This is a genomic window from Agromyces sp. ISL-38 (assembly GCF_018613935.1).
GTDB lineage: Bacteria > Actinomycetota > Actinomycetes > Actinomycetales > Microbacteriaceae > Agromyces.
Map to the genome: position 1 here is coordinate 1 of NZ_JAGGPF010000013.1, position 56,666 is coordinate 56,666.

54 protein-coding genes (1 of these 54 running past the window's edge) are annotated in these 56,666 nt (G+C 69.6%); 9 read left to right on the top strand and 45 right to left on the bottom strand.

Translation table 11 applies throughout. The features are described from left to right. Positions 1-273 (top strand): hypothetical protein (locus tag J7E25_RS15085; RefSeq protein ID WP_214870990.1); only part of this gene is annotated, 273 nt, incomplete at its 5' end. A gap of 151 nt (positions 274-424) precedes the next feature. Here J7E25_RS15085 and tyrS read toward each other — a convergent pair. After that, a complete protein-coding gene (tyrS, locus tag J7E25_RS15090; RefSeq protein ID WP_214870991.1) occupies positions 425-1,726 on the bottom strand; it encodes a tyrosine--tRNA ligase in 1,302 nt (433 codons plus the stop codon). A gap of 153 nt (positions 1,727-1,879) precedes the next feature. Between tyrS and J7E25_RS15095 the strand changes: the two genes are divergently transcribed. Continuing rightward, positions 1,880-2,503 (top strand): DNA-binding protein, encoded by a 624-nt coding sequence (locus tag J7E25_RS15095; RefSeq protein ID WP_214870992.1) that lies wholly within the window; start codon positions 1,880-1,882, stop codon positions 2,501-2,503. A gap of 78 nt (positions 2,504-2,581) precedes the next feature. Then, the gene (locus tag J7E25_RS15100; RefSeq protein ID WP_214870993.1) at positions 2,582-3,184 is read left to right on the top strand and encodes a hypothetical protein; all 603 of its coding nucleotides are present in this window, start codon (positions 2,582-2,584) and stop codon (positions 3,182-3,184) included. A gap of 39 nt (positions 3,185-3,223) precedes the next feature. On the opposite strand, the gene J7E25_RS15105 is transcribed toward J7E25_RS15100, so the two are convergent. From J7E25_RS15105 to argC, 8 genes are all read right to left on the bottom strand, one after another. Continuing rightward, positions 3,224-4,882, bottom strand: coding sequence for a phospholipase D-like domain-containing protein (locus J7E25_RS15105; RefSeq protein ID WP_214870994.1), 1,659 nt, complete (start codon positions 4,880-4,882; stop codon positions 3,224-3,226). A gap of 71 nt (positions 4,883-4,953) precedes the next feature. After that, a complete protein-coding gene (locus tag J7E25_RS15110; protein ID WP_214871135.1) occupies positions 4,954-5,583 on the bottom strand; it encodes a DNA-3-methyladenine glycosylase in 630 nt (209 codons plus the stop codon). Next, entirely contained in the window at positions 5,580-7,013 is a 1,434-nt protein-coding gene (gene argH, locus J7E25_RS15115; RefSeq protein ID WP_214870995.1) for an argininosuccinate lyase, read from the bottom strand. Before argH ends, J7E25_RS15110 begins: the two co-directional genes overlap by 4 nt. Continuing rightward, the gene (gene argF / locus J7E25_RS15120; RefSeq protein ID WP_214870996.1) at positions 7,013-7,942 is read right to left on the bottom strand and encodes an ornithine carbamoyltransferase; all 930 of its coding nucleotides are present in this window, start codon (positions 7,940-7,942) and stop codon (positions 7,013-7,015) included. The genes argH and argF overlap by 1 nt, the downstream gene beginning before the upstream one ends. Positions 7,943-7,971: 29 nt before the next feature. After that, a complete protein-coding gene (locus tag J7E25_RS15125; RefSeq protein ID WP_214870997.1) occupies positions 7,972-9,162 on the bottom strand; it encodes an acetylornithine transaminase in 1,191 nt (396 codons plus the stop codon). Further along, positions 9,159-10,088 carry an acetylglutamate kinase gene (gene argB, locus J7E25_RS15130; protein WP_214870998.1) on the bottom strand — a complete coding sequence of 310 codons (930 nt, stop codon included), beginning with the start codon at positions 10,086-10,088 and terminating at the stop codon, positions 9,159-9,161. The genes J7E25_RS15125 and argB overlap by 4 nt, the downstream gene beginning before the upstream one ends. A 2-nt stretch (positions 10,089-10,090) precedes the next feature. Then, the gene (argJ, locus tag J7E25_RS15135) at positions 10,091-11,242 is read right to left on the bottom strand and encodes a bifunctional glutamate N-acetyltransferase/amino-acid acetyltransferase ArgJ (protein ID WP_214870999.1); all 1,152 of its coding nucleotides are present in this window, start codon (positions 11,240-11,242) and stop codon (positions 10,091-10,093) included. Next, positions 11,239-12,282, bottom strand: a complete 1,044-nt coding sequence (gene argC, locus J7E25_RS15140; protein WP_214871000.1) for an N-acetyl-gamma-glutamyl-phosphate reductase — start codon at positions 12,280-12,282, stop codon at positions 11,239-11,241. The genes argJ and argC overlap by 4 nt, the downstream gene beginning before the upstream one ends. Positions 12,283-12,592: 310 nt before the next feature. Between argC and J7E25_RS15145 the strand changes: the two genes are divergently transcribed. After that, positions 12,593-13,579, top strand: a complete 987-nt coding sequence (locus J7E25_RS15145; protein ID WP_214871001.1) for an NAD-dependent epimerase/dehydratase family protein — start codon at positions 12,593-12,595, stop codon at positions 13,577-13,579. 34 nt (positions 13,580-13,613) lie between these two features. Here the strand turns inward: J7E25_RS15145 and pheT are convergent, their stop codons facing one another. The 11 genes from pheT to infC form a co-directional block, all read right to left on the bottom strand. After that, entirely contained in the window at positions 13,614-16,139 is a 2,526-nt protein-coding gene (gene pheT / locus J7E25_RS15150) for a phenylalanine--tRNA ligase subunit beta (protein ID WP_214871002.1), read from the bottom strand. Between the two features lie 3 nt (positions 16,140-16,142). Continuing rightward, the gene (gene pheS, locus J7E25_RS15155; protein ID WP_214871003.1) at positions 16,143-17,183 is read right to left on the bottom strand and encodes a phenylalanine--tRNA ligase subunit alpha; all 1,041 of its coding nucleotides are present in this window, start codon (positions 17,181-17,183) and stop codon (positions 16,143-16,145) included. 75 nt (positions 17,184-17,258) lie between these two features. After that, on the bottom strand, positions 17,259-18,167 hold the full coding sequence (locus tag J7E25_RS15160) for an amino acid ABC transporter permease (RefSeq protein ID WP_214871004.1): 909 nt from the start codon (positions 18,165-18,167) through the stop codon (positions 17,259-17,261). Next, on the bottom strand, positions 18,164-18,811 hold the full coding sequence (locus J7E25_RS15165) for an amino acid ABC transporter permease (RefSeq protein ID WP_214871005.1): 648 nt from the start codon (positions 18,809-18,811) through the stop codon (positions 18,164-18,166). Before J7E25_RS15165 ends, J7E25_RS15160 begins: the two co-directional genes overlap by 4 nt. Positions 18,812-18,880: 69 nt before the next feature. Next, entirely contained in the window at positions 18,881-19,747 is an 867-nt protein-coding gene (locus J7E25_RS15170; protein ID WP_214871006.1) for a glutamate ABC transporter substrate-binding protein, read from the bottom strand. Between the two features lie 54 nt (positions 19,748-19,801). Beyond that, the gene (locus J7E25_RS15175) at positions 19,802-20,590 is read right to left on the bottom strand and encodes an amino acid ABC transporter ATP-binding protein (RefSeq protein WP_214871007.1); all 789 of its coding nucleotides are present in this window, start codon (positions 20,588-20,590) and stop codon (positions 19,802-19,804) included. A 53-nt stretch (positions 20,591-20,643) separates the two neighbouring features. Continuing rightward, positions 20,644-21,675, bottom strand: a complete 1,032-nt coding sequence (locus J7E25_RS15180) for a hypothetical protein (protein ID WP_214871008.1) — start codon at positions 21,673-21,675, stop codon at positions 20,644-20,646. Between the two features lie 9 nt (positions 21,676-21,684). Then, on the bottom strand, positions 21,685-22,512 hold the full coding sequence (locus J7E25_RS15185; protein WP_214871009.1) for an RNA methyltransferase: 828 nt from the start codon (positions 22,510-22,512) through the stop codon (positions 21,685-21,687). 74 nt (positions 22,513-22,586) lie between these two features. Further along, a complete protein-coding gene (gene rplT / locus J7E25_RS15190) occupies positions 22,587-22,973 on the bottom strand; it encodes a 50S ribosomal protein L20 (RefSeq protein ID WP_129522281.1) in 387 nt (128 codons plus the stop codon). Between the two features lie 28 nt (positions 22,974-23,001). Next, complete coding sequence (gene rpmI / locus J7E25_RS15195; RefSeq protein ID WP_129522282.1) at positions 23,002-23,196, bottom strand: 50S ribosomal protein L35; 195 nt, start codon at positions 23,194-23,196, stop codon at positions 23,002-23,004. Positions 23,197-23,251: 55 nt separating this feature from the next. Continuing rightward, the gene (gene infC, locus J7E25_RS15200; protein ID WP_129522283.1) at positions 23,252-23,869 is read right to left on the bottom strand and encodes a translation initiation factor IF-3; all 618 of its coding nucleotides are present in this window, start codon (positions 23,867-23,869) and stop codon (positions 23,252-23,254) included. Positions 23,870-24,130: 261 nt separating this feature from the next. On the opposite strand from infC, the gene J7E25_RS15205 reads away from it, so the two are divergent. Then, entirely contained in the window at positions 24,131-24,481 is a 351-nt protein-coding gene (locus J7E25_RS15205) for a DUF1844 domain-containing protein (protein ID WP_308164605.1), read from the top strand. A gap of 60 nt (positions 24,482-24,541) precedes the next feature. On the opposite strand, the gene J7E25_RS15210 is transcribed toward J7E25_RS15205, so the two are convergent. From J7E25_RS15210 to J7E25_RS15250, 9 genes are all read right to left on the bottom strand, one after another. Beyond that, positions 24,542-25,318 (bottom strand): DNA-formamidopyrimidine glycosylase family protein, encoded by a 777-nt coding sequence (locus J7E25_RS15210; RefSeq protein ID WP_214871011.1) that lies wholly within the window; start codon positions 25,316-25,318, stop codon positions 24,542-24,544. Next, a complete protein-coding gene (locus J7E25_RS15215; protein WP_214871012.1) occupies positions 25,305-29,864 on the bottom strand; it encodes an ATP-dependent helicase in 4,560 nt (1,519 codons plus the stop codon). The genes J7E25_RS15210 and J7E25_RS15215 overlap by 14 nt, the downstream gene beginning before the upstream one ends. Before the next feature lie 48 nt (positions 29,865-29,912). Then, positions 29,913-31,322 carry a pyridoxal-dependent decarboxylase gene (locus tag J7E25_RS15220; RefSeq protein WP_214871013.1) on the bottom strand — a complete coding sequence of 470 codons (1,410 nt, stop codon included), beginning with the start codon at positions 31,320-31,322 and terminating at the stop codon, positions 29,913-29,915. A 133-nt stretch (positions 31,323-31,455) separates the two neighbouring features. Beyond that, positions 31,456-32,304, bottom strand: coding sequence for an SseB family protein (locus J7E25_RS15225; protein WP_214871014.1), 849 nt, complete (start codon positions 32,302-32,304; stop codon positions 31,456-31,458). Next, positions 32,288-33,034 (bottom strand): bifunctional 1-(5-phosphoribosyl)-5-((5-phosphoribosylamino)methylideneamino)imidazole-4-carboxamide isomerase/phosphoribosylanthranilate isomerase PriA, encoded by a 747-nt coding sequence (priA, locus tag J7E25_RS15230; protein ID WP_214871015.1) that lies wholly within the window; start codon positions 33,032-33,034, stop codon positions 32,288-32,290. Before priA ends, J7E25_RS15225 begins: the two co-directional genes overlap by 17 nt. A gap of 100 nt (positions 33,035-33,134) precedes the next feature. Next, positions 33,135-33,773, bottom strand: coding sequence for an imidazole glycerol phosphate synthase subunit HisH (gene hisH / locus J7E25_RS15235; RefSeq protein WP_214871016.1), 639 nt, complete (start codon positions 33,771-33,773; stop codon positions 33,135-33,137). Next, complete coding sequence (gene hisB, locus J7E25_RS15240; RefSeq protein WP_214871017.1) at positions 33,770-34,384, bottom strand: imidazoleglycerol-phosphate dehydratase HisB; 615 nt, start codon at positions 34,382-34,384, stop codon at positions 33,770-33,772. The genes hisH and hisB overlap by 4 nt, the downstream gene beginning before the upstream one ends. After that, positions 34,381-35,481, bottom strand: a complete 1,101-nt coding sequence (locus J7E25_RS15245; RefSeq protein ID WP_214871018.1) for a histidinol-phosphate transaminase — start codon at positions 35,479-35,481, stop codon at positions 34,381-34,383. Before J7E25_RS15245 ends, hisB begins: the two co-directional genes overlap by 4 nt. Before the next feature lie 47 nt (positions 35,482-35,528). After that, entirely contained in the window at positions 35,529-35,918 is a 390-nt protein-coding gene (locus J7E25_RS15250) for a LysM peptidoglycan-binding domain-containing protein (RefSeq protein WP_214871019.1), read from the bottom strand. A gap of 270 nt (positions 35,919-36,188) precedes the next feature. On the opposite strand from J7E25_RS15250, the gene lexA reads away from it, so the two are divergent. Next, on the top strand, positions 36,189-36,866 hold the full coding sequence (gene lexA / locus J7E25_RS15255; RefSeq protein ID WP_214871136.1) for a transcriptional repressor LexA: 678 nt from the start codon (positions 36,189-36,191) through the stop codon (positions 36,864-36,866). Between the two features lie 15 nt (positions 36,867-36,881). Here lexA and J7E25_RS15260 read toward each other — a convergent pair whose 3' ends face one another. The 4 genes from J7E25_RS15260 to hflX form a co-directional block, all read right to left on the bottom strand. Continuing rightward, positions 36,882-37,655, bottom strand: coding sequence for an alpha/beta fold hydrolase (locus J7E25_RS15260; RefSeq protein ID WP_214871020.1), 774 nt, complete (start codon positions 37,653-37,655; stop codon positions 36,882-36,884). 150 nt (positions 37,656-37,805) lie between these two features. Then, a complete protein-coding gene (gene metE / locus J7E25_RS15265; RefSeq protein WP_214871021.1) occupies positions 37,806-40,151 on the bottom strand; it encodes a 5-methyltetrahydropteroyltriglutamate--homocysteine S-methyltransferase in 2,346 nt (781 codons plus the stop codon). Further along, a complete protein-coding gene (locus J7E25_RS15270) occupies positions 40,148-41,146 on the bottom strand; it encodes a methylenetetrahydrofolate reductase (protein WP_214871022.1) in 999 nt (332 codons plus the stop codon). The genes metE and J7E25_RS15270 overlap by 4 nt, the downstream gene beginning before the upstream one ends. 202 nt (positions 41,147-41,348) lie before the next feature. Further along, entirely contained in the window at positions 41,349-42,875 is a 1,527-nt protein-coding gene (hflX, locus tag J7E25_RS15275) for a GTPase HflX (RefSeq protein ID WP_214871023.1), read from the bottom strand. 42 nt (positions 42,876-42,917) lie between these two features. Here hflX and J7E25_RS15280 point away from each other — a divergent pair, with 42 nt between their 5' ends. Beyond that, positions 42,918-43,574 (top strand): class I SAM-dependent methyltransferase, encoded by a 657-nt coding sequence (locus tag J7E25_RS15280; protein WP_214871024.1) that lies wholly within the window; start codon positions 42,918-42,920, stop codon positions 43,572-43,574. Here the strand turns inward: J7E25_RS15280 and dapF are convergent. The 10 genes from dapF to J7E25_RS15330 form a co-directional block, all read right to left on the bottom strand. Further along, positions 43,561-44,442, bottom strand: a complete 882-nt coding sequence (gene dapF, locus J7E25_RS15285) for a diaminopimelate epimerase (RefSeq protein WP_214871025.1) — start codon at positions 44,440-44,442, stop codon at positions 43,561-43,563. The two genes, J7E25_RS15280 and dapF, sit on opposite strands and share 14 nt — an antisense overlap. Before the next feature lie 4 nt (positions 44,443-44,446). Further along, entirely contained in the window at positions 44,447-45,367 is a 921-nt protein-coding gene (gene miaA, locus J7E25_RS15290; protein ID WP_214871026.1) for a tRNA (adenosine(37)-N6)-dimethylallyltransferase MiaA, read from the bottom strand. 1 nt (position 45,368) lies between these two features. Then, positions 45,369-46,964, bottom strand: coding sequence for a tRNA (N6-isopentenyl adenosine(37)-C2)-methylthiotransferase MiaB (gene miaB, locus J7E25_RS15295; RefSeq protein WP_214871027.1), 1,596 nt, complete (start codon positions 46,962-46,964; stop codon positions 45,369-45,371). Positions 46,965-46,976: 12 nt separating this feature from the next. Beyond that, a complete protein-coding gene (locus tag J7E25_RS15300) occupies positions 46,977-47,702 on the bottom strand; it encodes a regulatory protein RecX (RefSeq protein ID WP_214871028.1) in 726 nt (241 codons plus the stop codon). Between the two features lie 37 nt (positions 47,703-47,739). Then, positions 47,740-48,816, bottom strand: coding sequence for a recombinase RecA (gene recA / locus J7E25_RS15305; RefSeq protein WP_214871029.1), 1,077 nt, complete (start codon positions 48,814-48,816; stop codon positions 47,740-47,742). 303 nt (positions 48,817-49,119) lie between these two features. Further along, complete coding sequence (locus tag J7E25_RS15310) at positions 49,120-49,368, bottom strand: DUF3046 domain-containing protein (protein ID WP_214871030.1); 249 nt, start codon at positions 49,366-49,368, stop codon at positions 49,120-49,122. Between the two features lie 64 nt (positions 49,369-49,432). After that, entirely contained in the window at positions 49,433-49,741 is a 309-nt protein-coding gene (locus J7E25_RS15315) for a helix-turn-helix domain-containing protein (protein ID WP_022893434.1), read from the bottom strand. A gap of 176 nt (positions 49,742-49,917) precedes the next feature. Further along, entirely contained in the window at positions 49,918-51,486 is a 1,569-nt protein-coding gene (locus J7E25_RS15320; RefSeq protein WP_214871031.1) for a tripartite tricarboxylate transporter permease, read from the bottom strand. Continuing rightward, positions 51,479-52,045: a tripartite tricarboxylate transporter TctB family protein gene (locus J7E25_RS15325; protein ID WP_214871032.1), complete on the bottom strand. Its 567-nt coding sequence runs from the start codon at positions 52,043-52,045 to the stop codon at positions 51,479-51,481. Before J7E25_RS15325 ends, J7E25_RS15320 begins: the two co-directional genes overlap by 8 nt. Next, positions 52,042-53,109 carry a tripartite tricarboxylate transporter substrate binding protein gene (locus J7E25_RS15330; protein WP_251039165.1) on the bottom strand — a complete coding sequence of 356 codons (1,068 nt, stop codon included), beginning with the start codon at positions 53,107-53,109 and terminating at the stop codon, positions 52,042-52,044. The genes J7E25_RS15325 and J7E25_RS15330 overlap by 4 nt, the downstream gene beginning before the upstream one ends. A 168-nt stretch (positions 53,110-53,277) precedes the next feature. Between J7E25_RS15330 and J7E25_RS15335 the strand changes: the two genes are divergently transcribed. Both J7E25_RS15335 and J7E25_RS15340 read left to right on the top strand, forming a co-directional pair. Further along, positions 53,278-54,924 (top strand): sensor histidine kinase, encoded by a 1,647-nt coding sequence (locus J7E25_RS15335; RefSeq protein ID WP_308164607.1) that lies wholly within the window; start codon positions 53,278-53,280, stop codon positions 54,922-54,924. Beyond that, the gene (locus J7E25_RS15340; protein ID WP_214871033.1) at positions 54,921-55,616 is read left to right on the top strand and encodes a response regulator; all 696 of its coding nucleotides are present in this window, start codon (positions 54,921-54,923) and stop codon (positions 55,614-55,616) included. The genes J7E25_RS15335 and J7E25_RS15340 overlap by 4 nt, the downstream gene beginning before the upstream one ends. A gap of 70 nt (positions 55,617-55,686) precedes the next feature. On the opposite strand, the gene J7E25_RS15345 is transcribed toward J7E25_RS15340, so the two are convergent. Together J7E25_RS15345 and pgsA are read right to left on the bottom strand one after the other, a co-directional pair. After that, entirely contained in the window at positions 55,687-56,196 is a 510-nt protein-coding gene (locus J7E25_RS15345; protein ID WP_214871034.1) for a nicotinamide-nucleotide amidohydrolase family protein, read from the bottom strand. Between the two features lie 14 nt (positions 56,197-56,210). Continuing rightward, positions 56,211-56,666: the 3' portion of a CDP-diacylglycerol--glycerol-3-phosphate 3-phosphatidyltransferase gene (gene pgsA / locus J7E25_RS15350; protein ID WP_215009649.1), read on the bottom strand. It continues 147 nt past the right edge of the window; 456 of the gene's 603 nt are visible here — the last part of the coding sequence; its start codon lies beyond the right edge, outside the window — the gene reads right to left on this strand; the stop codon is at positions 56,211-56,213.

Consider the following 56,666-nt stretch of genomic DNA (forward strand, 5'->3'; position numbering starts at 1 on the left):
TTTGACCTGACCAAAGAACTGTCAATCACTGACAATCCATCAATCTCAAAGAAATCCCAAACACCAACCAAAGTTGATGCCCGAGGTTATTTGGCATTGAACATAGTGCACGCTGTTGAGTTCTCAAGAAACGGACGCACCCGGTTCAGCGCCGATCTCGGCGCCTCTTCCGAGGCAGTTTCGTTCATCTCATCCGGTCATCCCGAGGGACGCGTCCGAATGCATCAAGCTCCGGAGATTTCTCTCTTCGAGGCTTGGAATGTTCCCGCTTGAGGCCGATGAGCCAAGGTCTTCATGGACCCTGTCGCTCTTTCGTTCCTTTGGGGCAACGAGTGATTACATTACGTGGAATCGGGGGTGCCTGCAACTCAGGCCCACATCCCGGGCGTGTCGCGCTTGGACCGCCCATTCCGGGTGGTCGCGCCTACTCCACGAAGACGCCCGCAAGCGTCTTCTTGCCCCTGCGCAGCACCGCCATGCCGCCCCGCGAGACGCGCCCTTCGAGCGTGGCCGTCTCGTCGTTGACGCGCACGTTGTCGAGCGAGACGCCGCCTTGGGCGATCGCCCGCCGGCCCTCGCTCTGGCTCGAGACGAGACCTGTGTCGACGAGGAGCTGGACGATGGGCGCATCGGGTGATGTCGTGGTGTTCGGCAACTCGCGAAGAGCAGCTTCGAGGGTGCCCGGATCGAGGGCCGCGAGATCGCCCTGCCCGAACAGCGCTTGCGATGCGGCGATGACGGCGGCCGTGGCATCCGCCCCGTGCACGAGTGTCGTGACCTCGGAGGCGAGCACCCGCTGCGCCTCGCGCTTGAATGCCTCACGCTCGACCATCTCGGCGAGCCGTTCGATCTCAGCTCGGCTGAGGAAGGTGAAGACCTTCAGCCGGTCGATGACGTCGGCATCATCGGTGTTGAGCCAGAACTGGTAGAAGGCGTAGGGACTGCACATCGCGGCATCCAGCCAGATGGCATTTCCCTCACTCTTGCCGAACTTCGTTCCGTCGGCGTTCGTGACGAGCGGGGTGCCGATGGCGTGCACGCTCGCCCCCTCGACCTTGTGGATGAGGTCGGTGCCGCTCGTGAGGTTGCCCCATTGGTCACTGCCGCCTGTCTGCAGCACGCAGCCGTAGAGGCGGTGGAGCTCGAGGTAGTCGAAGCCCTGAAGGATCTGGTAGCTGAACTCGGTGTAACTGATGCCCGCCTCGGAGTTGAGCCGAGAGGCGACTGCATCTTTCTTCAGCATCGTGCCGACGCGGAAGTGCTTGCCGATCTCGCGCAGGAAGTCGATCGCGGACAGGCCCGCGGTCCAGTCGAGGTTGTTCACGAGCCGCACTGCGTTCTCGCCTTCGCCCGAGAGGAACCGGCTCACCTGGCCCTGCAGGTAGCCGACCCATTCGGCGACGGTCTCACGTGTGTTGAGCGTGCGCTCGGCGGTCGGCCGCGGATCGCCGATCAGCCCGGTCGAGCCGCCGACGAGGCCGAGCGGCCGGTGGCCGGCGAGTTGGAGCCGGCGCATGACGATGAGCTGCACGAGATTGCCGAGGTGCAGGCTCGGCGCGGTCGGATCGAATCCGCAGTAGTACGTGATGGGCTCCCCCGCGAGCAGCTCCTTCAGCGCGGCCGGGTCTGTCGACACGTGCACATGACCGCGCCATACGAGCTCCTCCCAGACATCGTCGAACGAGGAGTCGTTCTCTTGGGAAGCGAGGATCACAGGGTCTGACACCCCGACAGATTATCAGCGCGATTGGCTCGGATTGGATATAGCCCTCAGCATTGAGTTGGTTTGCATAAAGATGTAGCCTTGATCACCTGAAGCGTTAGGTTGCAAGTTTCACTACGTCACCTCAATGCTCTGGCCTTCAGCAGAGGAGAACCGATGTTCGTCATCACCGCCGACCAGGTCGGGAGCCGCCGCGAACCGGATCGCACCGGCGCACTTGTCGCCGACCTCACCGAGAAGTTCGGCAACGGACTCATGCTCCCGGTCGACCAGACCGCCGGTGATGAGGTGCAACTCGTGACCCGTTCAGCGGAGACCGCACTCGCGATCGTGCTCGACACCACGCGCACCGGGCGCTGGAGCGTCGGGCTCGGCGTCGGCGACATCCGCTATCCGGTGCCCGACGCGGCACGCAAGGCGAGCGGCAGCGCATTCATCGCCGCCCGCGACGCCGTGGGCGCCGCCAAGCGAGCCGATGGGCGATTCGCGTTGCGAGCAGCACCGCTCACCACCCGCGTCACCGTGGCCGACGTCGAACCGCTCGTTCGGCTCCTCGTACTGCTTCGCGAGCGCAGGACGGAGCCCGGCTGGGAGATCGTCGAGCTCGTCAGGTCCGGCCGACAGCAGAAGGAGGCCGCCGCCATGCTCGACATCAGCCCGGCCGCGGTCAGCGCACGCCTGAAGGCGGCGATGTGGCGAGCGGAACAGGAGGCTGTGCCTCCGCTCGTCCGACTGCTGCAGGAGCTCGACGGCGAGGCCACGCACACTCCCCCCGAGTGACGAAGCGGCCGAGTCGACGGCCTCGCTATGCTGCTCGAAGGCCTCGGGCCGCACGGTCCCGGGTTCGGAAGGAGTTGCGTGAACCTCGTCGTCCTCGCCGACGTCATGACCTGGTCGGCACTGCTGCTCGCGCTTGCCGCGGCGACGGCGTTCTCGGTGCTCGCCTACCTGCGGCCGCGTCGCGCGTACGTGTGGTTCGCGGCCGGCACCCTCGGCATCGCCCTTCTCGCAGCAGCAACCGCGAGCGCGCCGGCGCAGTTCGGGCTCGCACCGCTCATCACCATCCTGGGCCTGACGATCGCCGTGTTCGGCGGCAGCCCGGCCGCAGCGACCGCGCTCGACCTCGCAATGGGCGGCACGGTCGATCCCGGACTGCACGGCGGCATCATCGTCGCCGAGAAGCCCTCCGCGAGTGAGGAACGCCAGGGAATCACCTCGACGAAGCGCCGTGAGGTGCTCCGCGGCGGGCTGACGATCGGCGTGCTGGAGCGCATCGCCACGGCCGGCGCCATCGTCGCCGGCTTCCCCGAAGCACTCGCCATCGTCGTGGCGGTGAAGGGCGTCGGCCGATTCACCGAGCTCGAGGCTCCCGAGGCGCGTGAGCGCTTCATCATCGGCACGTTCGCCAGCCTCATCTGGGCGAGCGCCGCAGCGCTCGTCGTGCATCTCGCGATCCGCTGATCCCGTGCTGGCGAGGGAGTCAGCGACGCCCACCAGCCGCTACAACCCGGCGAAGTAGCGTCGACGCAGGAACCGGTCGGTGCCGGAGCGGAAGTACCCGGCATCCGCCCACGCCGTGGTCTCGACGAGGTGCTTGCGACGGAGGGCCTCGGCAGGGGTGGTGGCACCGCTGAACTTGAGCGACTCGCGGAACGCATAGTGCGAGAACAACCGCATGTACTCGCCCAGGTAGACGTCGGCGACGGCGGAGTTGCCGCGAATGACCAGCATGTTCTCATCGTTGGTGTCGGTGGAGGCCTTCGAGAAGTTCGCCGACCCCACGACCACGATGGGGTCGGCGCCCAGCGGGTCGATGAGCATGTACTTCGTGTGGATGTACAGCACGTGCGCTTCCGCAGTGGCGCGGTCGGTCTCGGCGAGCCACCGGTCGAAGGTGTTGATCTCCACTCGTGCGCCCACGGAGACGGTGGTGTTCGGGCGGCGACGGATGCGGTCGATCGTGGCCGCCTGCTGCGCGAAGGTCGACCCGTTCCCCTTCTTCTCCATGAGTGCGAAGCGCAGCACGTCATCGGTGCTGTCGTACACGTCCACGAATCGGTCGTCCATGCCGAAGGCGAAGGTCATGAAGAGTGCACGCGACGCATCGCCGGCGAGCTCGGCATACCAGTCGAGTGCCGCGAGATCGGTGCGGGGCGAGAAGACCACGGTGGTGTCCGTCGCGCCGACGGGTACGGGTGCCGGGGTCATCGCTGTGGCGTCGATCGCGGTCGGCTTGCGGGTGACGTCACGTTCGAGCAGGGCCCAGTAGCCGGCGAATGTCGCCGCCACCGCGGGGTCGCGCACGAGGTGGGCGTTGTTGGAGTGGCCGAAGATGCCGTTCTGCGACAGGTTGGTCGAGCCCGTCCACACTTCAGCCGGGGCACCCGCGCGACTCAGGACGAAGAACTTGTTGTGGGCGAAACGCCCCGACCTCTCCCGCGCCGCGACGACGCCGGCGAGACCGCTTCCGACGAGGGCCGCTTCATTGCCGGCCTTCTGAGTGTCGCCGTCGTAGAGCACCTTCACCGTCGCACCGCGCGCACGGGCCGCAGCAAGCGCGGCGAACACGCGCGTGTTCTTGAACTCGAAGATCGCGCCGTGCAACACATCACCCGGGCCCGCTTGGCCGATGAACGCCTCGAGTCCCTCGATGAGGCCGCGAGAGAGCCAGTCGAACGCGGCCTGGCCGACCTCATCGGGCGGCCGGTTCTGGAACCGTCGAGCGTACTCCTGCGATGCGATGGAGCCCCGGTTGAAGAAGACCGCGTGGCGGCCGAGGTCGACCGGTTCAGTGGTGACCTCGAGATCCACCGTGGCACCGGGCACGAGCGCTCCGGGAGTGCCCGTCATCGCCGAGACGCGATACGTGTAGTGCTCGTTCGGGCTGACCGAGTAGTCGGCCCACTGGAACGACTGGAACGGATGCTGCCGCGACGAGCGGCCCACACCCGGCGGCGGGTTCGGCTCGACGCTCGCGAACGTCTTCAGGCCCGTCATCCATCGCACGTCGCCATCGGAGTGTCGCGTGCGGCGCACGGCGAAACCGAGCACCTTCTCAATACGGATGTCGGAGCGCTCCATGTTGAAGCCGAGCAGCACCACGTGGTTGCCTGCGATCGCCTGCGCGGTGAGCCCGTCGCGGCTGTCTGAGTTGCGCATGAGAGCAGCGTGGCGCAGCCGCTCTGGTTCCGCAACGGTGCAGGCCCGGAGTGCGTAGGCCGGCTACTCCGCTACTCCGCGGCGAGCCGGTGCCGCCGGTACGGCGAGACACCCGATTCGCCGACGAGCCAGAACCGCCACGGGAAGGCGGCTCCCCCGCCGGCGCCGCTGACGCCCGTGCGCGGTCCGCTCTCGAACGGCAACGGTGCGACCGGCACTCGCACCGAGAAGGGCGGTGAGAGCAGGTCTGCCCCGGTGGCCGAGAGCGGCACACCGAGCGTGAGCGACAGTCGTGCCGGCCCGCGAGCGAGGTCGCGATCGGATGCCCCCGTTCGCCGCAATCGGGCCAGCTCGAGCCCCTCGACCACGGTGCCGCCTCGCAGCAGCACGGCGGCCGAGGCTCCCGGATGCCCCGCCACGATGTTCAGGCACACGTGCATGCCGTAGCTGAAATACGCGTAGAGGTGGCCGGCTTCGCCGAACATCACCGCGTTCCGAGGGGTCTTGCCTCGGAAGGCATGGGAACCGGGATCGTCACCGCCGCGGTACGCCTCGACCTCCGAGAGCCGCACGGCGACGCGGCCCTCGTCGGTGTCGTGCTCTAGCACCGCCCCGAGGAGCAGGGGGGCGAGGTCGAGCGCGTCGCGTGCGAAGAACTCCCGGCCCGCGTCGACGAGCTCGGGGCCCGATGTGGCGGTCAGGGGCGCTCCTCGGGGAGCCCGGCCACGAGGTGGCGCACCCGGTCGGCGAGGCGCGCGAACTGCTCGGCCACACGCACGGGCGCCGTGCCGCCGATGCCGTCGCGGCTCGCAACCGAACCCTCGACCGTGAGCACCGCGCGTACGTCGGGTGTGAGGTGGGGCGATATCGCGGCGAGCGCATCGTCGTCGACGGCGTCGAGCTCGAGCGAGTGCTGCTCGGCGTAGCGCACGAGGGCGCCGGTGATCTCGTGCGCGTCGCGGAACGGCACGCGGCGCTTCACCAACCACTCCGCGACATCCGTCGCCAGTGAGAACCCCGCGGGAGCGAGCTCGGCCATGCGCTCGGTGTGGAACGTGAGCGTGGCGATCATGCCCGTGAACGCGGGCAGCAGCACCTCGAGCGTCTCGACGGAGTCGAAGACGGGCTCCTTGTCTTCCTGGAGGTCGCGGTTGTAGGCGAGCGGCAGCGCCTTCAGCGTGGCGAGCAGGCCCGTGAGGTTGCCGATGAGCCTGCCCGACTTGCCGCGGGCGAGCTCGGCGATGTCGGGATTCTTCTTCTGCGGCATGATCGACGATCCGGTGGAGTAGCCGTCGTCGAGGGTGACGAAGCCGAACTCCCGCGTGTTCCAGAGGATGATCTCCTCGGCGATGCGCGAGAGGTCGATGCCGATCATGGCCGTGACGAACGCGAACTCGGCGACGACATCGCGGCTCGCGGTGCCGTCGAGCGAGTTCTCGGCGGGCGCGGCGAAGCCGAGGTCGTGGGCGACAGAAGCCGCATCGAGCCCGAGCGTCGAGCCCGCGAGCGCTCCCCCGCCGTAGGGCGAGACATCCGCACGCCGGCCCCAGTCGACGATGCGCTCGAGGTCGCGCGAGAGCGCCCAGCCGTGCGCGAGCAGGTGGTGGGCGAGCAGCACGGGCTGGGCATGCTGGAGGTGGGTGCGACCCGGCATGACGGCGGCGCGATGCGTATCGGCCTGGGCCGCGAGCGCATCGATGAGGTGCACGAGCTGCTGGCCGATGACCGTGGCATGGTCGCGCAGGTAGAGGCGCACGAGCGTGGCGATCTGGTCGTTGCGGCTGCGGCCGGCGCGGAGCTTGCCGCCGAGCTCGGGCCCGACGATGCCGATGAGCGCCGCTTCGAGTGCGCCGTGCACGTCTTCGTCGCTCGCGGCAGCGGTGAGCTCACCCGAGTCGATCTGCTCGGCCAGGCGATCGAGGCCGGAAAGCATCTCGTCGAGCTCCGTCTCGGTGAGATACCCGGCCGCCGCGAGCGCCCGGGCGTGGGCGCGCGAGCCGGCGATGTCGTATGCGGCGAGCTGCCAGTCGAAGTGCGTCGACTTCGACAGCGCCGCGAGCTCGGGCGACGGTCCCGAGGTGAAGCGGGCGCCCCAGAGGGATCCCTCGTTCGTTCCGTGCTGATCCGACATCAGGCGTCCTTCCGCTCGAGCAGCCACACGAGCAGCGCCTTCTGCGCGTGCAGGCGGTTCTCCGCTTCGTCCCAGATGATCGACTGTGGTCCGTCGATGACGTCGGCGGCCACCTCGTAGCCGCGGTCCGCGGGCAGGCAGTGCATGAACACGGCGTCGGATGCCGCGAGTGACATGAGCTCCCGGTCGACGCCGTAGGCGCCGAACGTCGCGACCCGGTGCGCCTTCTCGTCTTCCTTGCCCATCGAGACCCACGTGTCGGTGACGACGACGTCGGCTCCGGCAACCGCCTCGGCGGCGTCGCTGAAGAGGGCGACCGAACCGCCGGTCGACTCGGCGATGCGGTCACCGTCGGCCACGACGGATGCCGCGGGCACGAACTCGTCAGGCGATGCGATCCGCACGTGCATGCCGGCGGTCGCACCGGCCAGCACGTAGGACTGCGCCATGTTGCTCGCACCGTCGCCGAGGAACGTCACTGTGAGCCCCGCGAGCCGGCCCTTGTGCTCACGGATGGTGAGCAGGTCGGCGAGCAGCTGGCACGGGTGGAAGTCGTCGGAGAGCGCGTTGACGACGGGCACCGTGGTGCCGGCCGCCATCTCCTCGAGCCCCGCTTGGCCGTACGTGCGCCAGACGATCGCGGAGACGAGTCGCTCGAGCACGCGCGCCGTGTCGGACGGCGTCTCCTTGCCGCCGAGCTGGCTGTTCGCCGTCGAGATGATGAGCGGCGAGCCGCCGAGATCGGCGATGCCGACCGCGAACGACACCCGGGTGCGGGTGGACGACTTGTCGAAGATCACGGCGACCGTCTGCGGGCCGGCGAGCGGCTGCTCCGCCCAGCGGTCCTGCTTCAGTCGTGCCGCGAGATCGAGGATCTCGGCCTGTTCGGCCGGGGAGATGTCATCGTCGCGGAGGAGGTGGCGGGTCATGCGGTTCCGTTCGGGGATCGGGGTCGAGGTCAGAGGGATACGGCGACGGCGTCGAGCGCGTGGCCGAGACGAGCGGCGAACTCGTCGATGTCGTCGTCGTCGATGATGAGCGGCGGCGCCATCCGGATGGTGGAGTCGTTCGCCGCGTTCACGATGAGGCCGCCGCGCATCGCCTCGGAGACGACTGCCGCGGCGACGGGCTCCGTGAGCGCGATGCCGATGAGGAGGCCGCGGCCGCGCACGCCGGCGACGAGTGGAGATTCGAGCGCCGCGACCCGCTCGCCGATCTGCCGGCCGCGTCGCGTCGCGTTCTCGAGCAGGCCGGCGCGTTCGATCTCGCCGAGCACCGCGTTCGCGACCGCGGTCGCGAGCGGGTTGCCGCCGAAGGTCGAACCGTGCTGGCCCTTCGAGTAGAGGGAGGACGCGTGCCCGAACGTGACGAGTCCGCCGATCGGGAAGCCACCGCCGATACCCTTCGCGACGGTGATCGCGTCGGGCGTGATGCCGGCGTGCTGGAAGGCGAACCACTCGCCGGTGCGCCCTGCGCCGGTCTGGATCTCGTCGACGATGAGCAGCGCGCCGTGCCGATGCGTGAGCTCGCGCGCGGTCTCCAGGAAGCCGTCGGGCAGCTCCACGACGCCGGCTTCGCCCTGGATCGGCTCGACGAAGAGGGCAGCGACCGCATCGTCGATGTTCGCCTCGAGCGCCGCGATGGTCGCGGGGATGTGCTCGACGCCGCCGGGCAACGGCTCGAAGGCGTCGCGCATGTGCGCCTTGCCGGTGAGTGCGAGCGAGCCCATGGTGCGTCCGTGGAAGCCGTCGATGAGGGAGAGCACGCGGGTGCGTGCGCCACCGGAGTTGTTGAGGCGGGCGAGCTTGAACGCCGCCTCATTGGCTTCGGCGCCGGAGTTGCCGAACCACACGCGTCCGTGGTCGCCGGCCCCGGCGAGGCGGGTGATTCGCTCGGCGAGCTCGAGCGCAGGCTCGGTGGTGAAGTAGTTCGACACGTGGGCGAGCTTCGCGGCTTGCGCCGACACCGCCTCGATGAACACGGGATGCGCGTGGCCGAGCGCGTTGACGGCGATGCCGGCGAGGAAGTCGAGGTACTCCTTGCCCGTGTCGTCCCACACGCGAGACCCTTGCCCGCGCTCGAGCTTCGCGAGCGGCATGGCCATCGAGCGCATGAGGCGCCGGTCGAATCGGTCCTGCCAGCCGCTCATGCGGGCACGACCTCCGTTCCGATGCCGGATTGCGTGAACACCTCGAGCAGGATCGAGTGCGGGATCCGGCCGTCGATGATCGCCGCCTTCGCGACCCCGCCCTCGACGGCGTCGAGGCAGGCGCGCATCTTCGGGATCATGCCGGATTCGAGACCCGGCAGCATCGTTTCGAGCTCGGGCACCTCGATGACCGACACGAGCGATTCGCGATTCGGCCAATCACGGTAGAGCCCCGCGACGTCCGTGAGGATCACGAGCTTGGCCGCGCCGAGCGCCGCCGCGAGTGCGGCTGCGGCCGAGTCGGCGTTCACGTTGAGGGACTGGCCGGGCACGTCACCGTCGGGCGCGATCGAGGATACGACGGGGATGCGGCCCGCTGCGAGGTCGGCGAGCACCGCAGCAGGATCGACGGAGATCACGTCGCCGACGAGTCCGAGGTCGACTTCTTCGCCGTCGACGACCGCACCGCGGCGGCGACCGGTGAAGAGACCGGCGTCTTCTCCCGAGAGACCCGAGGCGAGCGGCCCGTGCTCGTTGATGAGCGAGACGAGCTCGCGGTTCACCTGGCCCGAGAGCACCATCCGAACCACGTCCATGGTCTCGGGCGTGGTCACCCGGTAGCCGCCGCGGAACTCGCTCTCGATGCCGAGCCGCGCGAGCATGGCGGAGATCTGGGGCCCGCCGCCGTGCACGACGACGGGCTTGATGCCCGCGTACCGCAGGTAGACCATGTCTTCCGCGAAGGCACGCTGCAGCTCGGGGCTGACCATCGCGTTGCCGCCGAACTTCACCACGATCGTCTCGCCGTGGAAGCGCTTGAGCCACGGCAGCGAGTCGATGAGCACTTGGGCCTTGTCGGCCGCGGTGGCCTGAGCCGTGCCGATATGCTCGGCGGCCTCGATCTGGGTCACGTCGTTCCCGTTCATGCTCAACTCGCGTACGCGCTGTTCTCGTGCACGTAGTCGTGCGTGAGATCGTTCGTGCGAATGGTGGCGGATGCCTCACCGGCATGCAGCTCGATGAGCACGTGTGTGGCTCGTGGTGTGAGGTCGACCTGCTCGCGCGGCGCGTCGGGGCGGCCAGCGTGGCACACGCGGACCCCGTTCATCGAGACGTCGACGAGATACGGGTCGAAGGGCGCTGTGGTGGTGCCGATCGCGGCGAGCACACGGCCCCAGTTCGGGTCGTTGCCGAAGATCGCGGCCTTGAAGAGGTTGTTGCGCGCGACGGAACGGCCCACCTCGACGGCGTCGTCTTCGGTCACGGCGCCGCGCACCTCGATCGCGATGTCGTGGCTCGCGCCCTCGGCATCCGACTGCAGTTGCAGCGCGAGTGACGCGCATGCGTCGGTGAGCGCGGCCGTGAACGCCTCGAGTGAAGGAGCGACACCCGATGCACCCGAGGCCATGAGGGTGACCTGGTCGTTCGTCGACATGCAGCCGTCTGAGTCGAGGCGGTCGAACGTGACCCTCGTCGCGGCGCGCAGCGCGGCATCGAGGTCGGTGGCCGCAAGAGCGGCATCGGTCGTGAGCACGACGAGCATCGTGGCGAGCCCCGGAGCGAGCATGCCGGCGCCCTTCGCGATGCCGCCGATGCGCCATCCGTCGCCCTCGATCGCGATCGTCTTCGGCACGGAGTCCGTGGTCATGATCGCCCTCGCCGCATCGTCGCCGCCGGTCGCCGAGAGGCGGGCGGCTGCTGAGAGCACACCCTCTTCGACCACCTCGCCGTCGAGCTGGTCGCCGATGAGCCCCGTCGAGCAGACGAGCACGTCGCCGGCGGCGATGGCGAGGGCGGATGCCGCGGCCTCGGCAGTGCGGTGGGTCACCTGGAATCCCTCGGGGCCGGTGAAGCAGTTCGCGCCGCCCGAGTTCAGCACGATCGCCGAGACCTGCCCGTCGTCGATCACCTGCTCCGACCAGAGGATCGGGTTCGCCTTCGCGCGGTTCGACGTGAAGACCGCGGCCGCCGCTTGCGAGGGGCCGCGGTTCACGATCAACGCGAGGTCGAGCGCGCCCGAGCGTTTGATGCCGGCGGCGATGCCGGCCGCCTCGAATCCGGCGGGAGTGGTGACGGTCACGGGGCGACTCCGTTCACGGGCAATCCGGTGGACTCGACGAGGCCGAGCGCGATGTTCGCGGACTGGAGGGCGGCGCCGGCAGTGCCCTTCACGAGGTTGTCGACCGCGGCGACGACCACGACCCGGCCGGCCGCCTCATCGATCGCGAGGCCGAGCAGCGCTGTGTTCGCACCGAGCACGTCGGCGGTGCGCGGGAACTGCCCGGCCGGCAGGAGCTGCACGAAGCGCTCGCCCGCATAGGCGTCTTCCCAGGCGGCGCGAACCGTAGCGGCATCCGTGCCGGGCACGATGCGCGCCGTCGACGTCGCGAGGATGCCCCGCGACATCGGCACGATGACCGGGGTGAACGAGATCGTCGGTGCAGCCGCGCCCGCCCAGCGCAGCGCCTGGGTGATCTCGGGGATGTGCCGGTGCACACCGCCCACGGAGTAGGGGTTCGCCGAACCGAGGATCTCGCTGCCGAGCAGGTGCGCCTTGAGGCTCTTGCCTGCGCCCGAGGGGCCGACGGCGAGCACCGAGACGAGGTCGCGGTCTTCGATGACGCCCGCACGGATGCCGGGTGCGAGCGAGAGCGCGACGGTCGACGCGTTGCAGCCGGGTGCGGCGATGCGGCGCGTCTTGGTGAGCCGGTCGCGCTGGGTGCCGTGCATCCGCGGCAGTTCGGGCACGCCGTACGCCCACGCGGGATGGAAGTCGCCGCCGTAGAACTCGGCCCACGCCGCCTCGCTCTCGAGGCGATGGTCGGCGCCGCAGTCGATGACGAGCGTCTCGGGCGATAGTTGCGCGGCGATGCCTCCGGACGTGCCGTGCGGCAGTGCGAGGAAGACGACGTCGTGGCCGGCGAGTGTCTCGGCGGTCGTCTCCTGCAGCGTGAGGTGCGTGTACGTGCGCAAGTGCGGCTGCACCGATACGAGGGGTTGTCCGGCGTTCGAGTGCGCGGTGACCGTGCGCACCTCGAACTCGGGATGATCGGCGATGAGGCGCAGGATTTCTCCTCCGGCATAGCCGGACGCGCCGGAAACAGCGACGGAGTACGTCATGAATCCACCTTAGGGTCTGAGCGGTCGAGGGATGATCCGGCGACGCCCGCGGCAGACGGTCTAGACCGCAGCAGGGGTCGCCGAGATTCGGCGCTCGCCCCGGCGTCGGCTGCGCACGAGTGCGGCACGCGAAGCGCGTGCGGCAGTGGCGAACCGAGCGGTGGACATGGAGCGACCTTATCGGCCGTTGAGCAGCTTCGCAAAACCGGGGGTTCTCCCGACGCCCCTCCACATCACCTGAGCGAACGGCGGCGGATGCCGCAGGCATAGGCTCGGATGAGCGCCCACCATCGTCGTTCGAGGAGGATCCATGGCTCTGCGTGTGCTGTTCATCGGCGGCAACGGCATCATCAGTTCCGCATCGAGTGCGCTCGCCGTCGAGCGCGGGCACGAGCTCACCCTCCTGAACCGCGGGCGGAGCACGCTTCGCCCGCGGATCGACGGCGTACGGCACCTCGTCGGGGATGCCGGCGATGCGGCATCCGTCGCCGCTGCGATCGGCGACGAGACCTGCGACGTGGTCGCGAACTTCCGGTCGTTCTCACCCGCCCAGGTCGCACGCGACCTCGAGCTGTTCGAGGGGCGCTGCCGTCAGTACGTGTACATCTCGTCGGCATCCGCCTACCAGAAGCCCGTCTCGCGGTTGCCCATCACCGAGTCGACGCCGCTGCGCAACCCCTACTGGCAGTACTCGCGCGACAAGATCGCGAGCGAAGACCTTCTCGTCGCGGCCTACCGCGAACGCGGGTTCCCGGCGACGATCATCCGCCCGTCGCACACCTACGACGGCACGAGCGTTCCACTCCTCGGCGGGTGGACGGCGATCGAGCGGATGCGTCGTGGTGCACCGGTCGTCGTGCAGGGCGACGGCACGAGCCTCTGGACCATGACGCACACGCGGGACTTCGCCGTCGCCTTCGTCGGACTGCTCGGCAACGATCGGGCGATCGGCGAAGCGTTCCACATCACGTCCGACGAGGTGCTGACCTGGAACCAGATCACCGATCTGCTCGCCCACGCAGCCGGCACGACCGCCCAGGTCGTGCACATCGCGAGCGAGTCGATCGCCCGCGAGTTGCCCGAGCACGGGCCCGGCCTGCTCGGCGACAAGGCGCACTCGGTAATCTTCGACAACAGCAAGGTGAAGTCGCTCGTGCCCGAGTATCGCGCGACTACCCCGTTCTGGCAGGGTGCGCGCGAGATCATCGAGTGGCACGATGCCGACGCCTCGAGGCCAGTCGTCGACCCGCAGCTGGATGCCGCGTTCGACCGGCTCGTCGCGCGCTTCGGCGGGTAACGACTGGCAGCTGGCCGGCGTGTGGCTGCCGGCACTACTCCCGGATCGCCGCGCCCGCGCGCTCGGCGGCGAGGGCGGCACCCGCGAGCTTCGCATCGCTCGCCTCGGCCGCCGTCAGCGTGCGGTCGGGCGCCCGGAAGCGCAGCGCGAAGGTGAGGCTCTTCGACCCCTCGGGAACACCAGGTCCGCGATAGTCGTCGACGAGCCGCAGGTCTTCGAGCAGCTCACCAGCGCCCTCGCGGACGGCGTCGGCCAGGGCCGCGGCCGGCACCTCGAGCCCGACGACGAGCGACAGGTCTTGCGTCGCGGCCGGGAAGGTGCCGATCTGGTGGGCCTCGAGGCCGGGCTCCGTGAGTTCGATGACCGCGTCGAGATCGAGCTCGACGACCGCCACCACGCGAGGCAGGTCGGCCGCCGCAGCGAGTGCCGGCAGCAGCTCCCCCGCGTAGCCCACGTTGCGGCCTGCGACGCGCAATTCGGCGGTGCGGCCCGGGTGCAGCGCCTGGTGCGATCCCTGCACGACCTCGATCTCGGCGCCGGTGGCGAGCGCGATCTGCCGCACGGCGTCGAGTGCGTCGACGATGCCCGCGGGAACGGCGGGCTGGCCGGGCTGCTTGGCCACGGCATCGCCGAGGAGCAGTACGCCCACGTGGCGCGGCTGCGCCGGGATGCCGGCCTGCAGGGCGTCGAGCTCATCGTCGCTCGGCTTCGCGTTGCCGACGGGTAACTCGGCGGAGCCGTACTCCCGGCCCGGCTCGGGCAGGAAGACGAGCCCGAGCTCGAAGAGCGAGAGGTCGGTGAGGCCGCGCGAGAGGTTGCGCCGGGCCGCCCCGATGAGTCCGGGCAGCAGCGAGCGGCGCATGAGGGGTGCTCCCGCGTCGAGCGCATTCGCCAGGCGAACGGATGCCACGGGCCCACCGTCGGCGCTGCTGTAGGTGGCGTTCTCGTGCTCGGTCGCGAACGGGAAGGCGAGCACCTCGGTGGAACCGGCCGACGCGAGCGCGTCGGCGACCCGGCGGCGCAGGCGCTGCGAACGCGTGAGTCCGCGACCGGGGGGCGCGACGGGAAGCACCGACGGGATGCGGTGGTACCCCGCGAGCCGGGCGACCTCCTCGGCGAGTTCGGCCTTCCCGGTGAGGTCGGGTCGCCATGACGGCGGCACGACCTCGAATCCGTCGTCGGTCGCCGTGATGATGCCGCCGACCTCGGCGAGTGCGTCGTGCACCTCCTGGTCGGTGTACTCCACCCCGATGAGCTCGGAGACGAAGCCCCTCGGCAGCGTGATCGCCTCGCGCGCGGCGACCTCGCTGATGAGGGAACCGCCGAGGTCGGCGGTGCCGCCGGCGAGGTCGACCATGAGCTGGGCGACTCGCGACACCGCAGCGGGCGGAATCTCGGGGTCCACGCCGCGCTCGTACCGCTTCGCGGCCTCGCTCGGAAGCTTGTGCCGCCGGGCTGTGCGGGCGATCGAGACGGGATCCCAATTCGCCGCCTCGATGAGCACGTTGTGCGTCGACTCGCCCATCTCGGTCTCGCCGCCGCCCATGACGCCGCCGAGGCCGATCGGGCCGCGGTCGTCGGTGACGACGAGGTCCTCGATGTGGAGCGTGCGCTCCTTGCCGTCGAGCGTCGTGAGCTTCTCGCCCGGCAGGGCGCGACGCACCCGGATTCCGCCGCGCAGCGCGTCGAGGTCGTAGCCGTGGATCGGCTGGCCGAACTCGAGCATCACGTAGTTCGTGATGTCGACGAGGAGCGAGAGCGAGCGGATGCCGGCGAGCTTCAGCCGCGCGACCATCCATGCCGGCGTCGGGCGTGCGGGGTCGACGCCGCGAACGATGCGCGTCGCGAACACCGCGGAGCCGGCCCTGCCGCGGATCGGCGCGTCATCGTCGATGACGACCGGGAAGCCGTCGGCCGCGGCATCCGTCGCCGTGACCTGCTCGACGGGGTCCCGGAACCGCGCACCCGTGGCGTGCGCATACTCGCGCGCGACGCCGCGGATCGAGAACGCGTAGCCGCGATCGGGCGTGACGTTGATCTCGACGGCGGCGTCGTCGAGCCCGAGCAGCGCGATGGCGTCGGTACCGACGGGCGCGTCGATGCCGAGCGTCGAGAGCCGGAGTATGCCCTCGTGGTCGTCGCCGAGACCGAGCTCGCGGGCCGAGGCGATCATGCCGTCGGACACGTGCCCGTACGTCGTGCGCGCGGCAATCGGGAACGGGCCGGGCAGCACTGCGCCCGGCAGCGTCACGACGACCTTGTCGCCGGGGAAGAAGTTGCGGGCGCCGCACACGACGCCGTGCACCGCGTCGCCGCCGTCGGCGGCCGTCTCGCCCTCGGGCGCCACGCGCACCTGGCACCAGCGGATGGTCTTGCCGTTGGATTGCGGCTCCTCGACGAACTCGAGCACCTCGCCGACGACGATCGGGCCCTCGAGCTCGAACGTGTGCACGTCCTCCTCTTCGAGGCCCACCTTCACGAGGGCGGCATGCACGTCTTCGGGCGTCGTGCCCGGCACGAGTTCGACGTACTCCGCGAGCCAGCTGAGCGGCACTCGCATGCTTTAGACCACCATTCCGAACTGCTGGGAGAAACGGATGTCTCCCTCGACCATTTCGCGCATATCCTGCACGTCGTTGCGGAGCATCAGGCCGCGTTCGATGCCCATGCCGAAGGCGAACCCGGTGTAGACCTCTGGGTCGATGCCGGCGGCCTTCAGCACGTTCGGGTGCATCATGCCGCAGCCGCCCCACTCGATCCAGCGCGCGCCGCCCTTGAAGGTCGGGTGCCAGAAGTCGAGCTCGGCCGAGGGCTCGGTGAACGGGAAGAAGCTCGGCCGCAGGCGGATCTTCGCCTCGTCGCCGAAGATCGCCTTCACGAAGTGGTCGAGCGTGCCCTTCAGGTGGGCCATGGTGAGGCCCTTGTCGACCGCGACGCCCTCGAACTGCATGAACACGGGCAAGTGGGTCGCGTCGAATTCGTCGGTGCGATACACACGACCCGGCGCGAGCACGTAGAGCGGCAGCTCTCGTTCGAGCATCGAGCGGATCTGCACGGGGCTCGTGTGGGTGCGCAGCACGAGGTGCGCCTCGGGGGGGTCCACGAAGAAGGTGTCCTGCATCGCGCGCGCCGGGTGGTCGGCGTCGAAGTTCAGCGCGTCGAAGTTGAACCACTCGCTCTCGACCTCTGGGCCTTCGGCGATCTCCCAGCCCATGCCGGTGAACACGTCGCACACGCGGTCTTGCAAGAGGGAGAGCGGATGCCGCGCGCCGGGCGTGTACCGCGACGGCAACGCCGTGACATCCACCGCCTCGGCCTCGAGCTGCGCGGCCGCCTCGGCCTCGACGATCTCGGCCTCACGCGCGGCGAATGCCTGGTTCACTCGCCCGCGCGCACCGCCGACGAGCTTGCCGAGTGCGGCCTTCTGGTCGTTCGGCACGTTGCGGAGCTCGGCGTTCAGGCGCGCGAGGGTCGACTTCTCCCCGGCGTGCTCGGTGCGGACAGACTTCAGCGCGGCGGAATCGCCGGCCGACGCGATCGCCTGGAGGGCGGCATCGACGGCCGATTCGGCGGAGTGCTCGGTGATTTCGAGGGGCTCGGACACGAAGAACGAGTCTAGCGGGCGGGGTCGGGAGTTCCGTGCCGCAGGCCCCGCTCGGCCAAGACCGGCGGAGTCGCGTCAGGGTGCCGCCGACTGCCGCGCCGCGGCAGCCGCCTCGAGCATCGCCTGGCCGGGATCGGTTGGATCGAGTCGCTTGCCGCTCGACTTGGACGCGGTGCGCTTCGAGAGCCAGCGCGCGAACCACGACAGCGAAAGGTTCATGGTGAGGTACAGCGCGAGCGTGATCACGAACAGGGAGAACAGGTATCGGTTGCCGTAGAAGCTCCCGAGGTTGTTCATGTCCACGCGCAGCAACTCGGTGTACCCGACGATGAAGCCGAGCGAGGTGTCCTTCAACAGCACGACCAGTTGCGCGACGATGATCGGCAACATCTGTCGGAACGCCTGCGGGAACTCGACGAGCATCTTGGACTGAAGCGGGCGCATGCCGAGGCTGAGACCGGCTTCGCGTTGCCCTCGTGGCAGCGAAGCGAGTCCGGCGCGAAGCGCCTCACCGATGAGCGCTCCGTTGTAGAGCGAGAGGGCCGCAACGACGGCCCAGAATGCCCCGGTGTTCAGTACCAGCAGGATGAAGAGCATCATGAGCAGCACCGGCATGCCGCGTACGAACTCGAGCACGACGGCGATCGGCACTCGGATCCACGCGGTCTCCGAGCTGCGCAGCAGAGACAGGACAACGCCGAGGATGAGCGCGAAGACCGACGCCGTGAGCGCCGCGCTGAGCGTGCCGACGACACCCTGGAAGACGATGAACGACCACACCTGGGGGTCGGCGAAGATGTTCCATCGAGTCGGGTCGAAGAACCCCGGTAGCGTGATCCCGCCGCTTTGCCGCGGGGCGGCGAGCGTGAGCGCGATCCAGCCGAGTCCGGCGAGGATCAGCAGCCCTGCGACGATCGAGGAGATCAATGAGGTGCGACGGGCCTTGGGACCCGGCACATCGAACAGGACACTCGGGCCGCTCATCGCTGCACCACCCACTTGCGCTCGAGTTGCCCGGCGATCACGCCGAGCGGGACGGTTATCACGAGATAGAGCGTCGCGACGCCGAGGAGGATGGCGATGACGGCGTCACCGTTCGCGTTTGCGAGCTCGCGGCCTGCCGCGAACAGCTCGAAGACGAAGAAGCCGCCGGCGACCGACGTGTTCTTCGTGAGGGCGATGAAGACGTTGATGAGCGGCGGGATCGTCATGCGGAACGCCTGCGGAAGCACGATCATGCCAACGGTCTGGCCGAACCCGAGCCCGACACTGCGCGCCGCTTCGGCCTGGCCGACCGGCACTCCGTTGATGCCCGATCGGAGTGCCTCTGCGACGAACGGCGAGGTGTACACGGAGAGCCCGATCATCGCGGCGACCTGGTACTCGAGCCTGGAGCCGAGGTACGGCAGGATGATCGCGCAGAAGAGCAGCACGAGCGTGAGCGGGGTATTCCGCACGAGCTCGGTATAGACCGTGGCGAACGCCCGCAGCGACGCAACCGGCGAGATACGCATGGCGGCGATGATCGTGCCGATCACGAGCGCCGAGATGCCGCTCACCCCGAGCAGCAGCAACGTCATGCTGAAGCCGCGCCAGTACGTCGGCAGATTCTCGATGACCGCGTCCACGAGTCTCCGTTTCCTGTCAGATGTGGGTGGGATGCGGCCCGGGCCGAGATGGCCCGGGCCGCAAGCCGATCAGTAGCGGTCGACTGCCGGCGGTTCCACGTACGGCAGCACCGTGCCGGCCGTGGAGTTCCACGCCTCTTCGTAACGACCGTCTTCGTAGGCTTCCTCGAGCACGTCGTTGATCCAGTCACGGAACTCGGTGTCGTCCTTGGCGAGGCCGATGCCGTAGGGCTCCTCGGTGAACGGCTCTCCGACGACCTTGAACTCGCCCTCGTTCTGGGCTGCAAGGCCCGCGAGGATGACGTTGTCAGTCGACACGGCGACCACCTGACCGCTGCGCAGCGGCTCGAGGCAGTTCGTGTACGTGTCGGTGAGCACCGGCTCTGCGCCGATCTCCGCGAGCTTCGCGGCGGGAGTCGAGCCCGTCACCGAGCACACCGGCTGGCCGACGAGGTCGTCTTCGCTCTTGATGTCGTCGTTGTCGGCGAGCACCAGGATCGACTGACCGGCCATGTAGTACGGACCGGCGAAGGAGATGACTTCCTTGCGCTTGTCGTTGATGGTGTACGTCGCCACGACGAAGTCGACCTGGCCGTTCTCAATGAACGGCTCGCGGTTCGCCGAGACGGTCTCGACCCACTCGATGTTCTCTTCGTCGATGCCGAGTTCGCTGGCGATGATCTTCGCGATCTCCACGTCGAAGCCCTCGGGCACGCCCGACGGGCCCATGAGGCCGAACAGGGGCTGATCGAACTTCGTGCCGATCGTGACCTTGCCCGCCTCGGCGAGCTTCGCCATGGTCGTGCCGGCCTCGAACGTGGGCGCCGGCTCGGCCGTCGGCTCCTCAGCCGCGTCGTTGCCGCCTCCAGCGCAACCGGCGAGCGCGAGCGCCGACACCGCGGCGGCCGCGACGAGTGCGATTCTCATGCGTTTCATGTCTCTGCCTCTTCTTCCTGTGGGTGTTTCCCCGCCGCTCGTGGCAGCGCAGGTCTAGTGCTCGAGGATCTTCGAGAGGAAGTCCTTCGCGCGGTCGGACTTCGGGTTGTCGAAGAACTCCGCGGGGGTCGCCTCCTCGACGATGCGGCCGCCGTCCATGAAGAGCACCCGGTCGGCCGCCTTGCGGGCGAAGCCCATCTCGTGCGTGACGACGATCATGGTCATGCCGTCTTTCGCGAGGCCGACCATGACATCGAGCACCTCGTTGATCATCTCGGGGTCGAGCGCGCTCGTGGGCTCGTCCATGAGGATGAGCTTCGGGTTCATCGCGAGCGATCGGGCGATCGCGACGCGCTGCTGCTGGCCGCCCGAGAGCTGCGCGGGCATCTTCTTCGCCTGGTTGGCGACACCGACCCGGTCGAGGATCTCCATTCCCCTCGCGTCGGCGTCTTTGCGCGACATCCGCTTCACGCGGATCGGCGCGAGCGTGACATTCTCGAGCACAGTCTTGTGCGCGAACAGATTGAACGACTGGAAGACCATGCCGACGTCGGCCCGGAGCTTCGCGAGCTCCGCTCCCTCTTCGGGCAGGCGCACGCCGTCGATCGTGATGGTGCCCGAATCGATCGTCTCGAGCCGGTTGATGGCGCGGCAGAGCGTGGACTTGCCCGAGCCGCTCGGTCCGATGACGACGACGACCTCGCCGCGATTCACCACCGTGTTGATGTCGTTCAGCACGTGCAGATCGCCGTAGTGCTTGTCGACCTGGTCGACCACGACAAGGGGTTCGCCGCGACGAACGGAGATGTTCGAGGTCGCGGGCGCCGGTTGGGTTGGCTCCATACCCCCAAAACTAGTGGTCCCGCGGAGCCCGCGGCCAAGCAACCGGGCGGAGGTTACCTATTCGTAATGCTGGACTGCGGAATGCGGTGGATCGAGGACACGTCGTGCGCCGTCAGCCAGACTGCCCCTCCACCTACGGCGATGCTGCCACTCCCCTCAGCCGGGCCGAGGCGTGCAACCACGGCATCGGCGGCGGGATCGACCAGTACCGCGAGTTCCTCGGTCGTTCGGACCCACACCTCCGAGTCCGTGGCGATGATGTCCCCGCCGGCGATGTGACCGGTCGACGCAGGGATCGTCGCAAGGACCGCCCCGTCGGCGGGATCGACGCGACTCACCGTTCCGTCGCCCTGGTTCATCACCCAGAGCGACCCGGCACCACTGGCGATGAACGCCGGTTGCGGACCGACGGCGACGCGGAGGGTCTCCTCGCCGGAGACGGGGTCGAGTCTGACGAGCTCACCCGTCGCCGGCGACGAAGCCCACAATGCGTCCCCGGCGAAGCGGAGCCCCTGCAGCCCTGCCGTGACCTCGAAGGTCCGCACGATCGCCCCGGTCGACTGCTCGAGACCGAGCAGTGTCAGTGGGCCACCGACGAACAGCCAGACCAGCGTCCCGTCGGAGGTGATGGAGGACTCGACCCTTGGGGCGAGTGGCAGGGGGATGTGCACCGCAGCAGCTGGATCGTCGAGCGGCACGCGAACGACCTCGGGCGTCGGGGCAGGGGTCGCAGCCCACAGCGCTCCGCCGGCGATCTCGAGCGCGAGCGGAATCTCGCCGACCGCGACCTCAGCCGTCTCCGTGCCGTCCATGAGGTCCATGCGCACGAGTCCGCTGTCGACGTTCGCGACCCACATCCCGTGCTGCTCGCCGATGAGCCAGTCGGCGAATGGTTCGGCGTGGATCGTCGCCGCGCCGAGCTCCGCAATGTCGATGAGGTCGTCGGTGCCCCCCGAATCGGTCGCCGACGACGACGGCGTCGGTTCCGCCGTCGTCACGACCGGTTGCGCCGAGCACGCAGCCAAGAGCGGCAGCGACATGAGGACCATGGTCGTCGCGCGCGCACTCCTCTGCGGATTGCTCACGCGCACAGGCTACTCCGCGCGGGTGCCGTTCACGAGTGCCGAGCGCTGTGCGAAGGCACTCTCATAGAGGCAGACGGATGCCGCGGTCGCGAGGTTCATCGACTCGGCATGCCCGTAGATCGGCACCGTGACGACGCGATCGGCGAGCGCGAGCTTCTCGTCGGGCAACCCGTGCGCCTCATTGCCGAAGAGCCACGCCGTCGGTTCGGCGAGCACACCCTCGTTGCGCGCAGCGAGCAGGTCTTCGCCCTTGACGTCGGCGGCGATCACCACGAGTCCGGCTGCACGGGCCCGCTGCAGCACGTCTTCGAGTTCGGCGCCGACGGCGACCGGGAGGTGGAATATCGAGCCCGTCGACGCCCGAACAACCTTGGGGTTGTAGAGGTCGACGGCGCGGCCGGTGAACACCACGGCGTCGGCGCCGGCGGCATCCGCTGCCCTGACGATCGTGCCGGCGTTGCCGGGGTCGCGCACCTCTTCGAGGATGGCCACGAGTTTCGGGCTGCTCGCGAACACGTCTTTCACCGCGGTCGGGAACTGGTGGCACACGGCGACGAATCCCTGCGGCGTGACCGTGTCGGCCATCGAGTCGAGCACCTCTTCGGTGACGAACTCGAGGTCGACGCCTGCGTCGACCGCCGTCTCGGCGATGTCGGTATAGCGCTCGAGCGCACTCGGGGTGGCATAGAGCTCCACGACGAGCTGCGGGCGGAACGTCAGCGCCTCGGCGACGGCCTGCGGACCCTCGAGCAGGAAGAGCCCGCTCTCGGCTCGCGCGGTCTTCTTCGCGAGCTTCGCAACGGCCCGCACGCGCGGCGATCTGGGGTTCTCGAGCATGGCACCCAGTCTAGGGTCGAGACGCCGAACGGCCCGGCACCCCGAGGGTGCCGGGCCGTTCTGAACAGACGTGCCTACGCGGCGGTCTTCGGGGCCGAGGTGTCGGCCGGGAGTGCCTGCTTGGCGCTCTCGACGAGTGCCGCGAACGTCGCGGGCTCGTTGACGGCGAGCTCCGCGAGGATGCGGCGGTCGACCTCGATGCCCGCAAGGCCGAGACCCTGGATCAGGCGGTTGTACGTCAGGCCGTTCGCGCGCGACGCGGCGTTGATGCGCTGGATCCAGAGGCGACGGAAGTCGCCCTTCTTCTGGCGACGGTCACGGTACGAGTAGACGAGGGAGTGGGTGACCTGCTCCTTCGCCTTGCGGTACAGGCGCGACCGCTGCCCGCGGTAACCTTCGGCGCGCTCGAGAATGACCCTGCGCTTCTTGTGGGCGTTGACCGCCCTCTTCACTCTTGCCATGACTCTGTTTCTTCCTTAATCCGACGGCTCAGCGGCCGAGAAGCTTCTTGATGACCTTGGCGTCGGGAGCCGACACGACCTTGTCCTGGTTCAGTCGGGCCTTGCGCTTCGAGGCCTTGACCTCGAGGTGGTGGCGCATCCCGGCCTGCTGCTTCTTGATCTTGCCGCTGCCGGTGATCTTGAAGCGCTTCTTGGCCCCGGAATGGGTCTTCTGCTTCGGCATCTCGTCTTTCTCCTTGATTCTGCCGCCACGCGAGTGGCGGACGGGGGGTGCTGGCCTAGCCCTCGGCGGGCTCTGCCGTCTGCGGCTCTGCGTCGGCCGGGGCATCCGCCGGTCGCGCCTTCGCCGCAGCGCGCTGTGCGTTCGCCTCGGCCTTGGCCTCGGACTTGTTCTTGAGGGGCCCGATCACCATGACCATGTTGCGGCCATCGATCGTGGGGTTGTGCTCGACGGTGCCGTACTCCGCGACGTCTTCTGCGAAGCGCTGCAGGAGGCGCACGCCCATCTCGGGGCGCGACTGCTCGCGGCCTCGGAAGAGGATCATGGCCTTGACCTTGTCGCCGGTCTTCAAGAAGCCGATCGCGCGCTTCATCTTGGTCTCGTAGTCGTGCTTGTCGATCTTGAGACGGAACCGAACTTCTTTGAGGATCGTGTTCGCCTGGTTGCGCCGGGCCTCTTTCGCCTTCTGCGCAGCCTCGTACTTGTACTTGCCGTAGTCCATGATCTTGGCGACCGGCGGCTTCGAGTTCGGCGCGACCTCGACGAGATCGAGATCGGCCTCCTGCGCGAGCCGCAGGGCCACCTCGATCTTCACGACGCCGACCTGCTCTCCACCAGGACCCACGAGGCGGACCTCGGGGACGCGGATACGGTCGTTTGTACGGGGATCGCTGATGCGTGTACTCCTCTACTCAAGCTGTTTCGCTCGACGGGAGGCGGATGCCGCCCGTCGACGAGAGCGGAAGATCCACGCAAACCTGCACGGATTCACACCATGCGGAACTGCGGCACCCTGTCTACTTCCACGCCTTGCGACGCGGAAGCGGAGTGCAATCGACCCGGTAACCTTGATGAAGCGGTATGCGCGGGTGGGAGAATCTCCACTTTCGTACCGGGGACTGGCCCCGGGCCCGCAGTAGTCTAACAGAGGATGTCCGTGAGCGACAGTTCAGACGAGTCCACCGTCGTGGGGGCCACCCGTGACATCGCCGAGGTCGCCGCGGTCGAGATCATCACGACCGCCGCCGTGCACCTCATGAGCGCGGCCGCGGTCAAGGTGGGCCTCGCCGACGATCCCGGCGAACAGGTCGATCTCGACGAGGCGCGCAAGCTCATCAACGCCCTCGCGGGCCTCATCACGGCCGGGGCGCCGGAGATCAGCGACATGCATGCCCGGAGCCTCCGCGACGGCTTGCGCTCGTTGCAGCTCGCGTTCCGCGAGGCATCCGTGATCCCCGACCCGATCGGGCAGGGCCCGGGCGAGAAGTGGACCGGGCCCGTCACCTGAGCGCGCCCGTCGGCTGAGCCGGCGCTCTGCTCGAATACTCGAGCGCTCGAGCGGCCGCGCTCAGGTCTGGCAGCTGGGGCACCACCAGATCTCGCGTCGTTCGACGTCGATACGACCGAGGCGACCGTGCTCGATGCGCGTGCCGCAGCGCCGGCACGCCTCGCCGCCGCGCCCGTAGACCCAAAGCCGCGCCCCGCGTCGGAGATCGCCGGTGGTCGTGCGCTCGAGGCGCTCGCGATTGGCGCGCATGACGCGGCTCGCGAGGTCGACGAGCGGCTCGAGCGCCACCTCGCCCGCCGGCCGCGTGGGCAGGATGCCCCGCAGGAAGCACAGCTCGTTCACGTAGACGTTGCCGAGTCCGGCGAGGTTGCGCTGGTCGGCGAGCGCGACCGCGACCGGAGTGTCGGGCGCGAGCGCGAGCCGGCGCACCGCTTCTGCGGCATCCCAGTCGTCGCCGAGGAGATCGGGGCCGAGGTAGCCGAGCCGCTCGGCCTCTTCGGCGGCTGGGAACACCTCGAGGAGGCCGAGGTCGAAGCCGACGGCCAGCACCTCGGGCGTCTCGATCACCGCTCGCGCGTGCCATGCCGGCCGGCGCCACCGCTCACCCGGGCGGTAGACCCACCACTCCCCCTCCATCTTCAGGTGCGAGTGCACGACGTAATCGCCGATGCGCATGAGCAGGTGCTTGCCACGGCTGCCGACCGATCGCACGGGATCACCCGAGAGGTCGACGGTCGCGAACGCGGGCACGCGGAAGTCGGAGCGGGTCACGAGCTGACCCGCGAGCACGTCGTCGAGGAGTCGTGCGGACCGGAACACCGTGTCACCTTCTGGCATCGAAGCGCAGCCCCCTCGGCGTCTCGCGGAATCCGGCCGCGCGCAGCGGCTGGTCGAGTACAGATCCGTAGACGCCGGCACCGTTGACCGTCTCCACCCGGAGTCGCGGCACGCGCGCTCGTGCAAGAGCTTCGGCGAGCGCGGATGCCGCGGCGACGAGCACCTCGTCATCGCTCGAGAAGACGAGCGCCGTGCGCCCGCCCCGCTCGAGGTAGAAGGCCGCCTCGCCGTCGACCATCGCGACGAACGCTCCGGCCTTGCGCGCCGGCCGATGGCCCTCGGCGGCGAGCTCGGGCCAGTCGAGGGCTGCCCCGAAGGGATTCGCGGGATCGGTTGCGGCGAGGGCGATGGCTGCGCCACGGGGCGCGCTCCGCAGCCGGTCGACGGCCGCTCCCGTGGCGAACTGCGCGCCGCCCTGGCCGTCGATGAAGTAGCCCCGGCGCACGCGCCCGGACTCCTCGAATCCAGAGAGGGTGCGGTACGCGAGAGCGAACCCGCCGACGACGCCCTCTGCCATGACGGAACCTCGCGTGACGATGCCGTAGCGCTCGAGGAGGGTCTCGCCGAGCGCATGGGCGCGCGGCGTCGCCGCCGAGCTCGCGAGCGGGAGCACCGACCACCTGCCCGCGGCGCGCGGCGGGTTGGCCCGCGCCGTCGCGGCCCGGCTCGAGCTCACGCTCGCCGCGAGAGCCCGGCGAGAGAGCGACCCGCCTCGCAGCCTGGCCCTCGGTGTGGGCGGAGCGGTCTTGTGCGCGCCGCCCACCGCCAGCAGCCCGCGCACGGGGGCGAAGGTGTCGTTCGTCACCAGGCCGGCCCAGACGAGCCGCCAGAGAGCGTCGATCACCGGTTGTTCGTCGGTCGCGCCGATCGACTCGACGAGCTGACGGAAGAAGTAGCCGCCGCCGGTGCCGAGCACCGCCAGCAGCTCGGTCTCGATGGGGTCGAGCGGTGCGGATGCCGGCAAGGGCAGCGTGAGTTCCGCCGTCTCGGCGAGATGCAGGCTCAGCCAGCCGTCATCGCCCGCGAGCGAGCCCGCGCCGGCCCAGACGACCTCGCCGGAGGCGGTGAGTTCATCGAGCATGTCGGGCCGGTAGTCGGAGACCCGTGCAGGGAGCACGAACGCCTCCCAGGCGGAGGCGGGAATGCGGGCACCCTCGAGCTGCTCGATCACCGCCGCCACCCCGTCGACGCCGCGGAGCTTGCCGCCCACATGCTGCCACTCGGGAAGGAACCTCGCATACTCGCGGGGCACGACCGGCTCGATCTCGTTGCGCAACACCGCGAGCGACCGGCGCCGCAACCTCCGGAGCACCTCGCTGTCGCACCACTCCGTGCCGGTTCCCCGTGGTGAGAACTCGCCCTCGACAACGCGGCGTTCGGCGGCGAGGCGCCCGAGCGCAGACGCCGCGACGGCGGCCCCGATGCCGAATCGCTCGGCCACGGCGTGGACGGTGAACGGCCCGTGCGTGCGAGCGAACCGGCTGACGAGGTCGCCGAGCGGATCGCGAACGGGCTCACCGAACACCTCGGGCAGGCCCGGTGGGATCGGCACGCCGAGCGCATCGCGCAGCCGGCTCAGGTCTTCTACGGCCGCGAACCACGGGTTGCCCGCGAATCGCACGACGGCGACGCGCCGAGCGTCGACGAGCGCGTGGAGCGCCGCCGCCGCATCCGTCTCGCCGTCGACACGCTCGGCGACCTCATCGGCCGTGAGCGGTCCGAGTTCGCGGAGGAGATCGACGACGCCCTCGTCGCCGCGCGCGGCGCGTTCGCGGGCGAGGCGCTGCAGCATCCGCTCGACCTCGTCGACGACCTCGGGATCGAGCAGTTCGCGCAGCTCGATCGTGCCGAGCAGGTCGGCGAGGAGTGCGGGATCGAGCGAGAGCGCGGCGGCGCGTCGCTCGGCGAGTGGCGCATCACCCTCGTACATGAACGCACCGACGTAGCCGAAGAGGAGGCTCGAGGCGAATGGGCTCGCCACCTCGGTCGTGACCTCCACGAAGCGGATCTCGCGAGCGGTGATGCGCTCGGCCAGCCGAGTGAGCGCCGGGAGGTCGTAGACGTCTTGGAGGCACTCTCGCACGGCCTCGAGCACGATCGGAAAGTCGGGGAAGTCGCGAGCGACCTCGAGGAGCTGCGAGGCGCGCTGGCGCTGCTGCCACAGTGGCGAGCGTTTGCCGGGGTTCACCCGCGGCAGGAGCAGCGCTCGCGCCGCGCACTCGCGGAACCGCGACGCGAAGAGGGCGGACCCGCCGACGTGGAGCGTCACGAGCTCGCCGAGCTCGGCCGCCTCGAAGGCGAACAGCTCGGCGCCGGGCGGCTCGTCGGCGGTGTCGGGCATGCGCAGCAAGATGCCGTCGTCGCTCGCCACCGCGTTCGCGTCGACGCCGAACCGCTCCTGCACTCGAGCGCCCGCGGCGAGCGCCCACGGTGCGTGCACCCGCATGCCGTACGGCGAGTGCAGCACGATGCGCCAGTCGCCGAGCTCGTCGCGGAAGCGTTCGATCACGAGGTTCGTCGCGTCGGGCACGACGCGCGTGGCGCCCCGCTGGTCGTCGATGAATGCGAGCAGGTTCCGCGCGGCGCGCTCATCGAGGCCCGCAGCGCGCGACCTCGCCACGCCCACCTCGGCGGGCGAGTTCGCGAGGTCGGCGATGAATCCCCCGATCGCCTCGCCGAGCTCGGCCGGCCGGCCGATTCCGTCGCCCTTCCAGAACGGAAGGCGGCCGGGCTCACCGAACGCAGGCGATACCAGCACGCGGTCGTGCGTGATCTCCTGGATGCGCCAGCTCGTGGCCCCGAGTGCGAAGACGTCGCCGACTCGCGACTCGTACACCATCTCCTCGTCGAGTTCGCCGACGCGTCGCCCGGGGCCGGCCTCGCCGACCATGAAGACACCGAAGAGACCGCGATCGGGAATGGTGCCGCCGCTCGTGACGGCGAGCCGCTGCGCGCCGCGCCGGCCGACGAACGTGCCGGCATCGCGATCCCACACGATACGGGGGCGGAGCTCGCCGAATCGGTCGGATGGGTAGCGCCCGGCGAGGAGGTCGAGGGTCGCATCGAACGCCGATCGGGGCAGGGTGGCGAACGGCGCTGCACGACGCACGAGGTCGAACCACTCCTCGACGTCCCACTCGTCGACCGCCGAGGCGGCGATCGTCTGCTGCGCGAGCACATCGAGGGGATTCGTCGGCACGCGCATCGCCTCGATGGAGCCGGCGGCCATGCGCTCGACGACGACCGCCGAATGCAACAGGTCGGCGCGATGCTTCGGGAAGATCACGCCCTTCGAGACCTGACCCACCTGGTGCCCGGCTCGCCCGATGCGCTGCAGGCCGCTCGCGACCGATGGCGGCGACTCGACCTGCATGACAAGGTCGACGGCGCCCATGTCGATGCCGAGCTCGAGGCTCGACGTCGCGACGACGCACCGCAGCCGGCCGGACTTCAGGTCTTCCTCGACGAGGGCCCGCTCCTCCTTGCTCACGGAGCCGTGATGGGATCGGGCGAGCACCGGCGCGGCGCCGCCGGTGATGCCCGACGCTCCCACCGCTTCCGCCGGCGGTCGCGTGGGTGACGGCGGTGTCGCCTCTGAGGGAACCAGGACCGGGGCGTCGACCTCCGATACCGCCGCGCCGACGGGCACCGGTATGCGCTCGGCCCACAGTTCGTTGAGCCGCGCCGTCAGCCGCTCGGCGAGGCGCCGTGAATTCGCGAACACGATGGTGGAACGGTGCGCGAGCACTTCCTCGAGGATGGCCGCCTCGACATGCGGCCAGACCGAGCCCGAGCTCGACTCGCCGGCGAGATCGGACAGGTCGTCGACCGGCACCGTGACGCTCAGATCGAACCGCTTGCCGCTCGGCGGGGCGACGATCGACACCGGGCGCGTGCCGGCCAGGAAGCGAGCGACCTCCTCGTGCGGCCTGACCGTGGCCGAGAGCCCGATGCGCTGCACCGGTCGCGACGCCAGTGCGTCGAGGCGCTCGAGCGAGAGCGCGAGATGAGCGCCGCGCTTCGAACCGGCCAGTGCGTGGATCTCGTCGACGATGACGGTGTCGACCCCCGCGAGCGTCTCACGGGCCGAGGAGGTGAGCATGAGGTACAGCGACTCTGGGGTCGTGATGAGAATCTCGGGCGGATGCTTCACGAGCGTGCGCCGCTCGGCGGGCGGCGTGTCGCCCGAGCGCACGCCGACCGTCACCTCGGGCACCGACAGGCCATGCGCCGCCGCCGTGCGGGCGATGCCCACGATGGGCGCGCGGAGGTTGCGCTCGACGTCGACGCCGAGGGCCTTGAGCGGCGAGATGTACAGCACCCGGGTGCCCGCGGCCACCGCCTCTGCGCCGCCCGCGATCATGCGATCGATGGCCCAGAGGAATGCCGCGAGCGTCTTGCCCGAGCCCGTGGGCGCCACCACGAGCGCGTGATCGCCACGCGCGATTGCCTGCCACGCGCCGTGCTGCACCGAGGTGGGCGCGGCGAACGACTCCGTGAACCACGCCCGCGTCGCGGGCGAGAACGAGTCGAGCGCCTCAGGCATGACTCCATTCAACCCGATGCCGCCGACTCCGCCGCCGGGGCCGGCATCTCAGGCTTCCGCCAGCGCGCGCCGGACCGCGTCGACCGTGCGAGCGACCTGCGCGGCATCCGTCGCCCAATTGCTCACCGAGAAGCGCACGACGGTGCGACCTCGCCACTGCGACGTCATGGCGAGCACCTCGCCGTCGGCCCAGAGCCGGTCGCTGAGCGCCGCCGTCCCCGCGTCACCGGGCAGCGCGATGCAGACCTGCGTGAAGACGACCTCGTTCAGCACTTCGATGCCCGGCAGTTCGGCCACGCCGTCGGCGATGCCGCGCGCCGCCGCGGCGAGACCGTCGACGAGGCCGGCGACGCCGTCACGACCGAGCGCACGCAGGACCGCCCACGTGGGGATGCCGCGCGCCCTACGGGAGAGCTCAGGCACCTTCTCGTGCGGATCGGCCCCGACCTCGGTCGCCTGCAGGTAGCTCGCGTGCATGCTGAGCGCCCGATGCATGGCGTCGGGGTGAGCGACGATCGCGATACCGCAGTCGTAGGGCACGCTCAGCGTCTTGTGCGCGTCGGTCGCCCATGAATCCGCCCGTTCGTACCCGGCGACGAGATGTCGCAATGACGGCGACGCCCCGGCCCACAAGCCGAACGCGCCATCGATGTGCACCCAGGCGCCGGCCTCGCGTGCGGCGTCGATCGCCGAGGAGAAGTCGTCGAACGCGCCGGAGTGGACGTTGCCAGCTTGCAGCACGACGATCGTCGGCCCGCCACCGGCGGCGAGCGTCTCACGCAGTGCGCCGAGGTCGATGCGTCCCTGTTCGTCGGCCGGCACGGCGACCGGTGAGCCGAGCCCGAGATACCGGGCGGCGAGGTCGACGGTGCCGTGGCGCTCCTCCCCCACGATGAAGCGCACGCGCGGCCCGCCGGCGAGGCCGTCGCGTTCGACGTCCCACCCCGCGTCACCCAGCACTTGGTCGCGAGCGGCTGCGAGGCAGGTGAAGTTGCCCATGGTCGCGCCGGTCGTGAACCCGACTTCGCTCTGCGGCGGCAGGCCGAGCAGGTCGACGATCCATTCACCGGCGAGCTCCTCCGCAGCGGCCGCCCCAGGCGCGATGAAGCGAAGGCTGGTGTTCTGGTCCCATGCGCCCACGAGCCAGTCCGCCGCGAGCGCCACGGGCTGGATGCCGCCCATCACCCACCCGAAGAAGCGCGGCGAGCCGATCGCGATGAGTCCCGGCTCGGCGTTCACGGCGAGACGCGAGATCACCGAGACGGGATCGTCGCCCCCGTCGGGCAATGCGCGGCCGAGGGCGTCTTTCAGGTCGTCGATCGTGGCGCTCGCGGGGATCTTCCGCTCGAAGACCGTCGACAACCATGCCCGCGCTTGGTCATTCGCTGCGTCGAGCGCCGCCTCGTATCGGCCATCACCGGCTGCCGCAGCCTTCGTCTCGCTCGTCTGAACGCTCATGGCGGACCTGGATTCTGCGCTCCAACGCGCGCTTCCTATCGTGCTCCCGGGTGCGCTCCGGGTCAATGCCCGGGTTGGGGCCACGGATGCCGCACGTGCTCGACCGGAGCGGAAACGCGGCGAATGCGGCCGGTCAGTCGCCGGCGCCGGTGAGTCGCACGGTGAGCGAATCGACGAGTGTCGCGATCGCGTCATCGGCGGCCCAGCGTGCCGCGAGCCGCTGCAGGACGGCGTCGAGCTCCTGCCGAGTGAGGCCGGCGACGAGTGTGAGCCGTACCACCAGCTCAGGGCCACGGAGCCGGGCCGTCGGGTCGCCCGGAGAGAGCGAGACGCCGAGCACCGCGAGTTCGGTGCGGATGGACCGCTCGAACGCGGCGTGCACGTCGGCTGAATCGAACGGGGGTCGCCACGGCAGCGATTGCGCCACCGACCAGACCGCGGGTCGGCGCAGCGCGAACTCCGTCTCCGAGCCGGGGTCGAGGACGATGAGGTCGGTACCGTCGTCGGCGGCCGCGAGCGCGACGCGCACGCCGTCGGCGGGAACTGGCCGGGCAGCGGGATTCCAGCGCGACATCGCCGCGACCGAGGAGAACACCGGCAGCACCTTGCGGCCGTCGGGGCCCTCGACGGTCACGATCGAGAGCTCCTGGCTCTTGTCGACCGCGAGCCCGTGCGCGCCGACCTCCGCCCCGCCGTCGCCGAGCTCGGCGAGGAGCGGGATCAGCAGGCGCGAGCGGCCGAACACGTCGACGACCGCCGCCTGGTCGGCCTCGCCGGCGTGGAACCTGCGGAGCGCCTCGGCGAGCTCGGCCGGCGCGCTGCCGTCGTCGGCGGCGTGCGGGTTCGAGTCGAACGAACGCCCTGCCCAGGGCACACCCGCCGAGTCGGCGGCGGCATCCGTCGGGCCGCCGTCGTGCTCAGGCGTGGGCACGGGCACGGGCACGGGCTCGGGCTCGGGCTCTCGCTCAGTGCGAGGCGACATCCAGCGCCTCGGGCAGCGTGAACGCGCCGGCGTAGAGCGCCTTTCCGATGATCGCGCCTTCGAGGCCGAGCGGAACGAGCTCACGGAGCGCGACAATGTCGTCGAGGCTCGAGACACCGCCGGATGCGACCACGGGGCGGTGCGTGCGGTCCATGACCTGGCGGAGCAGCTCGAGGTTCGGCCCCTGCAGGGTGCCGTCCTTCGTGACGTCGGTGACGACGTAGCGCGCCGCGCCGGCCTCCTCGAGGCGGTCCATGACCTGCCAGAGGTCGCCGCCGTCCTGAGTCCACCCGCGCGCAGCGAGCGTCGTGCCGCGCACGTCGAGGCCCACGGCGATCGCGTCGCCGTACTGGGCGATGACGGATGACGCCCACTCGGGGTTCTCGAGGGCCGCCGTGCCGAGGTTGATTCGCTTGGCACCGATGGCGAGGGCGTGCTCGAGCGACGCGTCGTCGCGGATGCCGCCGGAGAGCTCGACGTTGACGCCGCGCACCTGCCGGATCACCTTCTTCAGGATTCCTGCGTTGCTCCCGCGGCCGAATGCCGCGTCGAGGTCGACGAGGTGGATCCACTCGGCGCCCTGCTCCGCCCAGTCGACGGCCGCATCGACGGGGTCGCCGTAGCTCGTCTCGGTGCCGGCTTCACCCTTGGTGAGACGCACGGCCTTGCCACCCGCGACGTCGACTGCCGGTAGCAGCACGAGGGCCGGGGTCTTGTTGAACTCGCTCATTCACTGTCCTCGATTCCGAGCCGCGATGCGCGGCGATCGGCACAGTCACAGCATCCTAGTCCGATTGGATCGGAGCGGCGCGAACTGCGCCATGTGGGCATCAGCCGAGCGTGCCGAGCCAATTTCCGAGCAGTCGGATGCCGGCATCCGACGACTTCTCGGGGTGGAACTGCGTCGCCGACAGCGGGCCGTTCTCGACGGCCGCGAGGAAGCGCCCGCCGTGCTCCGACCAGGTCAGCTTCGGCTGCGGGTATGGCGGCTGGACGTCGAGCAACCACTCCTGCGCGGCGAACGAGTGCACGAAGTAGAACCGCTCGCCCTCGAGGCCCGCGAAGAGCGCCGATCCCTCATCGGGCTCGACGGTGTTCCAGCCCATGTGCGGGAGCACCGGCGCCGGCAGCTCGGTGACGATTCCCGGCCACTCGCCGAGGCCCTCGGTGTCGACGCCGCGCTCGACGCCGCGCTCGAAGAGCACCTGCATTCCCACGCAGATGCCGAGCACCGGGCGCCCCCCAGCGAGGCGGCGGTCGATGATCTCGTCACCGCGCACAGCTCGCAGGGCGTTCATCACGGCGCTGAACGCGCCGACGCCCGGCACCACGAGTCCGTCGGCCTCGAGCGCCGCGGCGCGATCGGCCGTGAGCTCGACTTCGGCTCCGGCGCGCTCGAGCGCCTTCGCGGCGGAGTGGACGTTGCCCGACCCGTAGTCGAGCACCACGACGCGTGGGGTGCGGGTCACAACGCGCCCTTCGTCGATGGGATGCCGTCGACGAGCGGATCGAGCGCCTTCGCCTGCCGGAACGCACGCGCGAACGCCTTGAACTCCGCCTCGGCGATGTGGTGGGGATCGCGGCCGCCCAGCACCGTCACATGCACCGTGAGCGCGGCGTTGAATGCGATGGCCTCGAAGACGTGGCGCACCATCGAACCCGTGAAGTGGCCTCCGATGAGGTGGAACTCGAAGCCCGCGGGCTCGCCCGTGTGCACGAGGTACGGTCGCCCCGAGATGTCGACGACGGCTTGCGCGAGCGCCTCGTCGAGCGGCACGAGCGCGTCGCCGTAGCGCGAGATGCCGCGCTTGTCACCGAGCGCCTGCCGAATGGCCTGGCCGAGCACGATGCCGACGTCTTCGACCGTGTGGTGCACGTCGATCTCGATGTCGCCCCGGGCACGCACAGTGAGGTCGGTGAGCGAGTGCTTCGCGAAGGCGGTGAGCAGGTGGTCGAAGAACGGCACGCTCGTCTCGATGTCGCTCACCCCCGTGCCGTCGAGGTCGACCGACAGATCGATGCTCGATTCGCTGGTCTCGCGTTGCACACGGGCGGTGCGCGGTGCGCTCGCAGGGGTCATATCGCAATCCTATTCGGGCGTTCGGGCGCGAACAGCGCGATCGCCTCGAGGAACGCACTCGTCTCGGGCTCGGTGCCGGCGGTCACGCGCAAGTGCCCCGGGATGCCGATCTCCCGGATCAGGATGCCGCGGTCGAGCAGCGCCTCGAACACCGCGTGCGGCTCGTCGACGCCGCCGAAGAGCACGAAGTTCGAACCGCTGCGGTACGGGTGGAAGCCGAGGCGGGAGAGCTCGGTCGAGATGCGCTCGCGCTGGCCGCGGATCTCGTCGACCATCGCGAGCATCTCGCTCGAGTGCGCCAGTGCGCCGAGGGCGGCCGCCTGGGTGAGCGAGGAGAGGTGGTAGGGCAGGCGCACGAGCCGGAGCGCATCGATCGCGGCGGGGTCGCCGGCCAGGTAGCCGACGCGGGCGCCGGCGAACGCGAACGCCTTGCTCATGGTTCGAGACACGAGCAGGCGCGGTCGGCCGTCGAGCAGCGTGAGGGCGCTCGGCGTGCCGGGCTCTGCGAACTCGAAGTACGCCTCGTCGACGACGACGACGCCCCGTGCCGCGTCGGCCACGGCTCGGATCGTGTCGAGTGCGAGCGGCGTGCCCGTCGGGTTGTTCGGAGCGCAGAGGAGCACGACATCGGGATCGTGCTCCTGCACGGCCCTGACCGCCGTCTCGGTGCTCACCTCGAACTCGTCGTCGCGCGGCGCCGTGATCCAGCCCGTGCCGGTACCGGACGCGAGGAGCCCGTACATCGAATACGTCGGGGCGAAGCCGAGCGCCACGCGCCCAGGCCCGCCGTAGGCCTGGAGGACGTGCTGCAGGACCTCGTTCGAACCGTTCGCCGCCCAGATCTGCTCCGCTTCGAGTCCGTGACCGAGGTACTCGGCCAGCGACCGGCGGAGGTCGGTGAACTCACGATCGGGATACCGGTTCAAGCGCAGGATCGCCGCCGCGACGCGGGCGATGATGTCGTGGGCGACATCTTCAGGGATCGGATGCGTGTTCTCGTTCACGTTGAGCGCGACCGGCACGGTCTGCTGCGGAGCGCCGTACGGCGACTTGCCGCGGAGGTCGTCACGGATGGGGAGCTCGTCGAGACTCGTCACCGTTCCATGCTAGCTACGCGGCACGGACCATTTTCACCGCCCAGCGGTCACCGCACGATGGGGAGGGCGAGGCGCTGGCCCGGCTCGACGACCGCGCCGTCGAGCCCGTTGAGCCTGATGATCTCGTCGATGACGACGCGCGGGTCGCCGTTGGGAGCGATCGACTCGGCGATGGCCCACAACGAGTCGCCCTGGTCGATCGTGACGTATTCGAACATCGCTCCGGCGCCGTCGACTTCGGCGGCTGCACCACCGGCGCCGAGAATCGTCGCCAATGCCCAGACGACGACGGGAACGGCAGCGAGGGTGGTGAACACGATGCGCCCACGGCGAGTGAGCCGAAGTCGCGCGTGCGCTTGCCCGCCGGCAGGCGACGGGGCGCCCTGCCGCGGCAATGCCGCCGTGCTGAATCCGGTCGTCACGATCGTTGCACTCATCTCACACCTCCTGTGGGAGACGCATCCGGCCCTCGGCCGGGAGGGCCGGATGCGAATCTCTGTTCCGAATGTATCTTCGAATGTCGGATGCCGCAAGCACCCACGCGGGAGAAATAATCGCCCGCGAATACCGCGACACACTCGAACGAATGTTTGCCGCACCCGCGTAAGGCGGATACAGTTTCGAATGTTCGACCACAGTCGATCAGGTACCACCGACATCCGGTCGCTGCGCGGCCGCAACGAGGGGCGGAGACGTTGAGCACCGACATCGACGACGTGCGCGATTCCGGAAGGGCGCGCCGCCGCAAGAGCTTGAGCGCGAAGCAGGTCGCCATCCTCGAGATGATCCAGCGATCCGTATCGAGCCGCGGCTATCCGCCGAGCATGCGCGAGATCGGCGATGCCGTCGGCCTCTCCTCGCTCTCGAGTGTCACCCACCAGCTCAACCAGCTCGAGCTCGCCGGCTACCTGCGTCGCGATCCCAATCGTCCGCGCGCCCTCGAGGTGCTCATCGAGGTGCCCGACTCCGAGTCGCGAGCGCCGTCCGAATATGAGCCGGCGCCCGTCGGGGATGCCGCCATGGTGCCGCTCGTCGGCCGCATCGCGGCTGGTGTACCGATCATGGCCGAGCAGCAGATCGACGAGATCTTCCCGCTCCCCCGCCAACTCGTCGGCAAGGGCGAGCTCTTCATCCTCAAGGTCGTCGGCGACTCGATGATCGACGCGGCCATCTGCGACGGCGACTGGGTGGTGGTGCGTTCGCAGCGCACCGCCGAGAACGGCGAGATCGTCGCTGCGATGCTCGACGGCGAGGCCACGGTGAAGGTTTTCCGCCAGCGCGACGGCCACACGTGGCTGCTCCCTCGCAACAGCGCGTTCGAGCCGATCGTCGGAGACCACGCCGAAGTGCTCGGCAAGATCGTGGCCGTGCTCCGCGCGGTCTGAGCCGAGTCGAGCGCGCTAGGCCTCGGCGCACACCAAGGCGACCTCGTTCACCGCACGCGGCGCGAGCGGCGCGATGCCCCGCAACCAGGCGACGACCGCGTCCATGAACCCGCCGTGATCGTCGCGGAAGACCGTGTGGCCGGTGCCGCGCAGTGTCTTCACGGTCATGCCCTGGTGCCGCAACTGCGCGGCGACCTTCGCGGTGATGAGCAGGCTCTTCTCTGCGAGCACCACGAGCGTCGGGGCGACGAGCCGCACCGGCGGCACGAGTGGCCGAGTGTCGGCGAAGCCGAGGATCGTGCGCTTGTCCCAATCGCGCAGCGTCGCGAGCTCGATGTCCACGTCCACCGCGCTCCACTTCGGGTTCATCCGTACCAGCGCCGAGCGCGGCGGCCTCGGCGCGATCGCGAAGGCGAGCTTGTAGGCGACGCCGCGGATGCCGCGCGGGAACGAGAAGGCGGGGTCGACGTAGACGGCGGCGCGCGGTGCCAGCTCGTCGGCGACGAGACTCGCGACGAGCGCGCCGAGCGAGTGTCCCATGACGAGATCGGGCGGCCCATCGAGCAGCGGCGCGAGCGTCTCGACCACGTCGTCCGCCCACGCGGCGGGCGAATAGCGACGTGCCCGGGGGCTACGGCCGTGCCCGGCGAGGTCGACCGCGAGAACTCGGAAGTCGTGCGACTCGAGTTCGGCGGTGACGCGGTGCCACGCCCGCGAGTCCGACATGATGCCGTGGATGAGGACCGCGGTCCGGGCGCCGCCGCCTGATTCCCGAACCGCCAGTTGCATGGGCCGACCATAGGCGGCGCTCCTGTACGCCCGCCCTGCATCGGATGGGGAACCGCCGAGTGCGACGCGGAATCGTGGGCAGGGCGGCACAGGCGAACAGGGCGGGTGCCGGTCTCGCGGCATCCGCCCTGCCCTGCCTGCGCTGCAGTGCTATTCGACGAGCGCCGGAGCCGCGAGGCGAGCCCGAACGGCGCGGGTCGCTTCGAGGATGTGCTCGAGCGACTCGACCGTCTCGGCGTAGCCACGGGTCTTCAGGCCGCAGTCGGGGTTCACCCAGAGTCGCGACGCCGGGATCTCGGCGACCGCCCGCTCGAGGAGCGTCTGCACCTCGGCGGCGCTCGGCACTCGCGGTGAGTGGATGTCGTAGACGCCCGGGCCGATGCCGTGGTCGAACCCGCTCGTCGCGAGGTCGTCGACCACCTCCATGCGGCTGCGGGCCGCCTCGATGCTCGTGACATCCGCGTCGAGGTTGCGGATCGCATCGATCACGACGCCGAACTCCGAGTAGCAGAGGTGCGTGTGCACCTGGGTCGCGGATGCCGCGCCGCCCGTTGCGAGCCGGAACGAGCCCACCGACCAGTCGAGGTAGGTCGTCTGGTCACGACGCTTCAGCGGAAGCAGTTCGCGCAGCGCGGGCTCGTCGACCTGGATGACGCGGATGCCCGCGCCCTCGAGGTCGGCGATCTCATCGCGAAGGGCGAGTGCGACCTGCCTGGCGGTGTCGCCGAGCGGCTGGTCGTCGCGCACGAACGACCACGCGAGGATCGTCACCGGACCGGTGAGCATGCCCTTCACGGGCTTCTCGGTGAGCGACTGCGCATAAGTCGACCACTCGACCGTCATGGGCGCAGGCCGCGACACGTCGCCCCAGAGGATCGACGGACGCGTGCACCGCGAGCCGTACGACTGCACCCAGCCGTGCTTCGTGACGGCGAAGCCGTCGAGCAGCTCGGCGAAGTACTGCACCATGTCGTTGCGCTCGGGCTCGCCGTGCACCAGCACATCGAGCCCGATCTCCTCCTGCAGGCGCACGACGCGTTCGATCTCCTCGCGCATGAGCGCGCGGTACTCGTCGTCGGAGAGCGAGCCGTTCAGGAGGCCTGCGCGGGCGCGACGGATGTCGGTCGTCTGCGGGAATGAGCCGATCGTCGTGGTCGGCAGCTCGGGAAGCGCGAGCGCCTCCTGGGCGGCGACGCGCTCGGCGTAGGCGGCGCGGGAGAAGTCCCCGTCGGCGAGTGCCGCGAGACGGTCGCGCACGGTCGGCACGCGCACGCCCGGTGCCGTGCTGCGATCGGCGAGGGCCGCGGATGCCGCTGCAAGCTCCTCCTCGATCGCCGCGCGACCCTCGACGAGCCCGCGCGCGAGCACGGCGACCTGCGCCACCTTCTGGTCGGCGAACGCGAGCCAGCCGACGAGACGCGCATCGAGCTCGGTCTCGTCGTCGACATCGTGGGGCACGTGCAGGAGCGAGGTCGAGCTCGAGACGGCGACGGCACCGGAGAAGGCGCGCAGCGCCTCGGCACGTTCGAATGCCGCTGCGAGGTCGCCGCGCCAGATGTTGTGCCCGTCGATGACGCCAGCCACGAGCGTCTTCGCGGCGAGCGACTCGCTCGTGGCCGGGTCGAGCTGCTCGGGCAGCGAGCCGCGCACGAGGTCGAATCCGATCGCCTCGACCGGCGTCGCCGCGAGGGCCGGCAGCGCCTCGTCGAGAGCGCCGTAGGGCGCGGCCACGAAGATCGCGGGGCGAGGTCCGGCGGCGCCGAGCGCGTCGTAGGCGGCGCCGATCGCGTCGATCACTCGATCGCGCGGCTCGTCGATGCTCTCGCTCACGAGCGCCGGCTCGTCGAACTGCACCCACTCGGCCCCCGCCTCGGCGAGTTCCTCGAGGAGCTCGGCGTATACCGGCACGAGGTCGCCGAGCCGGTCGATCGGCCGGAAGCCGTCGGGCGCGCCATCGGCGGGCTTCGCGAGGAGGAGGAAGGTGACCGGGCCGACGACGACGGGCCGCGTGAGGAATCCGGCCGCCCGCGCCTCGGCGAACTCGCCCAGGATGCGCTCGGCGTGCAGGGCGAAATCGGTGTCGGGCCCGACCTCGGGCACGAGGTAGTGGTAGTTCGAGTCGAACCACTTCGTCATCTCGAGCGGTGCGTCATCGCCCACACCACGAGCGATCGTGAAGTAGGTGGCGAGATCGACGCTGCCGTCGGCGGCCAGCAGGTGGCGGAACCGCTCGGGAACCGCGCCGACCGCGACCGCGGCGTCGAGCACCTGGTCGTAGTAGGAGAACGACTCGGGGATCGAGGAGTCGTCGCGGCCGAGTCCGAGTGCGGCGAGGCGCTCGCGAGTGGCCGCGCGGAGTTCGAACGAGCGCTGCTCGAGTTCGTCGGCGTGGATCGAGCCGGCCCAGAAGGCCTCGACGGCGCGCTTCAGCTCGCGGCGCCGCCCGATTCGCGGATATCCGAGGATGGTTCCCGTGGGGAAGGCGTATGCAGTCATCGTTGCGTGGTGTTCCTCTCGTTGACGAGCTGGTCGGGATTGCGAAGGTCGAGCCGGTCGAGCACGTCGAGCACGACCTCGTGGCGGTTGTAGGTGTACAGGTGAAGGCCGGGTGCGCCGCCCTCGAGCACTGCAGCGGCGAGCCGGGCGGCGAAGGTGATGCCGAGCTCGGCTTGCGCCGCGGCATCCGGTTCGATCTCGAGGTCGATGGCGAGTTCGGCCGGCGGCTCGACTCCCGTGAGTTCGGTGAGTCGCGCGAGCCGGGCCGGCGTGGTGACGGGCATGATGCCCGGGACGATCGGAATCGTGACGCCGCCCGCGCGAGCACGGTCGACGAACGTGAGGTAGTCGTCGGCACGCCAGAAGAGCTGGGTGATCGCGAGATTCGCCCCCGAGATCTCTTTCGAAAGCAGAACGTCGACGTCGTGGGCGATACCCCGGGATCGCGGATGCCCCGTCGGGAACGCCGCCACCGCGACTCGCTCGGGGCGGGCACGCTCCCGGATGCGAGAAGCGCCCGGCATGCCGGGCATGCCGACCTGCGTGAAAGGCTCACGCTCTTCCTGCACGCGGTGGATGAGTTGCACGAGTTCGGCAGCGCTCGCGAGATCACCGATTCCGGCGTCGGGGTCGGCGTCGGCGCCGACCGGCGGATCGCCGCGGAGCGCGAGAAAGCTCGTGACCCCTGCATCGAGGAACTCGCGCACCAGCCGGTTCGCCTCGGCGTGCGAGGAACCGACGCACGTGAGGTGCGCCATCGGCTCGACGTTCGTGTGCGCGAGCAGGTAGCGGAGCACCGTGAGCGAGCGGTCGCGAGAGGTGCCGCCCGCGCCGAAGGTCACGGAGATGAACGCGGGATCAGCCTCGGCGAGGCGGTCGATCGTGCGACCGAGGGCGAGCGCCGCAGCATCCGTTCGGGGTGGGAACAGCTCGAACGAGATCGGCGGTCGAGGCCGACAGTCCGCGCCCTCGGGGGCGGATCCGGTCTCTGCCATGGTGCTCCTGCGTGGCATGCCTCGACGGCGGAGGCACGGCATGCCGCGCTCCCCCGGCCGAACGGCGGGTGGGTCTCGCGGGCGGGTGCCGGGCTCGGCGGTCGCTCCAGGCGAGGCGGCATCCGGCCGCTCGCCGACGATCAAGAGCGACGATACGCCTCCGCGGCGATGCCCGCGCGTAAATGACGTGACGTGACGCGAATCAGGCGACGACGGGCGCTGCAGTGAACTCGGTGAGCTGGGCCGCCTGCTCAGGCGATGCGAGCGCGCGGATGCGCGTGCCCTCCTCGTTGTACTCGACCGAGAGCACACGACCGGTCTCGTGCAGGGTCGACACGATGTCGCCGCGGTCGTACGGCACAAGCAGGTCGATCTCCACCGCAGGGTCGGGCAACATCCGCGCGATCGCCGCGAGCACATCGCGCACGCCCTCGCCCGTGCGGGCGGAGGCGAAGATCGCATCGGGCTCGAGGCCGCGAAGCACCAGTCGATCTTCAGGCGACACGAGGTCGGCCTTGTTGAAGACGATGAGTTCACGGATGTCGCGAGCGCCGAGTTCACCGATGACTTCGCGCACCGTGGTGATCTGGCCGGCCGGGTCGGGGTGAGCCGCATCGACGACATGCACGATCAGGTCGGCGGCGGCGACCTCTTCGAGCGTCGAACGGAACGCCTCCACGAGCTGGTGCGGGAGGTTGCGCACGAATCCGACGGTGTCGGCGATCGTGTAGACCCGCCCATCAGCCGTCGTGTTGCGGCGCACCGTGGCATCGAGCGTGGCGAAGAGGGCGTTCTCGACGAGCACGCCCGCGCCCGTGATGCGGTTGAGCAGGCTCGACTTGCCGGCGTTCGTGTATCCGGCGATCGCCACGGACGGCACCGCGTTGCGCTTGCGGTTCGCGCGCTTGGCCTCGCGTGCGGGCTTCATGGCCACGATCTGCTTGCGGAGGCGAGACATGCGCGTGTGGATGCGACGCCGATCGAGCTCGATCTTCGTCTCACCGGGGCCACGTGAGCCCATGCCCGCGCCGGCGCCGCCGACCTGGCCACCGGCCTGGCGCGACATCGACTCGCCCCAGCCGCGCAGGCGGGGAAGCAGGTATTCGAGCTGCGCGAGCTCGACTTGCGCCTTGCCCTCGCGGCTCTTCGCGTGCTGGCTGAAGATGTCGAGGATGACGGCGGTGCGGTCGATGACCTTGACCTTCACCACGTCTTCGAGTGCACGCCGCTGGCTGGGCGCGAGCTCGGTGTCGGCGATGACCGTGTCTGCGCCGAGGGCGGCGACGACGTGTCGCAGCTCTTCGGCCTTGCCGCTGCCGAGGTACGTGCTCGGGTCGGGATTCGGACGGCGTTGCAGCAGCCCGTCGAGTACCCGGGCGCCGGCCGTCTCGGCCAGGGCGGCGAGCTCTCGCATGGAGTTCTCGGCATCGTCTTGTGCACCTTGCGCGTACACGCCGATGAGCACGACGTTCTCGAGCCGCAACTGCCGGTACTCGACCTCGGTGACGTCTTCGAGCTCGGTGGAGAGGCCGCTGACGCGGCGAAGGGCGGCGCGCTCTTCGCGCTCGTACTGCTCGCCGTCGGTCGAGCCGGCGGCTGGGTCATCCGACCCGGGAGCCATCAGCGCTTCGGCTGGTGCGCCGAAGCGCGTGACGCCGGCCTTGGAAGCTGCGCCTCTCAGCACACGCTCGACGGCGTCGTCGACGGTGTCGTGTTCGGCTTCATTCATTGTGTTAACCCTAGTTCCAATCGCTGCGATAGGTTCCCCTGTATGCCCTCGGACCACTATTTCTCCTCGAATCCGCGGAGCGGCCGCGCTCCCCGCACGATCCGGGTGCAACTCGCGGGGCGAGAGGTCGAACTCGAGACCGCGGGCGGTGTCTTCAGCCCCGAGCGCATCGACGCCGGCACCCGGGTGCTGCTCGGAACCGTACCCGAGCCCCCGCAGCACGGGCACCTGCTCGATCTCGGGTGCGGTTGGGGTCCGATTGCGCTGACGCTTGCCCTCACGGCGCCTGAGGCGACCGTCTGGGCGGTCGACGTGAATGAGCGGGCGCTCGATCTCGTGCGACGCAACGCTCGTCGCCTCGGCCTCCACAATGTCAACGCCGCGCTGCCCGACGATGTTCCCGACGCGATTCGCTTCGGCACGATCTGGTCGAATCCACCGATCCGCGTCGGCAAGACAGAGCTGCACGCGCTCCTGCTCCGCTGGCTGCCACGACTCGACGCCGACGCGATCGCGTGGCTCGTCGTGCAACGCAACCTCGGCTCGGACTCGCTGCAGCGCTGGCTCGACGAGGCGCTGCCCGCAGGCTTCGAGGTCGATCGCGCCGAGCTCTCGAAGGGATACCGGGTGCTCACGGTCAGCGCGCCGGGCGGCCCGGCGCCGGGTCAGGGCACGAGCCCGAAACTCACGCGAGGCTGAGCACGCCGTCGAACACGAGCTCGGCCGGGCCCGACAAGGCGACGTGCTCGCCGTCGTCGCCCGCGAACATGCGCACGCCGAGCACACCGCCCGGCACCTGCACGCGCCATTCGTCGGGTGCGCCGGCACCGGCCCAATGCCGCACCGCGAGTGCCGCAGCCACCGCACCGGTGCCGCACGAGAGCGTCTCACCCGATCCACGTTCGTGCACCCGCATTCGGATGCGTCCGACGCCGTCTTCGACGAGCGGTTCGGCCGGCACGACGAACTCGATGTTGGCCCCCGCTTCGGGCACCGGTTCGAGGATCGGCTGGTAGGCGAGATCGAGCCCGTCGAGCTCGGCGTCGTCGGCGAGCGCCACGACGACGTGCGGATTGCCGACGTCGATGCCGATGCCGGGCCGAGCGACGGGAAGATGCCTCGCGCGAACGAGTGGCTCACCGCCCGCGAGTCGCCAGCGACCGAGGTCGGCCTCGAATCCGGCGCGGTTCGGCGTGACGGTGCGCACTCCCGCCCTCGTGCCGATCGCGATGGACGCTCCGGGGTGCAGCTCCGCGAGGCCCTGGTCGAGGAGGTACTTCGTGAAGACCCGGATGCCGTTGCCGCACATCTCGGACACGCTGCCGTCGGCGTTCCAGTAGTCCATGAACCAGGTCGCGTCGGAGTCGGCGGCAAGCGCCGAGGCGCCGTCGTCGAGGTTGCGGGAGCGCACGGCTCGGATGACCCCGTCGGCGCCCACGCCGAAACGACGGTCGCAGACCGCGGCGATCTGGGTCGGGGTGAGCTCGGTGTCGCCCTCAGGATCGCTGAAGAGCACGAAGTCGTTGCCCGTGCCCTGTCCCTTGGTGAACCGCAGATCGAACGACATGACGTCAGTCTATGGCCGCCTGGCGGGCCAGTTCCGCGCCTCGGGCCACGACGTCGTCGGCGTCGATCGTCTCTGCGTGCCGGTACCGCTTGAACCAGGAGACCTGGCGACGGGCGTAGGTGCGGGTGAGTTGCCGCGTCTCGTCGATCGCCTCCTCACGAGTGAGGCGCCCGCCCAGCTCGCCGAGGGCTTGCGCGTAGCCAATGGCCTGGCGCGCGGTCACACCCCGCTCGATGCCCTGCGGGATGAGCCCGCGTACCTCGTCGAGGAGGCCGTCTTCCCACATGGCGGCCGTGCGGGCGTCGAGACGCTGCACGAGGCGCGCCCGGTCGCTGCGCAGATGCACGATGCGGTGCTGTCGCCACGGGACCGGCTCGTCGGGCAGCCGCGCCGCCTTGGGCTCCCCCGTGAGCTCGATCACCTCGAGCGCGCGCACGATGCGGCGGCCGTTCTGCGCGTCGACGCTCGCGGCGGTCTCGGCATCGATGGCACGCAAGCGGGCGTGCAGGAGACCCGGCCCGTGATCGGCGAGCTCCTGCTCGAGCCGGGCTCGCAGCGCGGCATCCGTGCCCGGAAACCGGAAGTCGTGGATCACCGACGACACGTAGAGTCCGGAGCCGCCCACGAGCAGCGCAACGCCCTCACGCGCGAGGATCTCGTCGATGACGGTGCGAGCGCTCGATTGGTAGGCCGCGACGGATGCCTCCTCGGTGACGTCGAGCACGTCGAGGAGGTGGTGCGGCACGCCTCGTCGCTGGGCTTCGGTCAGCTTGGCGGTGCCGATGTCCATGCCGCGATAGAGCTGCATCGCGTCGGCGTTCACGACTTCGGCTGTGCGGCCGACCCGGCCGAACGCCTCGGCGAGGTCGAGCGCGAAGTCGGACTTGCCGGTGCCCGTGGCGCCGACGATCGCGATGAGGGTCACGTCAGCGTTCGGCGTCGGTGGGGTCGTAGATGGGCATGGTGCCGACACCGGGAGCCACGAGCGGCTCGGTGCCACGGGCGCGCAACATCGGCAGACCGAGCGAGACACGGCCGGCAGCGGATGCCGCGAGGCTCGCCGGAACGCCACAGCTCTCGGCTTGCGCGAGATCCCACGCGTCGCCGGCTCGTGTGCGGCGGATGCGGAGCGGGGCGTCGTCGAAGGAGTCGGCGAGGAGGTGGAACGGCGCCGCTTGCGTCACCGTGACCGAGACCACGTCGCCGGGACGCGGGAGCTCGGAACCAGATGGCACTTCGAAGTGCACGAGCCGGCTGTCTTCGGCGCGGCCGCTCAAGCGATGCGTCTCGGCGTCTTTCTTGCCTTCGCCGTTGGCGACGAGCACCTCGACGGGGCGACCGACGACACGCAGGTTCTCGTCCCAGGAGATGCGCTCCTGCAGCGCGATGAGTCGCTCGTAGCGCTCTTGGACGACCGCCTTCGGCACCTGGTCGGGCATCGTCGCGGCGGGGGTGCCCGGCCGGATGGAGTACTGGAAGGTGAACGCGGAGGCGAATCGCGCTGCTTCGACGACGCGCAGCGTCTCTTGGAAGTCCTCCTCGGTCTCACCGGGGAAGCCGACGATGATGTCGGTGGAGATAGCGGCGTTCGGGATACGGGCGCGAACGCGGTCGAGGATGCCGAGGAACTTCTCGGAGCGGTAGGAGCGACGCATTGCCTTGAGCATGCGATCAGAACCCGACTGCAGCGGCATGTGAAGCTGGGGCATGACGGCCGGAGTGTCGGCCATCGCGTCGATGACGTCGTCGGTGAATGCGGCCGGGTGCGGGCTCGTGAAGCGGATGCGCTCGAGCCCGTCGATCTCGCCGGCCGCGCGGAGCAGCTTGCCGAACGCCTGCCGGTCGCCGAACTCGACGCCGTAGGAGTTGACGTTCTGCCCGAGGAGCGTGACCTCGATCGCGCCGTCGTCGACGAGGGCCTGGATTTCGGCGAGGATGTCGCCGGGCCGCCGGTCTTTCTCCTTGCCCCGCAGCGCCGGGACGATGCAGAAGGTGCACGTGTTGTTGCAGCCGACGGAGATGGACACCCATCCGCTGTAGGTGGAGTCGCGCTTCGTCGGCAGCGTGGAGGGGAAGACCTCGAGCGAGTCGAGGATCTCGAGCTGCGCCTCATCGTTGTGGCGTGCACGCTCGAGCAGGCTCGGCAGCGATCCCATGTTGTGCGTGCCGAAGACGACGTCGACCCACGGCGCCTTCTCGAGGATGACGTTCTTGTCCTTCTGCGCGAGGCAGCCGCCCACCGCGATCTGCATGCCGGCGTGGCGGCGCTTGACGCTCGCGAGATGGCCCAGGTTGCCGTAGAGCTTGTTGTCGGCGTTCTCGCGGACGGCGCACGTGTTGATGACCACGATGTCGGCCTCGGCGCCGTTGGCGGGCACATAGCCTGCGGCTTCAAGCGAGCCGCTGAGTCGCTCGGAGTCGTGCACGTTCATCTGGCATCCGAACGTGCGAACCTCATAGGTTCGCGGCGTGGGTGCCGGCTCGGTGGCCTCGGCGGGCGAGACCTCGTGAAGGGTGCTCATGATCGCACCAGTTTACGAGCCTGCGGCTGCGAGCGCGGACGACACCGCCTCACGCACGACGTCGCCGGGGTAACCCCGCCGCTGCAGGAACGCGGAGAGGCGGCGCTCGGCCGTCTTGCGATCGAGTCCGGTGAGCTGACGAGCGCGCCGCTCGGCGACCGCGTGGGCGTTCTCGCGCTCCACCTCGGGATCGAGCTCATCGACGGCGGCGCGCGCCGCGGACGGATCGACGCCGCGTCGGCCGAGTTCTTGCATGATGGCGCCGCTCCCCTTGCCCCGACGCGCTCCATGACTGTGCACGACCTGCTCGGCGAGCCGGGCATCATCGAGATAGCCGAGCCGCTCGTACCGCTCGATCCACTCCTCGACCTCTGTTTCGTCGAGGCCGTGCTCGATGAGCACCGATCGCACTTCGGCGATCGAGAGCGCGGACCGCCTGAGTCGCGACACGACGAGCCGGTCGATGCGCTCATCGCGCTCGGCACCGGACTCTGTGGCTTCGACCTCGTCGCCGACGACGGCAAGACGTGATCGCCGACTGAGTCGACTCTGCCCTCCGAACTCCCGGCGCTTGGGACGCTCCGCCAGCACTTCGGTCGCCGGCGACTCCTCGGGCTCAGCTCGGGACTCCTCCGGCTCAGCTCGGGATTCGGGCGATGCTCGCGGAGTCTCCCCCGCCGGCGTCGCCCATGGCAGGTACGAGACCGGGGCGAGGTGCTCCGATGACTCATCACTCATGTGTCGCTCCTCTCCCCGGTCTTCGTACAGAACAGCGTCAGGCGCCCTTGCGTCCGAGCTTGGGCGCGATCGGCTCCACATTCGACGGCTTCTCAGCCGCAGCGGCGGCGCCGGCACCCTCACCGATGCCGAGCTTCGTGAGGATCTTGCGCTCGATGTCGAGGGCGATATCGGGATTCTGCAGGAGGAAGTTGCGCGAGTTCTCCTTGCCCTGGCCGAGCTGGTCGCCGTCGTACGTGTACCACGCACCCGACTTCTTCACGATGCCCTGGTCGACGCCGTAATCGATGAGGCTGCCCTCACGCGAGATGCCGATGCCGTAGAGGATGTCGAACTCGGCCTGCTTGAAGGGCGGAGCCATCTTGTTCTTCACGACCTTGACGCGCGTGCGGTTGCCGACCGCCTCGGTGCCGTCTTTCAACGTCTCGATGCGTCGGATGTCGAGGCGCACCGAAGCATAGAACTTGAGCGCCTTACCGCCCGCAGTCGTCTCGGGGCTTCCGAAGAAGACGCCGATCTTCTCGCGGAGCTGGTTGATGAAGATCATCGTGGTGTTGGTCTGGTTGAGACCACCCGTGAGCTTGCGGAGCGCTTGCGACATGAGCCGGGCCTGGAGACCGACGTGCGAGTCGCCCATCTCACCCTCGATCTCGGCTCGCGGCACGAGGGCCGCGACGGAGTCGATGACGATCAGGTCGATCGAGCCCGAACGCACGAGCATGTCGGCGATCTCGAGCGCCTGCTCGCCCGTGTCGGGCTGGGAGACCAGGAGGGCGTCGATGTCGACGCCCAGCTTCTTGGCGTAGTCGGGGTCGAGCGCGTGCTCGGCATCGACGAACGCCGCGATGCCGCCCGCGCGCTGCGCGTTGGCGATGGCGTGGAGCGTGAGCGTGGTCTTGCCCGATGACTCGGGGCCGTAGATCTCGATGATTCGGCCGCGAGGGAGGCCGCCGACGCCGAGGGCGACGTCGAGGGCGATCGATCCCGTTGGGATGACCTCCACAGGAGCCCGGTCTTCGCTGCCGAGCCGCATGACCGACCCTTTGCCGAACTGGCGGTCGATCTGTGCGAGCGCGGTCTCGAGTGCTTTCTCGCGATCTGCTGCTGATGGCATTGCTGGCTCCTTTGATGCTCGACGTTGCTGCCTCTAGGCTGTCGTTCCACGTTGCGGGCCGTGACCCGCGGCGTCTCGCGACAAGGCGGTTGCGGTGTGTTCCGACGCTTCGACCGTATGGCCGACCACCGACATCCGACGCCCTGTTCGACGGGAATGTGGAGGGAAACGCCGTTCCTCCTGCTGTTGAGGAGCCTAACGCAGGAACCGAACGGATGTTCGAAGGATCATCCGCGTGTCGAACACGTCTTCGGGACGATCTGCAGCAGCAGGGACGATCTGCATCCAGCGATCAGGCGAGCGTCAGCCGGCGTCGCGAGCGTGGTGCGAGCCCGGCTGGCGCCGCCGGCCGACGCCGTGTCGCCGAGCAGGCGGCACGTCGGCTGCATCGCAGAGGGCGAGCCACACCGAGCGCGGGTCGACGCCGTCGGCGAGCGCCTCGCGGGCCGTGCGGCCGTCGAGCGGCGCGAGCACCAGGTCGTTCACGAGCACGCCGGCATAGCCCGGCCCGAACTCCTCGTCGACGGCGATCTGGAACTCGCTCAGCTTCATCGGACGCCTCCGGACATGCAATCGGCCGGTCCGAGGACCGGCCGATGCGTGGGAACGAAATGGGTCAGCGGACCATCATGTCTGCGTCGAACTCGGCAACGAGCTCGTCGGGCAGGCTGTCAGGCACCACCGAGAGGCCTTCGAGAACCGCAATGCGGTCTCCGACCTCGTGCATGATCACGGAGATGGGCGTGTCGAGGGCATCGGCAACCGAAGCGAGGATCTCGGAGGAGGCCTCTTTCTGACCGCGCTCCACCTCGCTCAGATACCCGAGCGCAACGCTTGCCTTGCTCGCCACCTGCCGAAGGGTGCGACCCTTCTGCAGACGGAAGTCCCTCAGCACATCGCCGATCTCTTGTCGAACCAGAACCATCGGAACCTCCTTCTCTCCGCCTTGCGACTCCGCCGGTACCAGAACGGGAAGCTCAGGCACTTCTGACTTCCCGTGTCTCTAATCTAGCGTCGCACACTGGGCCTTCCGTGTGAACCTGCCACATGTAACAGGGTGTTCACGAAGACTATTCCTCGGGCCCGCGGTCTCTGTTCGGCTCAGGATTTCTCGGGCTCGCGCTCATCGACGGCGGCGATCGCGCCGGTGGGCACGAGCGTCGGGGCCGCCTCGTACCGCGCCTTGCGCCGCTTCAGCCACACGCCGAGCGCGACGATCACGGCGAGCGTGACGTACGCCGTGATCGCGAACGGACTGTGCACGAGATAGAGGAGGTCGCCCTGGCTGATGGCCATGGACTTGCGCAACTGCTCTTCGGCCATCGGCCCCAGGATGCCGCCGACGACCATCGGCGCGACCGGATAGCCGTACTGCCGCATGAGGAAACCCGCGAGCCCGACGACGAGCAGCGTCAGCGTGTCGAACACATTGAAGTGCAGCGCGTAGGCGCCGAGCCCCGCGAACGAGAGGATGCCTGCATACAGGTAGGGCCGCGGAATCCGGAGCACCTTCACCCACATCCCCACGAGCGGGAGGTTCAGCACGAGCAGCATGACGTTGCCGATGTAGAGGCTCGCGATGAGCGCCCAGACGAGTCCGGACTGGTTCTCGAAGAGCATCGGCCCCGGCCGGATCCCGTACGACTGGAACGCGGAGATGATGATCGCCGCGGTCGCCGTCGTCGGCAGCCCCAGGGTGAGCAGCGGCACGAGCACGCCCGCCGCCGCCGCATTGTTCGCGGCCTCGGGCCCGGCGACGCCCTCGATGGCGCCCCGACCGAACTCGGCCTTGGCGCCGCCGCGGGCGAGCTTGCGCTCGGCCGCGTAGGAGAGGAACGTCGCGACATCCGCTCCGCCGGCGGGGATCGTGCCGATCGGGAAGCCGATCGCGGTGCCGCGCAGCCACGGCCGCCACGAGCGCGCCCAGTCGCTGCGAGTCATCCAGGTGCGCCAGCCACCGCCGACCGGGATGATGCGCACCGGACCGTGACGAAGTCGGGATGCGACGTAGAGCGTCTCGCCGAGCGCGAAGAGGCCCACTGCGATGATGACGACGTCGATGCCGTCGGCGAGGCTCGGGATGCCGAAGGTGTAGCGCTGCTGGCCCGAGAGCACCTCGGTGCCGACGAGGCCGAGCAGCAGTCCGAGCCCCAGCGAGACGAGGCCACGTGGCACGCTCGAGCCGAGGAGCGCGCCGACGGTGAGGAACGCGACGACGATGAGGGCGAAGTAGTCGGCGGGGCCGAGTTGCACCGCGAGCTTCGCGATGCCCGGCGCGAGGAACGTGAGGGCGAGCGTCGCGGCGGTGCCGGCGACGAATGAACCGATCGCCGCGGTCGCGAGCGCCGCGGCGCCCCTCCCGGCCTTCGCCATCCGGTTCCCTTCGAGGGCCGTCACGATCGACGAGGACTCCCCCGGCGTGTTCAAGAGGATCGAGGTCGTCGAGCCGCCGTACATGCCGCCGTAGTAGATGCCGGCGAACACGATGAGCGCGCCCGTCGGATCGAGCGAGTAGGTGAGCGGGAGCAGGAGCGCCACGGTCATCGCGGGGCCGATGCCGGGCAGCACGCCGACGGCGGTGCCGATGAAGACGCCGAAGAGCGCGTAGAGGAGGTACTGGGGCTGCAGCGCTGTCGCGAAGCCCTCGAGCAGTGCGGTGAGACTATCCATGGAAGATCGAGATCCAGTCGAGGAGCGGGCCGGCGGGCAGCGAGAGCCCGAGCCAGACACCGAAGACGAGTTGCGTCACGAGCCCGAGGCCGAGGCCGACGCCGAGCGCGACCCACCAGCGCTTCGCGCCGAGCGACCAGGCGGCCCCGGCGAAGAGCACGGCGACCGCGATGGGCCAGCCGGCGAGCTCGATGAGCACGAGTTGCGAGAGGAAGCACACGATGAGCTTCCCGACGGTGAGCCAGTCGGTCGGGGCATCCGGATCGATGTCCTCGCCGTCATCCGGCACGCCGCGACGACCGCGGGCGACCTGCACGATGACGGCGATGGATGCCGCGACGAGCAGCACCCCGACGGCATACGGGAAGACGCGGGGCCCGAGCACGCTCGCCGAGCCCGGCGGCACGCGGATGAACCCGGCGCCGACGATCGCGTACACGCCGAGCGCCGCGCACACCGCGGCGAACGCGAACTCGCCGATCGGGGCGCGCGGCCGGCGGGTGGAGGGGGCCTCCCCCGGCGCGGTCGCGCCGAGGGAGGCCTGAGCGGCGTCGGTCACGGTGCGACCAGGCCGATCGTCTGCAGGGTTTGCGTCACCTCGGCGATGTTGCCGTCGAGGAACGACTGGAACTCGTCGCCGACGAGGAAGGCGTCGGCCCAGCCCTTCTCCTCGAGCGTCGCCTTCCAGCCCGCCGAGTCGTGCAGGTCGGTGACGAGTGCGCGCAGCGCCTCGGCCTCCGCCTCGTCGATGCCGCCGGGTGCCACGAGGCCGCGCCAGTTCGTGAGTTGGACGTCGTATCCCTCGTCGATGAGCGTCGGTGTGTCGGGCAGGAGCTCGACGGGCTCGGGCGAGGAGACCGCGAGGGCTCGCAGCTCGCCGGCCTCGATCTGCTCGACGAACTCGCCGACACCTGAGATGCCGGCCTGCACGGTGTTGCCGAGGAGCATCGTGACGGCCTCGCCACCACCGGAGTTCGGGATGTAATTGAGCGTCGACGGGATGTCGGCCGGGTCGACGCCCGCCTCGGTGAGCAGCATGCCCGCGAGGATGTGGTCGGCGCCGCCCGCTGAACCGCCGGTGACCGAGATGGCCGCGCCGTCCTCGACGATCGCGTCGACGAGGTCCTCGGCGCTCTTGTACGGCGACGACGCCGGCACGACGAGCACGAGTGCCTCCTCGGTGAGCTTCGCGATCGGCGTCGTGTCCTCGATTCGCGCCTCGGAGGCGTTCGTCTCGACCGCGCCGACCATGACGAGTCCGGTGACCATCAAGGTGGCCGCGTTCTTCTCGTTCGCGAGCGCCGCGAGGCCGACCGTGCCGCCCGCGCCGCCGATGTTCTCCACCGGCGCGGAGCCGACGATGTCCTCGTCGGTCAGCACCTGCGACATCGAACGGGCGGTCTGGTCCCAGCCGCCGCCCGGGTCGGCCGGAGCGATGAGGTTGACGGAGTCGAGGGTTACCGCTTCGCCCTCCGCCTCACTGCTGCCTGCGGCATCCGGTGCGGCGCAGGCGGCGAGGCCCAGCATCGTGACGACGCCGATCACTGCCAGCCCGCTGCGGGTGGCCCGCTTCCGCGGGTTCGAGATTTCGGCCGACGTGCGCGGCCAGCTGTGAGATCGCAATTCTCCTCCTTGAGCGCCCGGGTCCATTCCCGGGCATGACGATCGATGTGCGCATGACGCTAGGCGGGTCTCACGCAAGCCGGAATGCTGCGGTCGTAACGGTCGTACTGGTCGTTTCGGTCGATTCGGTCGTATTGGTCACGCTCCGGATGCTGCACACGGGCGCGCGTGAGCGAAACTGTACGGGTGGGCCGGTCGATGACGCTTGGCATGCAGCTGCTGCTGCTGCAGGTCGCCATCGTGCTCATCACCGTGGCCGGCACGGGCGTCACGGCGGTGTGGCTGCAGGAGCGACAGCTGCGCGAGGCCTACCAGGACCGCATGATCGCGGTCGCGCAGTCGGTCGCAGGACTGCCCGCGATCACCGAGGCGTTCGACGACGACGACCCGTCCTCGACCATCCAGCCGATCGCCGAGGTCATCCGGCGTGCCTCCAAGGTCACCTATGTCGTCGTCGCGAACGACCGCGGCATCCGCTACTCGCACCCGAACCCGGATCGCATCGGAGAGCGGGTGTCGACCGACCCCGCGATCCCGCTGTCGGGCGAGATCTACGTCGGCACGCAGACGGGCACCCTCGGCGAGTCCTGGCGCGTGAAGGTGCCGATCTTCGACGACGACGGCAAGGTGATGGGACAGGTGTCGGTCGGCATCCTCGAGTCCGACCTGCGCGAGGACTTCCTCGGGGGCCTCAGCGGGCTCCTCATCGTGCTCGTGATCGCGGCAGTGGTCGGCGTCGTGGGCTCTGCATGGATCGGCCGCCTCATCCGGCGCCGCATCTACGGGCTCGAGCCCGAGGAGATCCGCGCGATGCTCGAGACCCGTGAGGCGATGCTGCACGGGATCCGCGAGGGCCTCATCGCCGTCGACGATGCCGGCCGGATCGTCCTCGTGAACGACGCCGCCGCGCGGTTGCTCGACATCGAGGATCCCGCCGCCGTGCTCGGCGAACACGTGGAGTCGGCGCTCGATCGAGAGCTCGCCCGGTTCATCGCGTCGGGCGAGGACCGGGAGACGCCGGTGCTCTCCGGAGAACGCGTCCTGCTCGTGCACGGCGACCGGGTGCGGGTCGACGGCCGCGAGGTCGGGTCGATCGCGATCCTCCGCGACCGCACGGAACTCGAGACGATGCTACGGGAGCTCGAGGGCGCCCAGGGCCTCGCCGAAGGACTGCGCGCCCAGTCGCACGAGTTCTCGAACAAGCTGCACGTCGTGAGCGGCCTGCTCGAGCTCGGCCACGTCGAAGCCGCCGTCGCGTTCATCGAACGGGTCGGCAGCGGCGGGGCGCTCTCCGCGCTCGATGAGCACGACGGCATCGGCGACGTCGAGACCGCGGCGCTCGTGCTCGCCAAACGCAGCCGGGCGCAGGAGCTCGGACTCGGCCTCGAGCTCGATCCCGAGTCGCACCTCGACGCCGCGGGCGGCGACATGCCGCGCACCGAGCTCTTGACCGTCGTCGGCAATCTGCTCGACAACGCGATCGAGGCGTGTGCGCTCGGCGGATCCATCACCCTCTCGATCCGCGACGACCTCGAGCCCGGCGTGCTCGTGGTGCGTGTCGACGACGATGGACCCGGCGTGCCCGCCGGCCTCCGCGACCAGATCTTCGAACCCGACGTGAGCGACAAGGCCGCGACGCCCGGCAAGGCACGTCGCGGCATCGGGCTCACCATCGTGAAGCGCGTCGCCGCTCGCCTCCGCGGCTCGGCAGCCGTTCAGGACTCCCCCAGCGGAGGCGCACGGTTCATCGTCCGCCTCCCGTGGACCCCGGCCACCCCCACGTCGACGAGCGAGCAGATCGGATCACGGCGATGAGCGACATCCGGGCCGTCATCGTCGACGACGACTTCGCCGTCGCGCATGTGAACCGTGCCTTCGTCGACGCCCAGCCGGGGTTCGTCGTCGTCGCCGAGGCGCACACCGGCGCGGAGGCCATCGCCGCGATCGAACTGCATCGACCGCAGCTCGTGCTGCTCGACGTCTACCTCCCCGATCTCGGCGGCCTCGACGTGCTGCGCCGGGTCCGTGCCACGGGCGACGATGTCGAGGTCATCGCCGTGACCGCAGCCCGCGACCTCGACACCGTGCGGAAGGCCCGGCTCCTCGGCGTGCGCCACTATCTCGTGAAGCCGTTCTCGGGTGCGAGCCTCGCCGAACGACTCGAGGAGGTGCGGCGCGGGATCGCCGCCGACCGGGCGGCCGCACCCAGCGTCACCCTCGACCAGCGCGGGGTCGACCAGTTCCTCGGCGCGGCATCCCGCCGCCACGCCGCCTTGCCGAAGGGACTCTCGCCCGTGAGCCTCGCGCGCGTCGCCGAGGGGCTCGCGGAGCGCGACGCAGATGTCTCGGCCGCCGAGCTCGCCGAATCGCTCGGCATGTCTCGCGTCAGTGCCCGGCGCTACCTCGAGCATCTCGTCGCGACCGGCGCAGCGGAGGTTGCGCCGCGGTACGGGTCGGCCGGACGGCCCGAGCACCGGTATCGGGTGCCGACGTCGAAGGCCCGCTGAGTCCACCGAATCCTCGGCATCCCCCAGCGGGAGCCGCGGCGACGCCGGTCGCCTGCCCGACGAGCCGGACTCAGCTGCCCTCGAGCCTCGACAGCACGCAATCGATCGCGGCTCGCACCGTCGCCGTGCGGATCTCGGCGCGATCGCCGGGGAGCTCGAGCGCGATCGATTCGACCTCGTCGCCGAGCGCGATGCCGAGGTACACCGTGCCGGCGCGCTTGCCGTCTTGCTCGGTCGGGCCCGCGACCCCTGTGGTCGCGACGCCGATGTCGGCGGCGCGGCCGTCGACGGCGAGGGCCGTGCGGACGCCGGTCGCCATCTGCCGGGCGACGTCGGGATGCACGGCACCCTCTCGGGCGAGGAGCTCAGCCGAGACCCCGAGGAGCGAGCGCTTGATCGCGGTGTCGTAGGCGACGACGCCTCCGCTCACCACGAGCGAGGCGCCGGGGATGCGAGTGAGCTCGGCGACCACGAGACCGCCCGTGAGCGACTCGGCGACGGCGATGCGCAACTGCCGTCGGGTGAGTTCGGCGATAAGGCGAGCGGTGGGATCGGACGGGCTCGCCGCCACCTGCGGCATCCGCTCGCCAGCCCTCATCGCCCTGGGCGCGGCGAGCGAGCGAGCACGACGGCGTCGCGCACGTAGAGCAGGCCCGACCACACGGTGAGCACGAGCGCGAGCGCCATGGCCGACCAGTTCAGCCAGTACACCCAATCGCCCACCAGCGTCCACAGCGGCACGAGCGCGAGCGAGATGGCGACCGACTGCACGACGGTCTTGAGCTTGCCGCCGGATGACGCGGGCACGACGTTGCCGCGGCGCAGCTCGACGAGGCGCCACACCGTGATGCCCACCTCGCGCGCGATGATCACGATCGTGACCCACCACCACAGCTCGCCGAGGATCGAGAGGCACACGAGTGCGCCGCTCGTGAGGAGCTTGTCGGCGATCGGGTCGAGGATCTTTCCGAGGTCGGTGACGAGGCCGCGGGAGCGCGCGATGTGCCCGTCGATGCCGTCGGTCGCGATCGCGGCGATGAAGAGCACGGC

Bases quoted from the DNA above. Each gene is read 5' to 3' on its own strand.
- J7E25_RS15260 (WP_214871020.1), bottom strand. From the start codon at position 37,655: ATGCAACTGGCGGTTCGGGAATCAGGCGGCGGCGCCCGGACCGCGGTC.
- J7E25_RS15185 (WP_214871009.1), bottom strand. From the start codon at position 22,512: ATGCTCGAGAACCCCAGATCGCCGCGCGTGCGGGCCGTTGCGAAGCTC.
- J7E25_RS15225 (WP_214871014.1), bottom strand. From the start codon at position 32,304: ATGTCGCCTCGCACTGAGCGAGAGCCCGAGCCCGAGCCCGTGCCCGTG.
- J7E25_RS15145 (WP_214871001.1), top strand. From the start codon at position 12,593: ATGGCTCTGCGTGTGCTGTTCATCGGCGGCAACGGCATCATCAGTTCC.
- pheT (WP_214871002.1), bottom strand. From the start codon at position 16,139: ATGCGAGTGCCGCTCAGCTGGCTCGCGGAGTACGTCGAACTCGTGCCG.
- J7E25_RS15315 (WP_022893434.1), bottom strand. From the start codon at position 49,741: ATGGTTCTGGTTCGACAAGAGATCGGCGATGTGCTGAGGGACTTCCGT.
- argB (WP_214870998.1), bottom strand. From the start codon at position 10,088: ATGAACGGGAACGACGTGACCCAGATCGAGGCCGCCGAGCATATCGGC.
- J7E25_RS15125 (WP_214870997.1), bottom strand. From the start codon at position 9,162: ATGAGCGGCTGGCAGGACCGATTCGACCGGCGCCTCATGCGCTCGATG.
- J7E25_RS15320 (WP_214871031.1), bottom strand. From the start codon at position 51,486: ATGGATAGTCTCACCGCACTGCTCGAGGGCTTCGCGACAGCGCTGCAG.
- J7E25_RS15215 (WP_214871012.1), bottom strand. From the start codon at position 29,864: ATGCCTGAGGCGCTCGACTCGTTCTCGCCCGCGACGCGGGCGTGGTTC.
- hisB (WP_214871017.1), bottom strand. From the start codon at position 34,384: ATGACCCCTGCGAGCGCACCGCGCACCGCCCGTGTGCAACGCGAGACC.
- dapF (WP_214871025.1), bottom strand. From the start codon at position 44,442: ATGTCGTTCGATCTGCGGTTCACCAAGGGACAGGGCACGGGCAACGAC.
- recA (WP_214871029.1), bottom strand. From the start codon at position 48,816: ATGCCATCAGCAGCAGATCGCGAGAAAGCACTCGAGACCGCGCTCGCA.
- J7E25_RS15160 (WP_214871004.1), bottom strand. From the start codon at position 18,167: ATGAGCGGCCCGAGTGTCCTGTTCGATGTGCCGGGTCCCAAGGCCCGT.
- J7E25_RS15340 (WP_214871033.1), top strand. From the start codon at position 54,921: ATGAGCGACATCCGGGCCGTCATCGTCGACGACGACTTCGCCGTCGCG.
- metE (WP_214871021.1), bottom strand. From the start codon at position 40,151: ATGACTGCATACGCCTTCCCCACGGGAACCATCCTCGGATATCCGCGA.
- J7E25_RS15210 (WP_214871011.1), bottom strand. From the start codon at position 25,318: ATGCCAGAAGGTGACACGGTGTTCCGGTCCGCACGACTCCTCGACGAC.
- J7E25_RS15270 (WP_214871022.1), bottom strand. From the start codon at position 41,146: ATGGCAGAGACCGGATCCGCCCCCGAGGGCGCGGACTGTCGGCCTCGA.
- argH (WP_214870995.1), bottom strand. From the start codon at position 7,013: ATGTCGGATCAGCACGGAACGAACGAGGGATCCCTCTGGGGCGCCCGC.
- J7E25_RS15170 (WP_214871006.1), bottom strand. From the start codon at position 19,747: ATGAAACGCATGAGAATCGCACTCGTCGCGGCCGCCGCGGTGTCGGCG.
- J7E25_RS15300 (WP_214871028.1), bottom strand. From the start codon at position 47,702: ATGAGTGATGAGTCATCGGAGCACCTCGCCCCGGTCTCGTACCTGCCA.
- J7E25_RS15280 (WP_214871024.1), top strand. From the start codon at position 42,918: ATGCCCTCGGACCACTATTTCTCCTCGAATCCGCGGAGCGGCCGCGCT.
- argC (WP_214871000.1), bottom strand. From the start codon at position 12,282: ATGACGTACTCCGTCGCTGTTTCCGGCGCGTCCGGCTATGCCGGAGGA.
- J7E25_RS15095 (WP_214870992.1), top strand. From the start codon at position 1,880: ATGTTCGTCATCACCGCCGACCAGGTCGGGAGCCGCCGCGAACCGGAT.
- argF (WP_214870996.1), bottom strand. From the start codon at position 7,942: ATGACCCGCCACCTCCTCCGCGACGATGACATCTCCCCGGCCGAACAG.
- J7E25_RS15105 (WP_214870994.1), bottom strand. From the start codon at position 4,882: ATGCGCAACTCAGACAGCCGCGACGGGCTCACCGCGCAGGCGATCGCA.
- hflX (WP_214871023.1), bottom strand. From the start codon at position 42,875: ATGAATGAAGCCGAACACGACACCGTCGACGACGCCGTCGAGCGTGTG.
- rpmI (WP_129522282.1), bottom strand. From the start codon at position 23,196: ATGCCGAAGCAGAAGACCCATTCCGGGGCCAAGAAGCGCTTCAAGATC.
- priA (WP_214871015.1), bottom strand. From the start codon at position 33,034: ATGAGCGAGTTCAACAAGACCCCGGCCCTCGTGCTGCTACCGGCAGTC.
- rplT (WP_129522281.1), bottom strand. From the start codon at position 22,973: ATGGCAAGAGTGAAGAGGGCGGTCAACGCCCACAAGAAGCGCAGGGTC.
- J7E25_RS15250 (WP_214871019.1), bottom strand. From the start codon at position 35,918: ATGAGTGCAACGATCGTGACGACCGGATTCAGCACGGCGGCATTGCCG.
- J7E25_RS15175 (WP_214871007.1), bottom strand. From the start codon at position 20,590: ATGGAGCCAACCCAACCGGCGCCCGCGACCTCGAACATCTCCGTTCGT.
- J7E25_RS15310 (WP_214871030.1), bottom strand. From the start codon at position 49,368: ATGAAGCTGAGCGAGTTCCAGATCGCCGTCGACGAGGAGTTCGGGCCG.
- J7E25_RS15220 (WP_214871013.1), bottom strand. From the start codon at position 31,322: ATGAGCGTTCAGACGAGCGAGACGAAGGCTGCGGCAGCCGGTGATGGC.
- miaB (WP_214871027.1), bottom strand. From the start codon at position 46,964: ATGAGCACCCTTCACGAGGTCTCGCCCGCCGAGGCCACCGAGCCGGCA.
- J7E25_RS15345 (WP_214871034.1), bottom strand. From the start codon at position 56,196: ATGCCGCAGGTGGCGGCGAGCCCGTCCGATCCCACCGCTCGCCTTATC.